We start from the raw sequence: 50,371 nt of genomic DNA, 5'->3' as shown, positions 1-50,371 counted from the left end.
GTGTCATTTTGTAGAAAATTTAAACTGAACCTAATTTCCTTCCAAGAATGAATCAGCCCTGCCGCGTGGAAGGGGGGCTAAAACTTTTTTTAAAGTCCCCCTTATTAAGGGGGATTTAGGGGGATCAATCTTGACTAACTCGCAAATAAATCCACATCTGCGCGCAGTATATTAGGTATAATTGGGCGATTTAACCAATGTCCATCAGATTGTTGGATAGTAGTTAAAAAGCTCGAACGCACGTATTTATAACGAGATTCAACTGTATTATCAAGCTCAACTTTGATGTATAAGCCTTCCATTACATGACTTTGGTCAGTTTGTTTTAACGAAAGTTCAACATTAAGTCCTTTTTCCTGACAAATTTTTTGAAAGCTTTCTAGATGTTGGGGTGTTTGGTAGTGTGATTTTCCTAATAGTTGAATTAATTGTTTATATGATTCAAGTTTGCCTGTGAATAATATCGGTACAGATACTAATGGCAACGAGGCTAATAATTTTTGACGAGTTGCTGTACTTAGAAAGACTTGGTTTTCTAAGTCGAGTACGTCATATTCGAGAAAGTAATGGGGTAAGGCATCGTAAAATACCGTGTGCTTGGCATATAACCATTCACCATAAAGAATATAACGACTTCCCAATACTGAATAAAAAGCTGCTGCATGGGTGTTTGCCCATTGTTTGAATAAGTTGAAGTGCTTTTCACGGGCGCCACCAGTTAGGTAATGACCCCGACTTTGCAGTTTAATTTCATCAGTTGGACTAAAACTAATCGCTGCATTGGCACCGTCAACTTTTTCTTCGACAACCACATATTTATTTTTGATAGCATCAAAAGGAATGCTGTCTAGGTCTTCATCCCCAGGTTGCAACCGCGAACCCTGTATATGATGGGTACGCGGATATTTATAGATTTGTTCCATATGCTTTACTACCTTGGCATCTACAATCAAGTTATTTCATAGCGAACCGAAACGATTTGACAACCTACCAATTGCGCGCGGTTAGCTTGCCATAATTCGCCGTTGTTGAAGATTTTGATTGAGACGAGGGACTACATACGTTTGTACCTTTTTTTAATCCAAGGCTTGTATTTATATAATACAGGTACTTCACGAGTTGTGGCAACGATTCCGGAAATAGTTAGTTGTAGCATGGGCATTCATCGCCGTAGGAGCATACATTTGTATGGTGGGCATTGCCCACCTTACTTTTATTTTTTACCACAGAGACACAGAGTACACAGAGAGGGTATTTATAATATGTCAGAGGATATTACAACGCGAATAAATATAAAGCAGGAATTATTACAGCGCATCGAAGCGTTGGAATTTAAGCAAAGGTTATTTCCAGAGGGTAGTGGGCAAATTGATGCACTTGTACAATCTTTAGAGGATGTCAACCCGACAGATAAGCCACTGTCACCAAACCATCATAATTTATTATCAGGTAGTTGGGATTTAATATACGCATCGCGAGGAACAGTTGTTACACGGTCGTTTGCTTCAATTCCTGATTTTATTGAACGCGAAATCAAAATTAATCGTATTTGGCAAACATTGAGTATAAACGACAGTCAAGAAATTTTTACAATCAATAGTGCAGAAATTGCATTGCCTTTACTGGGAACATGGCAAATAGAAGCAGAAGCTTACTGGAAATCTGAAAGTGATGCTAAAACTGCAAAAGTTAGCTTCAGTGCATTTTCGACGCGCGCGATAAATCCTTTTAATATATCTTGGACTCCTGAACTTAAAATTCCGGTTTTGGAGTTTCTCAGGAATGAGGCAATATGGATAACCTCTTATTTAGATGATGACCTACGAGTAGGACGTGGAGCAACTGGAAATCTTTTTGTTTTTTCACGTAATATGTAACACTGATAAAGGAATTTCGGCTATCTAAAATTTACATGCTTGGGTAGTCGTCATCAAGTCCTTCGTATAAAGGCGCGTAACCGTTAATTAAGGAGATAAAGTCCGCTCAATGCGACGGTCTGGAATAAGCCACATAATTGCAACTAGAATATACAATATACAGGCTAGCCATGAGTTTACAAAGGAAAGTAGAATAGCTATAGCGTAAACAATCATCGATATTTTCCCTTTGAAGTCTTTACCTACTGCAATTGCGATAGCTGAATCTTTACCATGATGCGATATGAGGGTTTGAGTTAGAATAAAGTAAGCGCTTGCAGAGAATAATAATACTATACCATAAAGCGCTACTGGTAAAGCGGCGAAGTTATTCTCACCCATCCAAGCAGTGACGAAGGGAATTAGAGATAACCAAAATAATAGATGCAGGTTTGCCCAAAGGATACGACCGTTGACATGTCGAACTACCTGTAGTAGATGATGGTGGTTGTTCCAATAAATACCAACATAAATAAAACTAAGTACGTAGCTTAAAAATACTGGAATTAAGGGACGTAGTGCAGTTAAATCAGTCCCATGTGGCACCTTCAGTTCCAGCACCATGATAGTAATGATAATGGCTATCACTCCATCGCTGAATGCTTCTAACCTTCCTTTTAGCATCTGTATATGCTTTGTAAATTGTTTACATAGTAAGTATTTTAGCTTAACTGTGTATAAGTATAAAATTAATAGAACCTTAAAAAATTTCTGGAAATATATTATTTGTTGGCAAAACTACAGAAATATAGGGGGCAAATGTTAATCATATACGTGTGCGCTTGAAGTGAATTACATCTCTACACCAATCTTTCAAGTGCAGTCGATTTTAACGGTATGCCAAATGAAAGATTTATTAGTACTACTATTGCAGGTTTTACTTGGATGGCTTGTTTTTCAAATCGTTAGTATCAGTATCTTTTTCATATCCCTACGTTCGACGCATAGTACTTGTAGTGACGAAAAATTGCCAAAAACTGCTGTTGTACTCTCATTACGGGGAGCAGACCCTTTTTTATCAAATGCTCTACGTGCGCTTTTACATCAAAATTATCCTGCATACGATTTAAAGATAGTTGTTGACAACATTACAGACCCAGCATGGAATGTGGCTACAAGTGTAATAACAGAGTTTGGCGCCAGCAACTGTTCTCTTAGCGTTTTAAAAAACCCCCTCTCTACATGCAGTCTAAAATGTAGTTCAATTGTTCAAGCTGTTTCTGAGCTAGATGCTTCATATCAAGTTGTAGTATTGGTTGATGCAGATGCAATGGTTTATACAAACTGGTTACGTGATTTAGTTAGTCCTTTAAATAACCCAAAAGTAGGCGCCACAACAGGAAACCGCTGGTATTTACCCGATGGTATGTACTTGGGTTCGCTAGTTAGATATATATGGAACGTCTCCGCAGTTATTCAGATGGTTTTATATCAGATAGCTTGGGGTGGTTCACTCGCGATCAAAACCGAAGTTATTCATAAAACAGGGTTGATAGATATTTGGAAACGCGCGTATGCAGACGACACACCAATGCGAAGCATATTGAAAAAACATGGTTGGCAAATTAAATTTGTCCCTTCGGTAATGTTATTAAACCGTGAAGAATGTAAACTACCTAATTTAGTACGCTGGTTACGGCGCCAGTTATTTTCATCACGACTATATCACCCGTTTTGGTTTGCTGTAGTAGTTGATAGTATATTCACAATACTCATACCAAATATAGTCTTACTAATTGGCATAGTAGTATTGGTAACAAGAGACTTAAGCACATTCATATTAGCCATAAGTTACTTTGTTAGCTACATAATAGTCTTAGTCATTTTTATCTTGCTAATAGATAAACGCATCCGAAGTATAATTAGTAAACGCTGTGAAATATTACCGAAATCTTCACCCTTAACCGCAGTTAAACTTTTAATAGCACTTCCCTTAACTCAATGGATAAACGCAATAGCAATGGTAGCATCATATTGGGCGCTGACCATTGACTGGCGTGGTGTAACATATAGAATAAAAGGACGTTGGAACATAAAATTAATTGAATATCGCCCCTATCAAAGCAACAAATCAAACAACAGCAAAATCTCTTTGTAGTATCTCTTGTGGAGCGGGCATCTCTGCCCGCCTTACTCTGTGTCCTCTGTGTCTCTGTGGTAAAATTTAAGGAACCAGTTTGTTACAAATAACTAGATAATTACTATATATAACTTACAATTAAAATAAGAAAAGATAGTGTCTTAACACACCAACGATAAATTATGCAATCGCCTGTACACTTTCTCACCATTGAAGAATATCTCAAAGTCGAAGAGTCTAGTGATATTCGTCACGAATACGTAGACGGGCAAATTTTTGCAATGTCAGGCGCCAGTGAAGAACACAACCAGATAGCAGGTAATATTTATACTATACTCCGCCCTCATCTACGTGGCACACCTTGCCGTGCTTTTATTTCAGATATGAAAGTCAAAGTAAATGTACAGAATGTAGATATATTCTATTATCCCGACCTTTTGGTTACTTGCGACCCTAACGATAGAGAAAGATATTTTAAAACAAATCCAACTTTAATAGTGGAAGTACTATCTAAGTCTACTGAGGTAACAGACAAACGCGAAAAGCGAGTTAATTATCAAACAAAAAAATCATTACAAGAATATATATTAATTTCCCAATACGAAATCAAAGTAGAAGTTTATCGTAAAGACGCTCAAGGAAATTGGGCACTCACGGTATTAGGTAAAAATGATAGCTTAGAATTGAAATCAGTAGGATTAACCCTGACAATGGCAGATATTTATGAAGATGTTTTACCTGTTATATAACAAGCATTGAGATGTAAACTAGAAACTAGGAAAGCCGCAAGAAAAACTTTGAAAAATAACGTAGCTAGCAGCAATAAGTCATTTCTCAAAACTCTATAGTTCTTAAATATACAAAAATTTATCATCCTGTAACGACAGCTAACGCGGTAAAATATAAAAACCTGGCGCTTACTGGATTATCATGGGTAATACATTTGGACATCTGTTTCGCATTACTACGTTTGGCGAGTCTCACGGTGGTGGAGTGGGAGTTGTAATTGATGGGTGTCCACCTAGGTTAGAAATTACCCCAGAGGAAATACAGTTTGAACTCGACAGGCGCCGTCCTGGGCAAAGTAAAATTGTCACACCGCGTAAAGAAGACGATACATGTGAGATTCTTTCTGGAGTGTTTGAAGGTAAAACACTGGGAACCCCTATATCTATATTAGTACGCAACAAAAATACTCGTGCCCAAGACTATGACGAGATGTCGGTAAAGTATCGCCCATCTCATGCTGATGCAACGTATGATGCAAAATATGGCTTTCGTAACTGGGAAGGTGGTGGACGCTCTAGCGCGCGCGAGACTATTGGTAGAGTAGCAGCAGGCGCCATTGCTAAAAAAATTCTCCGTCAAGTTGCTGGTGTCGAAGTTATAGGTTACGTCAAACGCATTAAAGATTTAGAAGGTATCGTTGACCCAGGCGCCGTTACACTAGAACAAGTAGAAAGTAACATAGTCCGCTGTCCCGATGCCGAAGCAGCACAGCGCATGATAAATTTAATCGAAAAAATTCGTAACGATGGTAACTCGATAGGTGGTGTCGTCGAATGTGTCGCGCGTAACGTACCCAAAGGATTAGGCGAACCTGTATTTGATAAACTCGAAGCGGATATTGCCAAAGGTGTAATGTCCCTCCCTGCTAGCAAAGGGTTTGAAATTGGTTCCGGGTTTGGCGGTACATTATTAACAGGGTTTGAACATAACGATGAATTTTATATCGATGAAAACGGTAATACTCGCACCGTCACCAACCGTTCCGGCGGCATCCAAGGGGGTATTTCCAACGGTGAAAATATCATCATAAATGTAGCATTTAAACCCACAGCCACCATCCGTAAAGAACAAAAAACCGTTACAAATGAAGGCGAAGAAACAACATTAGCAGGTAAAGGAAGACACGACCCCTGTGTATTACCGCGTGCGGTTCCAATGGTAGAAGCAATGGTAGCACTAGTATTGTGCGACCACCTACTAAGACATCATGGTCAATGTAAAGTACTGTAGCTCCAACTCATCCTCTTGTGGAGCGGGCATCCCTGCCCGCCCATAAAGCTGACAACACACAGCAGTAGAATATTCCAAAAGAATAATATTTTGGTATGAAGTCAATCGAAGAAATTCATCAACAACTTGAGTATGGAGAGTTTGAATTCAGTCGTCATGCTTTTAAGCGCGCAGTAGAGCGTAACATTAGTGAACAAGACATCAGAGAGGCTGGAAAAAATGCTGATATAATAGAAGTATATCCTGATGACAAGTACTCACCAAGCTGTTTATTGCTAGGCGTTACAAATGCTGAACGACCTTTACATCTACAAGTCTCTTTAAGTAATTCAGATAAAACTAAAATAATTACACTATATGAGCCAGATGCTCAAGAATGGATAAATTATTCTATAAGGAGGTAATAATGTTTGAATGTCATGTATGTAAGAGTAATGAGGCAAGTGAAGAACTTGTCAACGAAATCTTTAAAATAAATGGTAAGCCTGTTCTAGTAGAAAGCATTCCTGCAAAAGTATGTGGACGTTGTGGAGAAGTTGTATTTAGTCGAGAAACAACTGAGAAAATTCGACAGATGTTACACGGAGCCGCAAAACCAGTAAAATCAATCTCCGTAGATGTTTTTGCTTTCAACTAATTAATGTAAGTGGTTTTGCTCATTAGTTGTTTTTACGTGTAGCATTTAAATTTACAACAACCATCCCCAAAGAATAAAAACCGTTACAAACGAAGGTGAAGAAACAACATTAGCAGCACTAGTATTATGCGACCATCTATTAAGACATCATGGTCAATGCAAAGTATTGTAAGTAAAACGGTGGAAATCTACCAATCTAGGATTTAAACTGAGTGTAACAACCTCAGTCAGTTTAGAGGTGCTGCAACATGGTACGACAAGTTACAGATATTGATGCCGCCGACTTGGTTATTTACCCAGAAACCGACGGTGAGCCAATGGCACAAAATACGCTACAGTTCAATGTTGCTCACTTAACGTATTAATGGTGCGTGAAAGCACTATATTTGGCGTTACATTGCTTGATAGTAATAGCTTTCACGCACCCTACCCAATGCGCGTTAGCACCTCAAAATTAATAAGTAAGCTCCAAAATAAATTCTACACTGAAAACGTTGAAGCTATAGGTCATTGGGATGCTTGGGTTAACTCTCAACTAGATTTAAATGCAAGTTCAGAAATAGATACTCAGTTTAGTATTATTAGCCTGCGTAGGCAGGCTTTGTTCGTATAGTCCCACCCTTCTAGGGTGTGGGTGCAAGATATAGGCAAGAAAACTAAAAGCAGTTGTTTTTGTTGGGTTCCGCAAAGCCTCTACCCAACCTACAAGTGTACGGGCAAGGATGCCCATTCCACAAGAGTGCCCATTCCACAAGATTGTTCCATCACATCCGTTACATCCGTTATATCCGTTGCCATTACTTTCTCATTAGCACAGAAACAGGCGCCTCATCCCATCCTCGAACAAAGGTATTATTGTCAAATTTAATTTGTTCAACTTGCTGTAACTTACTACGCTTTGTATACATATAAATCAAACCACAAGGTTTAAAAGTATTCTCTGATAATTCTGTTGCAGATGAAGCATTAAAAACGTTGACATGCCGTATTTTATATTGATTTTCCGGATATTCCTGCATTATTATCCACAATGGATATTCCCAAGTATCTTGACCCATCATTAAACCAACGTTGTAACATTGCTTTGAATTTAAATATTGAACTGCATGCACATAAGGTTGTTGAAGTTTGGGTCTATTTTTGAAGTACTGTTCAACGCGCGGAGTTTGAAAAATGTTGTTGCTGTCGATAATTGGTCTATAGCGGTTAAAAAATACCCAAGGCAATGCTGACAAAATTAATACAATCGCAATAGAGCTAATTACCCGTTTTTTGGAAAGATTAGATAATACTAAACCCAAAAATGGAGTTAATAATACAAAAAACGGTAAATGTAATCTTGCGTTCCAAGGTTGCCATTTTACTAAATAGCAAAATACACAAAATGTCGCGCAAACACTTAATAAATAAGAACCTGCTTGTTTTTGAAACTTCAGCTTTAATTGATTACGAAAAATAAATATGACAATACAGGTTAAGGTTAATAACAAGTGTAATAAATTCCCGGCGCCGTTTTCTTCTCCTGATAACCCAACAGTTGACCATCCACCCGGTACAAAGAATTCACCGTAGAAAGTAGTGCGTTTATCGTGAACACCTACACCAAGATAGTTATGTATAATTTGAATAATTCGGTTTGAAATGCCATTCCATAAACCAATAGGTGTACCGATATGTAAAGCCAGATTTCTTAATATATTAGAAATCATTACATTCACACCGAGAATCTCATTCGCATAATCACTAGGCTCACCGAGTATAGAACCAAAAACAAAGTAGTTACGTAAATAATGATTTATATTGATGACTAAAGCAAAACTTGCTACAAACAAAGCAGGTTTCCATACTGAAAAGTGTAGATATTTAACTTGCGATAACGTTACCCAAATTAAGAACGGCAAAATATAAAAGTAAGCTGTTCCTTTGGTTAAAATACATAACCCCAAACTACAGCCAAACAAAAGATATGTATTCCAATTGGTATTTTTGCCTTTATCTATAATAATTAAACCATAACAAGCGAGGCAAACTAACCAAAATGCTTCAACATAATCATTTTGTGTACTCGATGCTTGTAATATTCCCATTGGAATTGTTGCTGCTGCAACCGTGGCAAATATCTGTCCTATGAAGTTTGCTCCTAGTCGCTTTGCTATTAATGATACTCCTATCAAACACCCAATCATGCTTAACCACTGTACTGAGTTAGCAAAGTAGTCTCCACCACTTAATATCTGAAAGTGCATGATTACATATTCAGACCAGGGATTTTGATATAGCTGTGGTGTATAACTGACTGGATAATGCGCTACACTATAATTCTGCATCCAATGTACAACGCGCGGCATGTGGTAGTCCATTGAGTCCCAATTATTTGGTGGCGCCACTAAGCCAATTAAACCTGTTGATACTATAATTAACCCAATACCAGATAATAATATAATTGATAATTTGGATTGTTTAAGGTTTGTAACTCGCGTTTGGCTTGTTTGTTGAAAATAAAAGGCTATTATCACAACATCTATCACAAACCAAGCGCTTAAAAGTGATTCAAATCTAATTAAATTAAACCAACTCAATGACTCTGTAATGGCGGTGACGATTAAACCCCAAATCACAGCAGATGATATTATGGATATAGCCCAATTGTTTCGATTACTTAAGCTGTAGAAAATACAGTATAAAAAGGTTAAAGCAATGATAGGTAATATTAAAAGCATTGGTTTAACTGATTAACTACTCTAGTATGTATGTATATTACCTAACTTTTTAGCCTATAAAATGAAAACCCAAAAATAAATCAAACCTGTAGGTTAGGCGTTTCGCCTGACCTGACTACACAGCCAAAATATTTCACTGCACAGGCGGGACGCCTATGCTACGTTCCAATACCACAGTAATATAGGATACAGTGCTTATATATATACGGGTTATCTCGAATGGATTTTATTACAGGATTAGGTTTAGTAGCTGCAACGCTAACGACTTTCTCGTTTTTGCCCCAACTTCTAAAAATATGGCAAACGAAGTCAGCTAAAGACGTTTCGTATGTAATGTTGATTTTTTTCAATACAGGAGTCTTACTGTGGTTAATATATGGATTTTATCTAGAAGCTCTGCCAATTATCTTGGCTAACGGTATAACTTTGTTTTTCAACCTCATTATCTTGATGCTTAAGATAAAATATAGATAATATATATATAATTATTATGACTGTTTTTGCCTCAGAACATCTATTATTTGACCCTGTTACCCCTGATAATGATGCTATTCCTGTGATTTTTGCGTTTCCTAACGAGTACACAGTGGGAATTACTAGTTTAGGATATCAGATAGTATGGGCAACTTTAGCGACGCGCACGGATTTACAGGTAAGTCGTTTATTTACCGATATTTCTGAACAGCTACCACGACAACCGGAAATTTTAGGCTTTTCTATATCGTGGGAACTTGATTATGTTAATATTCTCAGCTTACTCGAATCTTTAAATATTCCTATTCGTGCTTCAGAGCGCAGTACTAATCATCCTATTGTATTTGGAGGTGGGCCTGTTTTAACGGCAAACCCCGAACCCTTTGCTGATTTTTTTGATGTTGTTCTCTTAGGAGATGGGGAGAATTTATTAGGTGATTTTATTGATGCTTATAAACAAGTTAGAGGTGAGTCTAGAGAAACTCAATTAAAAGCTTTGGCACAAGTACCAGGAATTTATGTTCCTAGTTTATATCAAGTTGAGTATCACAGCCCAGACGGCGCCATTAAATCTATACAACCAATTTTATCTGATGTTTCTGCGACTGTTCAAAAACAGACTTATCGTGGTAATACTTTATCCGCATCAACGGTAGTTACTGAAAAAGCTGCTTGGGAAAGTATCTTTATGGTAGAAGTTGTACGGAGTTGTCCAGAAATGTGTCGTTTCTGTTTGGCAAGTTATTTAACTTTGCCTTTTAGAACTGCGAGTTTGGAAGGTGTACTTATTCCAGCTATCGAACGCGGGTTGAAAGTTACTAATAGATTAGGACTATTAGGCGCCTCTGTTACACAGCATCCTGAATTTAACACGTTACTCGACTATATCAACCAACCTAAGTATGATAATGTGCGATTGAGTATAGCATCAGTTAGGACAAATACGGTAACGAAGGAGTTAGCGGCAACTCTGGCGAAGCGCGATACCAAATCTCTAACTATTGCCGTTGAAAGCGGTTCAGAACGAGTTCGCAAAATTATTAATAAAAAGCTCGAACAAGATGATATAATCCAAGCTGCTATTAATGCCAAAACAGGTGGGTTATCTGGATTAAAGCTTTATGGAATGGTGGGAATACCCGGTGAAGAAGCCGAAGATTTAGATGCTACCATCAAAATGATGCTTGATTTGAAAAAAGCGGCGCCAGGTTTACGATTAACTTTTGGATGCAGTACTTTTGTTCCAAAATCACATACACCTTTCCAATGGTTTGGTGTGAACAAGCAAGCAGAAAAACGATTACAGCTTTTACAAAAAAATCTTAAGCCAAAGGGTATCGATTTTCGTCCAGAGAGTTATAACTGGTCGATTATTCAAACTTTATTATCGCGTGGAGACAGGCGCCTGTCTAAGTTATTGGAACTAACGCGCGATTTTGGGGATTCTTTGGGAAGTTACAAGCGTGCTTTTAAAGAGTTGAAGGGTCAAGTTCCAGATTTAGATTACTACGTTTACGATAATTGGTCACACGACCAGGTGTTACCTTGGAGTCATTTGCTTGGACCGCTACCTCAATCTACATTATTAAAGCACTTGGCTGAAGCTATGAGTTTTCTGGAGGCGCCGTCAAAACAACTTCAACCAAGTGTATAATCAACTCTCTGTGCTGTAAACTCTATAAAATTATCAAATGCAAACAACTGGTGAATATTATTGTGCCTATTGCGGTGAAGAAAATCTTACTTTTATTGATATTAGCGCTGGGTTTGAGCAATCTTATATAGAAGACTGCCAAGTGTGCTGTCGTCCCAATATTTTGTATGTGAGAATTGACGAAGATACATTTGACGTTGAAATTGATACTGATTACGAAGAATAATTATCCCCGTAGGATAGGCGTCTCGCCTGTCCTACATGATTCCTACATGATATATTTGTCAATTATCTACCTTTACCAAATTTTTCCACAAAATAATTTTTTTCTCAATTAACCTATTACTGATTATCTTTCGTGCTTCTGATAAGCATTGCGTGATATTTAATTGACTTAACCATTGTTCGGGTATTTCACTTACAAAACTACGTATATCTTTTGCGGAATTATACTAGTGGTCTATGTCAATAGTTTTGGTGTGTAGGGTGCTGAGAAGCTATTACAATCTTCAACAAAACGAAAAATCATGTGCTTCTCAGCACCATCCAGAGTGTCGGTGCGTGACGCCACAAGTCTCTTCATATTGAGTGGAATTTTTTCGTAGCGTCACACACCCTACCATATCATCACGTCAGGCGCCAACGCCCCGAAATTAATGACACGAACCACTAGTTGTTGCTGGAAGCGGCGCCCATGCTGAATGCTGCGGTGCGAGAGAATTCAATACTTTCTTCAAATTCGAGAGATTTTACCTGTTTTACGAATTCGTTGGTGTTTTCTGGGAGTTTATAGTCTTTAGGAAATGGTGTAACTCTACCATCTTCCATAGCTTGCGCGAGTCGTAACCACACGTCAAGTTTCGCGCTTGGGTCTAAACCTCCGTACAATTGACTAATTTCAGTATTCGCATGACCTGCAATATCGCGCTGTGCTTGCAGCTGTTCTTCATAGGACATTGCAACAATTCGGTTAAATACTGCTTCTGCTGTTGCTTGAGAAGATGGGCTGTTTGCTGGTGTGAGTTTTTCCTTCAAATCAAGATAGCCAAACCAAAATAACGCTAGTTGGGTATCCACATCAAACTTCTGGAAAGTTTCCAAAGCTTTTTTGACTTTATCGCCGGTTGCAAATGATGTCATAATATTCTCCGATTGCCTTCTATCGTCAAAACCCTTCGCGAAGGGTTTTTTCTTTAACACGCTTAACATCATAGAAACCAGCATTTTTAGATTAACCCTGCCGTAGTTAGATTCCCACTTAACCACCCTTGGCAGATGTTATTGATATTTTTATCGCTATTTGATAATTCTTTCTTTATATGAGTTGATTTCGTAAATAAATTAATTAAATTTATTTAGTAAATTGATTGAAATATTTTTATTTGTCTTTTGCAAGAGCTATAACAGTAAGAATATTTTAATACTTAACTTGACTATTATATAGTTAAATTTACTGATGCTGCGGAACCTAAATAAATGCCTAAATACTTATAAAGTAAGTAAAATTTATAGAATTATTCAGCGTTGTCGCCTAGGCTTGTTTGTTGCCATATTGACAGTAATATTGGGTAATAACAGCTTTATTTATACCATAAACGGGTTAAAACTAAGCTTTTAAAATCAAATCAAAATCTATCGGATGCTATCCTGCGGGAAAACTCCGTTTACGTTCCCCAGCATGACATAAGTTCAGATTTTACCCGTTTGCAGTATACCATTCAAGTACTGTGGTTATTGCCGCAGAACCTTCTACATCAATACAATTGCAAGACAAGCAAGCTGTATCTACCTCAGTTGTACAACTAATGCAGACAGCAAAACTAAAGTACCAGTTGGGACAGTTTGCAAATGCAATTCAACTCTGGCGCCAAGCCGAAAAGTTAGTAGCAGAAGGTGATAGTCTTAAGCAAGCGGCTGTGTTGAGCAATTTAGCCTTATGTAGAAACCAAGGTGCCATCAACATGTGATTCTTTAGCACGCAACTCTTGTAAATCATGGTCTACCATCAATTCGACCAACTGCTTGAAAGAGTGCTGAGGTTTCCAACTTAGTTCAGCTTTTATCTTATAAATACAACCTACTAACTGCACAGGTTCATCAGGACGATAAAACGCAGGGTCTACGACAACATAATCCTGCCAATTTAAATTCACGTAATTAAAAGCACACTCAACTAATTCCCTGACTGAGTGAGTTTCGCCGCTAGCAATAATAAAATCATCTGGTTGTTCTTGCTGTAACATCGTCCACATAGCATGAACTGCGTCCTTGGCATAACACCAGTCACGTTTAGCGTCCAAATTACCAAGTCGTAGTTCTTTAGCTAAACCAAGTTTTATCATTGCTGCGGTACGAGTAATTTTTCTAAACACAAACTCTGTACCACGTCGGGGAGATTCGTGAGTATAAGTAATACCGCAGCAGGTATAAAGATTATACTGCTGTCTATAATTAACAGTCATCCAGTGCGCGTAAGCTTTAGCAACACCGTAAGGGTTACGAGGACGAAAAGCAGTGCGTTCACTTTGGGGTGACTCATCAGGTTGTCCAAATACTTCGCTACTTGATGCTTGGTAAAATTTTGCATCTGGTCTACAGCGACGTATTGATTCGAGTAAGCGGGAGACACCAATTGCAGTATACTCAGCAGTTAAAGCAGGTTGTGTCCAAGAAAGAGGAACGTAACTTTGGGAAGCAAGATTATAGATTTCATCAGGCTGAGTTTCAGTAATGACATCCATTAAGGAGCATTGGTCGAGTAAGTCGCCAGATACAATCTTGATTTTATCAAATAAGTGGTTAATGCGTTCTAAGTTACTAGTGCTTGAACGACGAACCAAGCCAAATACTTGGTAGCCTTTTTCTAGGAGAAGTTCAGCGAGGTAGGAACCGTCTTGTCCAGTGAGTCCAGTGATAAGTGCTTTTTTAGGCATAAGCTATAAGATTACACAGAAGATAAAATAAGTTAAGTTTTGCTTTTGACAACAGTGCAAAAATTATTCATCCAAAGTTGAAAGTACTTGTGACGAAAATTTTTAAAGCCACTTACATCTATCAATACTTCTTTAAGTTTGTTACGATTATAGTATCTTTTGTGGTCGCGTATTTCAGCTTCGCTTACTATTTTTAAATTGTACGCAATAAATTCAAGTATTGGTTGAGACCAAACTGAAGGAACCGTTATAATCAAAATTCCTTCAGGAGCCAAAACTCGATATATTTCTTTAAGAATTTCTTTCTCTTTTTCAATATGCTCTAATACAGCTAGCATTGTTACAACATCAAAACTTTCAGTTTCAAATGGTAAGTAGTTTTCTAATCTTTGCTGTCTTGTTTCAATATTTAAAAACTTGAACTCTGTAACTTTGAAATCTACACCATATCCCTTCTCTATATAAGGAGAAACTGCCTTCAAAAAGGTAGCAGAAGTCCCACAACCTATATCTAAGAGAATAGACTTTTTTGGAATATGGGGTAAAACCCTTTGAAGACGCATCTGTCTAAGTACTGGTTCTAGAAAGGCTTCGCTCATTGCTCCTCCGATTGAATTTTTTAATTAAAATGTATAAAGATAGTAACTACAGTATAAATATAAGTCAGATGTTTTTATCTTTGATAAATTACCAAGACGACTCCCAATGTAATAAAGCCTAAACCTAGAAGACGTGTTACTGGAACATTTTCTCCAAATACAAAGCATCCAAGAATAACTGAGAACGCATAAACTAGAGATAGGGATGGACCTGCAACGCTTAGTTTTACTCTACTTAAAAGCATAATATAAACTATCGTGCCAAGAGCATAGCACGTTAAACCTGCTAACAGTTCAGGTGTGGTAGCAATATTCAGAATGAAGTTAATGTTATTTACTGGATTTACTTTTCCTAACTTGACGGCGCCTGATTTAAGAAAAAACTGGCCAGAGGCACTAGATACAACGGACACAAGCAGTAAAAAAAAATCCTGTATGTTCATACGAAACTCCTCACACCATTAATTGAATGAACCAATTTTTATTATTGCACTAAATTACGGCTTAAATATTAGAGGTAATAGTAATATCTAGCTTAGGAGACTCTGCTTGTTTATCGCTGAACCAAGCAACCGACTCCTGCACCATAGATAAAACTAAAGTGTACTTACCTGGTTGATTTGGTGTCTTAATTATTGCATTGATTGCGGCGGATTCTCCTGAAGGCAGGTCAAAAGGAAGGGCAGTACGTTCGCCATCGCTTACTACAACTTTGCCATTCATATCTAACCAACGGTAAGAAAAGTTTGTAGTATTACGTCCTATATTTGACCAGATAAAATTGCTTTTGTTCTTAATCACAAAAGGTATCTTATACGTTGAACCAACCTTTAAAGATGTTATTGTGTTAGGAATTTTTATTTCTTGTGAGAAAATCTGATCTTTGAGTAATTGAGATTGTTTCGGCTGTTGATTTACTACATTAATATTTAACTCGTACAGTGGCTTACCAGTAGAATTAGTAAATTCACCAAGTCCTTCACTAATTAAATCAAATGTAAGCTTGTATATCCCAGGATATTTAGGAAAAATGATAGCAGCAATTGCCTCACTTGATTCGTGCTGTTTGGGTGTACCAGAAACGTATAATCTAACTTCGTTAACTAGTTTATTATTTTCGTCATAAAACCGACCTCTTACCCTTACTTCGCCTTTTTCCAATGTGGACTTATAACCAAACCACTTTGATAAACCAGTATTTTCAAGCTTAATTGTAATAATTTCTTCAGAACCTGGTTTGACTGAAATAGATGAACCTAGAGGTTGATTTCTACCTATAACTTGCTTTATTTTTCCACTAAGACCAGTAAGATAGGCTGGCTGGTCTATAGGGGGTCTAATAATTTTATGAAAGACAGCTTTAGCGTTCCTCTCTATCTGACTATCTCTTAAGCTCCAAAGTCTATACTGGTATTCATTTTTATCAATATTTAAAGGAATTGCATTCCATAAGTAACCAGGATTAGCTCCAAAAGCACCAACAAATTGAGTAAAAGTAGAAAATATTAATACTATTGTAAAAATAATTATATTTAGTTTAGTTAGTTGAGATAATTTGTTAATCTTTTTTAACTTAAATGACATTAAATAACCAATTAAGTAACATGTAATGGGTAGTATATCAGTTGTGAACCTTGCTCCATAAGAATGCCCAGCCCACCAACATACATAGAAGAAATAGCTAAAAAGTAAAATTAGAGCAGAGACCGCCATGCACCCTATTAGCTTTTCATCCTTACCAAACCTTGCCTGAAAGACTTTATAAGCTCCTGGCAAAGAATACAAAACAATTGGAGATAAAATTAGTAATCCTCTACTAGGACTAATAAGTGTTCCTAGTGATGCATTAATAAAGCGATTCAAAGTAAATTCATATGGCGGTGCATTAAATAATCTAGAGTATCCACCAGTAAAATTGCCAAAGTAGTATAAGTTCCATGCAATACTTGGTAGTGCTGAAACTAAACCTAAAAGGAAGAAAACAGATTGATAGCGATAGATAAAAATTGAATATATAATAGCAGCAATTGTATACAGCGTACTTGTTGGGCGGATACCAGGCAATAAACCACATGCTACTCCCGCTACTATTAACCATATTCTCTGACTTTTTGTCGAAGCTCGGTTAGCCTTTAGAAAAGAAAATATTGTAAATATAAGTGTTAAATTTAAGGCAGTATGTTGCCATAATCCTTGAGAACTAGTCATCCAAGTATTAGTCGCAAAGGCAAATATAAATGTGGAGAGTAAACAGGCGACTCTTGTAAATTTTAGTCTTAAAGATAAATATAATATTACGATACTGATAACAGTAGTAATAGTAGCTGCAAGCTTTTCAAAAAAAACTCTATACATCTCGAAATTTGGAGATGTCAAATCTAGTGTTACTCCTCCATAATTGTATATAAGTTTAATATAAGCATAAAAAACAACATATAAAGGAAAAGTAACAATAGCTGTTCCTATAGGATAGGCTGAAACTAAATGACCATTTATTCCTTCTGTAAAAAAATAGCAACTGCCACTACTTTCGTTACAAAAAAAACTTTTTCTAAAAAGATCAAAATTCCAAGTATGGTTTTCTAAGAAGTTGAATGCTAATAATGTATTTGGTACTGTATCACCACTAGCTATTGTTACTCCATTACCGAGATATACTATAACGGAGATTAGAATTATAGCAACAATCTCAATTGCCGTAGTTTTATTTTTTTTATTCATTTATATATGTGGTATTAATAGTTGAATGTTAAAAGCAAAGACTTACACTTACAAAGTATAAACTTTTATTTGATAAAAAAATTATATTTAAAAATGCACCAAATAGCTTGAAAACCATCTTTCCAACCTATCTTTTTTCCTTCCTTATAAGTTCGACCGTAATAAGATATACCAACTTCATATATACGACAGTCTAGCTTGGCAAGTTTAGCAGTAATTTCAGGTTCAAAGCCAAAGCGATTTTCTTCAATTTTTATAGATTGAATGATTTCTCTACGAAACGCTTTATAACAAGTTTCCATATCTGTGAGATTGATGTTAGTAAACATATTAGATAACATTGTTAAAAATCCATTTCCAACTCTATGCCAGTAGTAAACAACTCTATGAGGTCTACCACCTTGAAAACGGCTGCCAAAAACAACATCTGCTTTATTATCAAGAATGGGTTGAATCATTATTGAGTATTCTTTAGGGTCGTACTCTAAATCTGCATCCTGCACGATTACAATATCACCTGTCGCAGCCGCAAATCCTGTACGTAAAGCGGCGCCTTTTCCTTTATTTTTAGAATGATAAATTACTTGATCTACTTGAGCTTCTATTTTTGACTTTAAAAGCTCTCGTGTTCCATCTTTAGAATAATCATCAACTATAATAATTTCGCAGTTTTCAACTGGAGACGACTTCACAAATTTGACAACTTCACCAATTGTCCCTAGTTCGTTATAACAAGGAATAATGACGGATAACTTCATACAACGAATAGCTCCTTTCTACACCATGTATATTGTTGAAATCAACGCTTGTTCAATTTATTAATATAACTTCAAACTTTTTATTTATATGTAAATAAAAAATAATTTAATTTACTAATTCTAAATACATTTCTTCGATTTTTGCCCATACATAATTGTTGTTAACAAACTTCTTTCCCTGTAAACCTAATTGCTTTCTCACTCCTTCATTTAATATTTCTATAGCTACTTGAAACTCAGCTTCGTTTGTGTACCAAACTCCACCCTGCGCTCTGCGACATTGCCCCACCAAAACATCGCATTTCCCGTTGACTAAAACAGATTTACCTACTGACCATGCTTCTAACAATACCATAGAGAGACTCTCATAAGGTGACGGCATTATCAGCAAATCACAAGCAGTTAAAGCATCCCATTTAGTCTGTTCATCTACAAAACCCAAAGAAATAATATCTGCATGTTTAGGTATTGGCATTGTTGGTTTACCTAGTAAAACCAATTTTGTAGAAGCACTTTCCTGTTTGGGTAAGTTTAGAAAGTAATTAAAAAGCTCTTGGCATCCTTTGGAAGGGTCAATTCTACCAATGTATAGAAAAAACGGTTGATGTATATTGTATTTTTGTCGAAATTTTTCTGGATTATAAACTGATGGTGCTTCTACTGCTACCCCAGCAATTGAACCCTCTATTTTAGCTTCAGGAAAACGTGCTTTGATAAATTCAAATTCTTCTACTGTATTAAAGATGAATCCACGAGGTTTTTCAAAGAACTTATCCCACATACTCATATAAATTGTCCATTCATTATGAGCCAAAGGAGCAAGATAAGCTTTTTGTGCTACTAATGGAAGAATGAAGTAAGTTGTAGCGTATAAATACGTAAAGAAAATGAATGCATCGTATTCATGTTGATGATTTTTTACATAATCAATCATTTCCAAAGAAAATGGCCCCTGTGCTTGCATCCACCTTTCTTGCTCGTTTATAGATGCTGAGTGCAAACGAGAACAGATATTGTCAGATAAACGATTAAATGCTTTAATATCCCGCTGCTTTGTAACTGGAAAACGTCGCACTTTAACTCCCAAAACATCTGCAATTCCTGAAGAATAGTTATTTTTCCAAGAAATATAGTCTAATGCACAGGTTGTTAATATTTCAATATCCCAATATTTAGACATTCTTTGTGCAATTTGTAAACAGAGACTTTCAGCTCCACCATTTACCTCTAATCCACATCTTTGAACGACGAATGCAACTTTAGTCATTATTCTATCTCATTAGGAGGATAACTTCTGTATAAAAAGGAAGGTTTCTTATCACCTCCTGTATCTTTGTTAATTGCTTTTACAAAAATATATTGTCCTAAATCAAATTGTCTATTTTTTAACAGAGGTACTAATGTATCAACTGAGCAATAATTATTACTGAAATTAGCATGTACATCCGCAGTGAACATAGTCTCAATTGTAAATCCCAAATAATTCAGTAATAAATGTAACTCATGCTTATTATATTCTCGATTGTGTCTTCCATAGGGACCGTATGAAGAGTATGGGTCATATATATTGGCACCAGCGATCATACGAGCAACATTTTCTAATCGACTTACATTTGGTGTAGTCAAAATTAAAACTCCATTTGGTTTTAGTACCCTCTTAATTTTTTTTATAACGGCAACTGGGTCTAAAAGCAGATGTTCGATAATTTCACAAAATAAAACAACGTCAAATTCATCATCATCAAAAGGAAATTTATCAGCTTCTATATTAAAGTGATTAGAATTTAACTGGGCTGACACAATTTCGCTAGAATGTACATCTTTATAAGCTACTTTCTGAGTAATCGTATCACCTATATGTGAACCAAAATAATTGGCTAAAACAAGTTTTAAACTTGTAAATTGTTGCAGTAATATAGTAGTGAAATAAGGATTTGCGCCTAATTCAAGACATTTACCTGATAAACCTTGTACTAGTCCATAAGTATAAACAAATCGACGAAAATCTTCTCTACAATAATTCTCCATTTCTTGAGGAGGCGCATCCTCAACTCGTACAGAATTGAGAATATAAAACAAACTTTTCTCAGATATTCCAGCTGGTAACGGCAACTCTGGACGTAAGGGAAATAAATTTTCTACTGGTTTTGACATTAAATTGTTCACTCGACCAACTTTTTTGAACAATTTTTGCAATTTCATGATGTAACTATTCATGGTAATTATCGCTCTATTTGTGAAATTAAACGGTTTAAGACATTGTGTATATTTTGCGGGGTAAATCTATTTCGTACACTACACTGTGCTTTGATTATTTTTGCACGTAGCTTCTGGTCTCGAGCAATGAGTTTAGCTAATGCTGCTACCTGAATTAAATCATCTTTAGTGGTGAACATTAGACCTGCTTCACCCAATGTTTCTGGAACAGCAGTACTTTTATAAGCTAAAATCGGAATATCGAACCACATAGCCTCTACTATTGGCACGCAGAAACCTTCATGCTCGCTCATTGACCAGAACAAATGTGCTGTTCGATAATAAGCTAATAACTGAGCATCGTTTACCTGTCCTGGTAAGATGACAAAATCTGCCAGGTTTAATCGATTAATTGTATGAATCAAATGCTGGTAATATGGGTCGTTAACATCACCATATCCAACAAGAATGATTCGTGCTTCAGAGTCCATTGTTAAATAATGCGCGAAAGCTTCCAGCAAATCATCTTGTCGCTTATTGGGAGCTAGACGACCCACGAACAACAAATTAGCTTTACCGTCTTGTAGCTTTCGCATTAATTCAGCATCTGCTGATATATCCCACTTACTTGGATTTACCATAATTGGCAAAACCCCTGGTTGAGGAAAACCGCTCGCAGCAAGTTCAGTAGCATTGTACTGTGAATCTCCAACTGATATAGGGAAGTACAGCGATAGTTGTTTTAGGTCTGCCCTACCTTTTTCTAAAATTTTTGCAAATTCCGGTCGGTAAGGTGCAAAAAATTCTGCTGGTGTAATGTTATGGTAAATTAAACATTTAGAACTTGGATGAGCAATAGCATAATCTGTTAACTCAGAACCAATTGAATGGTGATAAATTAAACCTGCTTGGCTATTAATACTTTTAGAATTGAATATTATTGCTTCATTGGCAACTAGCTCATCTCGGTATCGAACATAAATATCCGATTTGTATCCACAATCTCTTAAGTAGTCTCTAATTGCTATTGCATGGTTAGATATTGCATCACCATAAGCCAAATTTGGTAAAAGTTGATGAATTTCCTGAAACCTTCTAGCTTTCTGCTTTTTTATACTAACTACTGGTTGATGATAAAGCCCTAATACTTGTTCGTAACGTTGAATAACTTTATCCCACACAGCATTTTCTTGAGCATAAGTATAGCCTTTCGTTCCAAGGTCAGTCATTATTTCTTCGCTAAGGTTGTCTACTTTTGCAAAAAGTTCCACCCATTCACTTTCTGTTTTTGCTGTCCAACCTCCCTGCGCGGACTTGACGGCCATTGCAGTTGCTAAACAATCTCCATGCACCGCAACAGGTTTTTTGTAAAACCAAGCTTCCATCATTACGCGCGAGTAACTTTCGTTCTGGCTTGGTTGAAATAAAGCTAAACAATTATCTAGTAATGCCTCTTTTTCGTTATCTTTGACTAAACCTAAATCAATTAAGTCTGAAGTAAAGCTATCAAAAGATGTATTTCCAGACCCTGCTAGAACTAATTTAAGACCAGAGCTTGAATATTGCTGTTTAAAGCTTGCAAAAGCTCTAACTAATAAATCTGTATTTTTTGTAGTGTCTCGACGTCCCAGATAAAGGATAAACTGCTCTTGTGTTGGCTGAAAGTTTCCAATTTGAATACTTTCCTGATGATTCTCCTGTATCTCTACACCTTCACCAACTACAATGCTTTTACAAATAATGCCTGGTCCATACAGTTGTTTCGCTAGTTCGGCTTCACCTTCACTATTAAACAACAACGTTTTTGCTAGATGGAAAATATTTGCAACTTGAGGTAAGTAAGCATAAACTTCGTTATGCAAGCAAGGTTGTAAAAATGCTTTATTTGCAACAACTGGTAAACTATTTAAAATAAGTCCATATAGATATGGTACAAAAACAAATGCATGATATTGTTGTTGTTTTACTTTTAAAAAGTTTATTAAATCGTCAGAATTAATATTCTCGGAAGTAAATTGCTCTGAAGCCTCTGTGCTAACCGGGCTAACTCCTGGTTTTAGTGTAGAGCGCTGTAGAGTTAACATAAAACTATTAACTTGATCAAAAGTGTATCTATCGCGATTATTCACTTTAAATCTACGAACTGTAACACCTTGCTCCTCTGTTACCCCTGGTTTTAAATGATTAACACTCCAATCTTCATGAAAGGAACGGCAACAAGTTGTTAACACCTCAACTTGATATCCTTGGTTAGCAAGACGTGTAGCAACCTGCCAGACTTGTTGTTCTGCTCCTCCTTTTAAATCTTTGCCAAACCAAGGAGTGACAATTGCAATTATAGTCATATCTTATACCCTACCACTGCGTAATCTTGTGCCCCGTAAAAATAATCATTAAAACGTTCAGCTTCCGCAGAACCACTTAGTTTTAAAGTATCCGGATAAGGATGAAGTTTTAAAATATTAACTCTACACAATCCAACGAATTCAGCAAGAAATTTGATAGTAATACTGGGTAAAGGATTGCGATGAGTCGGGTCAATATAAAAATTATGGCTACCTACTAATACATTTTCTGGATTGGGAGTTTCAAAAATAACTAACCCCTGTGGTTTTAAAACCCTTAATGTTTCAGTAAATAACTTTAATATATCTTCAAAAGCTAAATGCTCTATGATATGAAAACCTGTCACGGCGCCTAAGCTTCCATCTGGCAAAGATTGCATACACTTAATTACATCTTCTTCTATAACCTCTAAATCTCTACTCCGACATTGCTCTAACATTACCCGATTAGTATCTATACCTTTCGCAGAGTATCCAGACTCCCTCAATAATTCTAACCATTCGCCACGTCCGCACCCTACATCTAAAATAGGTGTATCTAATTTACCTATTTTTGCTTCTTCTATTAAGGGTAAATAAAATCTTAATCTTTCATTAATCTCTTCTTTACTACCTCTAAACTGATCCTCGAAAGCAACATATAACGCATCAAGTGAATGTTTATGTTCATCTACAAAATCTTGTATTTGATTTTCATTTAAAGATTGAGGTAAATTTTTACGTGCTTCTTCTAAAAATAAAGTTATCAAACGTTTTTGTTGCGATAAATCATTTTTAAGGTAACTGTCGTTTTGAATGTAGCGTTCATCCATATACTGACAACGCTTCTCCAATGCTTTAACTTTATAATCCATACTTTGAATACTACTATCTGTAGTATCTAAGCGTGCGACTATTTGTTGAACGCTATTATCTGTAGTATCCAAACGCGCGACTACTTGTTGAACGCTATTATCTGTAGTATCCAAACGCATAGCTACTTGTTGAAGGTTGCTATCTGTAGTATCTAAGCACGCAGCTACTTGTTCAACGCTACAATCTGTAGTGTCTAAGCAATTACTTATTTGTTGGACACGATTATCTATGTGATGTTTTAATGCTTGCACATTGTTTTCTGTAGATATTAAGTGTTGCTGTAGTTGCATCTTCAGAATACTTATTTCTTCACTCAACTGCTTGTTTATTGCCACCGACTCTTTAAGTGACTGTATTAAATTAAAATTAACTTCCCTTTGATCTTTAAATAATAGATTAAATATTTTTAAGATAAATTTCCCTAATAAATTGCCAATATCTAATGGCAATTTATTAAATTTTTCAGGAATTTTTGAACGAATATAAGCTCGTAATTCTGCATTTTTGATCAACGCTTCAATATACGCTATGTTGATATTATTTTTACTTGTATTACTTCCAAAAGAATTAAAGTTATTACTAGATATAACATCCAGAGGTGAAAAATTCTTTCTTCGTTTACTTACTTCCTCCGTAATTCTTTTCCTTAAATCATCTACATCAATTTCTGGATTAGTTGATTCAATCATATAATAATACCTACTTGCTATATAATAATTTAAATTTTTCATACTGGATTGTTGATTTTAAATCAACAACACCATCACAATGGATAGAATTATAAACTTCAAACACGATTAACTCGTCAATCCAATCATAACTAATACCTTCCTCGGAATGTACTCCTACTGTTACTGTATACACACCTTTATTTAAATGACAAGGGACTTGAAAGCATACTTTTATTTGCTCACTTGTATTCATTTCTGGTAATTTGACATCAAGAAGCTTAGTGTTTGTTCCGTAAATTACTAAACCCATCAAATTCCTAATAGAAATGCCTACTACTAAATCAGAAACGTAGCAGTTAGATTCTAATACAATTTCTATACCAAAGGGTAAGTCATTTAGTAATTTAATTTGCTCTTTTTGTTCAAAGTCTAATATTTTTACACTTTTAATATTAACGAGTTTATTACCATGTCTATGTAATTTCTCTGATTCTGTTTCTACAAAATCTTCGTAATTTTCTATTAGTTGTATTTCTTCAGTTTTGTCTTCGCTAGTTTGATCTGAACTTAATAAAGCAATATAATGATTTACGACATCTTTCGGATTACCTACTTCTAGCATTCTGCCATGTTCCATCAAAACTGCACTCTGGCATAGCATCTTGACGCTAGATGAATCGTGCGAGACAAATAAAATAGTTACTCCCTTTTCTTTAATTTCTCGAATACGCTTCATACAGCGCGCTTGAAACTTTGCATCGCCTACAGCTAATGCTTCATCTACTATTAATATATCTGGATTAACGCTTACAGCTACTGCAAACGCCAATCTTACATACATACCACTAGAGTAAGTTTTTACTGGCTCCTCAATAAAATCTCCAATATCAGCAAACGCTGCAATTTCATCAAACTTAGCTTCTATCTCTTCCTGACTCAACCCTAAAATTCGTCCATTAAAAAATACATTCTGGCGCCCAGTAAATTCAGGGTTAAATCCACTACCAAGTTCTAATAAAGCTGATACTCTCCCCCGAACATGTACATTGCCAGTGGTTGGTGTAAGGGTTCTCGCAATAATTTGCAGCAGGGTGCTTTTACCGGAACCATTTTGACCAATGATTCCTACAGTTTCACCAATACATATTTCTAAGTTAATATCTCGCAGTGCCCAAAACTCAGTCGCATAATTCTTCCCTGGTAGTAAAACTTCCTTAAGCTTGTCTACCGGGCGCCCATAGCGCTTGTAACATTTCGAGACATTTTTGAGTGAAATTGCTAACTCCTCGCCCATGACACCACACGTTAATAAACAACCTAAATCATTGCATTAACTAAACTTTTCCGGATAATAGCATTATCAAGCGCACTCGATAACCCCTCTCCATTTTGAACCAAGCCTAATGCCTGTAAATCAGCTTCAACCATCATCTTTACTAGTTGCTCAAAGCTAACCGATGGTTGCCATGACAACTTTTGCTTTGCTTTAGTTGCATCACCAATTAATAAATCTACCTCAGTTGGGCGCAAATAGCGCGCGTCAAACTCAACATAATTTTCCCAGTTGAGATTGACATACCCAAAAGCAATCTCCAAAAACTCTTGTACTGAATGCGTTTCTCCAGTCGCTACCACATAATCATCAGGTACATCTTGCTGTAGCATCAGCCACATTGCTTTGACGTAATCTTTGGCATAACCCCAATCACGTTTGGCATCTAAATTACCCATGTAAAGCTTTTCTTGCTGTCCTGCTAAAATACGCGCGACGGCTCGTGTAATCTTACGAGTAACAAATGTTTCACCGCGTCTCGGAGATTCATGGTTAAACAAAATACCATTGCAAGCAAACAATCCATAGGATTCGCGATAATTAACTGTTTGCCAGTGAGCGAATACTTTAGCACAAGCGTAAGGACTGCGAGGGTAAAAAGGGGTTTCTTCGGATTGTGGAACTGAGCGTACTTTACCAAACATCTCAGAAGAACCTGCTTGGTAGAAACGTACCTCAATGCCTGTTCTTTGCTGATAATCGCGTATTGCTTCCAATAATCTTAAAGTTCCCATACCTACCGCATCAGCAGTATACTCAGGAGAATCAAAACTTACACGCACATGGGACTGGGCGCCCAGGTTATAAACCTCTTGTGGCTTTACCTGTTCAAGAATACGCCGCATCATTGTGCCATCCGTCAAGTCCCCATAATGAAGAAACAAACGCGCGTCTTGATCGTGTGGGTCAGTATAAAGATGGTCGATACGGTCGGTATTAAAAGTTGATGTTCTGCGGATAATACCGTGAACTTCATAGCCCTTGGACAGCAATAGCTCACTCAAGTAAGAACCATCTTGACCTGTAATACCCGTAATTAGCACCCGCTTACACTCTGTCATACTCGTTCATCACTCCTACACAATAAACACCAAGCTAGTTGATGTTTGGTTTTATTTATTACACAAGTAAACTTGTGTAATCAGTTCAATATCGGGTTAATGTTTAGATAGATATTAACTAACGATAGGTTATAACACATCAGCGAAGGCTGGGCGTAGTCTTCTATACACCCACAACCCCATTACAAAGATTACAGTAGATATGGTGGAAGCAACAGCCAACTCTCCCCAGTGCTTAACCTCCCCAACTAAAATTACATCACGATAAAATTCGGCAATTGCAGTTATTGGGTTTAACCAAAAAACCCAAACGCGCCACTCAGAAGGAATTGCTGATGCCGGATACATTATTGGAGTTAAGTAAACCCAAATGTTTAACACTACTCCTAACGTTTGAGGAATATCTCGCAAAAACACCGTTAGCCCAGCAGTTAAGTATCCCAAGCCCGCTGTTAGTAATAACTGCGTTATCCAAACCAACGGTAGCAATGCTAGGGTTACGTGTAAAGTGTGAGATAATGCAGCTACAAAAAAAATCAACGCCATTAATCCAAAAGAACTTTCAATAAACGTTGACAAAATCGGCACTAGCGGTAATAAGCTCAAAGGGAAAACTACTTTTTTTACCAAATTCGGTTGCCCTACTACGGCGCCAGCAGCTTGCATTAGCCCGCCTGTGAAAGCAATCCAAGGTATTAATCCAGCAAACAACCATAAACCAAAGGTAAAATTGTTGTCTGGTAATCCAACTAGCTTTAACTTAACCTTCAATACAACTGAGAAGACGTAGGTGTAAATTAATAACTGTGATAACTGATGGACAAGCGGCCATAGATTTCCCAAAATAGAACCTTTGTACTTTGCCTCTAAATCCCGTCTAACCAAAGTTCGTAATAAATCGTACTTTGCCCACCAGACCTCGTTTACTGGTAGTAAACGCCTTAATTTTCTGGTTTTATGAAATACACCTCGTATTTGTTGAATCAATTGACATCTCCTCACTCATTATCTAGCTGCTATTTTTGGTAATCAATTTGATACATAAGCTCTATGATATTTTACTAGCATTTGGGTAATATTCTATTTATACTTCAATCTTGACTCTTGGTTCTATAAGATTCCTGTAGGCTTTTAAAGTTTGTCTTGCCGTCCTTTCCCAAGTAAATAATTTTGCTCTTTCCTTTCCTTTGGCAATTAATTCTTGACGCAAATGTGAATCATTAATAATTTTTAGAATTGATTCGGCTAATTCAAGTGGTTCCGAAGGATTAACGAGTATAGCTGCATCTCCTGCAACTTCTGGAATTGAAGAACAGTTAGAACTGACAACAGGCGCCCCTAAAGTCATTGCCTCTAGTACAGGTAGTCCAAACCCTTCATAATGAGATGGATACACAAAAACATCAGCTTTAGAATAGAATAGCGCGACTAACTCATCAGATAAATAGTCAAGATGATAAATATTATTACTCCAAGGAGAATTGTGAATAGCTGTGAATATTGGTTCGTAGTGCCAGCCTTTTTTGCCTATTAACACTAAATTATGAGGGATATTATATTTTGACTTTAAATAATTAAACGCTTCAATCAAAGCACTAATATTTTTTCTTGGCTCAATTGTACTAACAAATAATAGATATGGTCGTGAGAAATCATAATCAAACCTCTCTAAAAGCATTTCAGTCTTTCGACTTGACAGACTATTAGAATGATAACGACTCGCAAGCGGCGTTACATATATCTTTTCTGGGTCTACGTGCAAATAGTCAACAATATCTTGCTTAGAACTCTCAGAAATAGTCATTACTAAATCTGTCCACTTCAAGCAACGCTGCACTTTTTCTGTATATTTAGAGACCACAGAATCTACATATTGTGGATACTTCATGAAAGTTAGGTCATACAAGTTCATGACCTTTAAGCTTTTACGACATGGGTACACAGAATAGTTTGTGCCATGAACGATGTGAGGAGAACCAAAATATTTCTCGAAACAAGAAAAAAGAGATTTATTTTCTGTAGCTAATAATAAATCTGATATCCTGACTGGCATTGGAAAAAAATTTAAGTCTGAGTGTGATTTGAGACAATCTGGAAAACTTTTGCTACCACGTAACCAGCTTTTTAATCCAGGTTGAAAAACTAGCCCTAAGCTAAAATTTTCAGTGTTTTGCAAAGTACTCAGAGAATTTATTAAATTAGCTACAAAAAACCCTACACCACTAGGCTTAGGATCAACTGGAGTTGCATCAATTACAACTTTTAACATGGGAAAAATTACCACTCATTAACTATTGACTCGTATAATTAATCTGTATTATTCAATTTAAAAATTACCAGAAGCAACGCCAAAGCAATAATGGCTTGTTGACCATTGACTAAATGCAAGTCAGCTAAAATTAATCTCTGACTTACATTCATAAAGTTTTATGCGCCTAGATTAATACTAGTACATCTATTAAATTTACACTTTTATAAGTATAAATTTGACTTATGTTAACAAATCTAAAAGTTACAGTTAAGTATATAAAGTTACCATTAGTCATCAAATGAGCATTGAAACTTATTGTACTCAAACAAGATAGCAATTGCCGCTACTAGTAAATACCGTAAAATCACTGTAATTAATTATTCTCCATAAAGATTAAAAAAATCTCAATGATTATACTTAGGTCAGGAATATTTGACCCGACGAGACTTGCCAACTTCGGCACCGATATACCCTGCATTCTCCCCTATAACCGATATAAGTTTGAATGCGTACAAAGTAGCATATAGATACAAAGCTTAATGGTCGTACCCCCCTATTCACGTACTACTATAAAGTTATTCGTAATATTCTATACATAATCCGTAAATATAGATAATTTATTTTCTACGTGACGGCTATGCTAAGATTATGCGTTCCTGTTCATACGGGCGCCTGCGAAAAAACTCATCTAAAACCGCCAACTCTAATCGCGATAAAACATCAGTATCTGTTACGTCAATTATACTGGAAACAGGTACAACAGTTTGTTAACACAAAATCAATTAAGTATTTACACTTATTTATGAAAATAGCTTATAACTTTTTTTGCTAAAAATCTCAAATCAAAACCTTTACTTTTTGATAAAGTTATGTTAGCTTGTTGATTTTCTTGATTTGCTCTATCGCCAAGCTGAGTTTCCAGTTCTTCAAAATTATTTTGAATAGAATTATGAATATCCTTAAGATTTTGACCGTTGTATTTATGAGGCACTATTTCACCAGTACCAATATTCATTATTTGCCTAAAAAATATTTTATTTATAAATGCATCTGACAACATAGGAGTATAATATATGCACTCAGAGAAAAAATAATGAGTGACTTGGCTGTGACGGCTTCTGGTACAATCTAAAATTGGACTACCTCCATGTAACAAATTTGCTGACCAAATAACTGCTTGACCTTTTCGTAGGTTAACATCGACTTTTTTAAGTTTTAAATTTTCAATTGTAGATTGGATAAATCTCTCATAGATAGGGTAGTACTCATAGCTTGTTTGGCTACTACCACTAAGTCCAATATGATGTAAATCAAAAATAGGTAACTTGTGACTTCCCGGATAATAGTGAAGAGGACCATTGTTTGCGTCAATATCTTCAAGTGCTACCCAAACACCACACATAAATCTTGCTGGGAAGGTATGAAAGTGTATTGTATCACTATGCGTTGCTTGCTGGGTTCCTTTACAAAAATTTAAGGTTTGAAAAGGAATTGGTTCTCGTTGATAAAGCACTCTAAGTAACTCTATAATTTTTGAGTGAAGTGCAATTTTTTTGACATACACATTATCACACCATGCATCTTGTATCCTTACGTCTTTATACTTTGGAGATAAATCATCTATTATTCTTTTAGATATTACTTCAAAATCATCTAAATCTAAATCTATAATTAAATAACCATCATCCGCAAAACTCTGAACCAACTTTTTTGTAGATTCATCTAAATTAGAAAGATTGATTAACTGGTCAAAAAATGGAGAATCTACCCAAGGTAAATTTAGCTTTGGAATATCTTTTGTCGAACTCATATTTGCCTATCCTTAACTGTTGCTTAATTTCTTTTTAATTTGAGATAATAATTCTGGATTGAAAGTTTGTTCCCATGAAGACGACCAATTAACTTTTGAACCTGCTAGACGCGAATTCCAATCACGAGTTAATATTGCAGCTTTTACTATAGTTTCTGCAACTGAGTCCATTGTTGGTTCTGCTGCCAATATATTTGTGGATATATCCCTCATTCGGTTCGCAGTTTTATTTAAACAGGTATTAGTTACGACTATCATACCAGCCGCCGCCATTTCTAAAGGTAGTAAACTAGGGTGAGGAGTGTACATTAGTGCTAACCCTAAATCATGTTCTGGAAGCAATTGACGGTATTCGTCTAAGCTGACTTTGCCTAACATTTGTAAAGAACGTCCGTTCGCTAATGGTACACTTGGCTTTAATAGTTCAGTCCCTATACCATAAAATTCCCACTCTTCTGCATCAAAGGCGCCTAGATGTATCGCTTCGTTAAGTGCCATCAACCCAATTTCAAACATATTACGCGCGGCATGAGCTTCGGGACGACTGTAGAAAAGTAATTTTTTAACTGTTCTTTTAGGCGCCTCTATTGGTAAATCAAAAGTTTGAATTGCATTTTCAAAAGATGATATAAGTGGTGAGTGTTTGACTCCTGGTGCAAATACTCCAATACGAGAAAGTTGAAAATACTCCATCAACAAACTTGTGGAAAATAATGCGGAATGGGGAAAATCGTATGATTGACGAGCAATAGCAAAGTAAGAACCCATTGCAAATGTAAACGGCTCAAATTCTTGAACAAAGTATAAAAATTCTGGATGTCCTAGTTGAGTACAAGCTTTGTGAGCGATATGAGCAGTCCACCAAGTTGTAGCAATAAATGAGTCAAGTTTATTAACTTTTAACACGAATTCACGGTTATAATGAAGCGAAATTTCAATCGTGCTTAGTAATTCCTCTAAACCCGGGTAGTCAATCATACCTTGAGTAACTTTTTTCGGATCAAAATCACAATTATCAACAATCACAAAACGAACCTTCAAACCAGTTTTAGCTAGCAGCATTGCAAAGTTGAATTTACCAATGTATCCGCCGAATAAATGCTTAAAATTAATTTCTGGAATCAAAAGGTTAACTGTAACTGGTTGAGACTCATCAACTTCCAACGTCAAGGGTGCGATTTTTGTTTCGAGCGCGGTTTCAAAGATATTTTTTTGATTAAGAGTAAGATGATTGGGTTGTGATACTGATTGTGATACTATACCTGAACTACGCTTGGCAGGGAATAAGCGGTTTAATAAAAGTGCAAATCTCTTAGTAACAGTTACCAAAACACGAGATTGAAGTAATCGCCATTCTGCGTGGTTAGTTGTATGTGTATTGATTAATAATATATGCTTGTTGAGCAAAAGGAATATAGAAGACCATCTGTCATTGAACATATCTAAAGCTGATAAATCTACTATAGCTTTGTCTTTAACTCGAAAACGTAGATTAGCAGCCATTAACTCTAATCTCCGAAACTCATTTTGATAAACATCCCATCCTGTTTGAACATAATTCTTCAATTTTTGTTTAATAGAATTGGGAGCGCTAAAAATCAGACCACTTGTTCGCTTTGCAAATTTTAATAAACGTTTTGATGGAGAAGCAGCTTGGAAATCAGTGTGACCAATGATATTTGAACCATGCTGTATATAATCGTACAACGGTTCATCGATATAAGCTATCCTTCCTAAAGAACGCGCGACAATTGATAACCATTGGTCATGAAATATATCCCCTATTCTATGGGGAAAAGGTAATAAGATTTGTAATAGTTCTCGACGAAATAAACAAGCGGCGCCTGTAACGGTATTTGCTAGCAATAGCATCGAAATGTCTTCATAATAGTTTTGCCGTTTAACCCAGTAAGTGTTAGAAATAACCTCTCCATTAGCTTTGACAATTCTCATATCGGAATAAACAAGACTAACGTCGGGTTCCATACGAGCTAAACAACGACTTAACTTATCACTGTACCAATAATCATCTTGGTCTGAAAATGCAATATACTGGGCAACATTACCAACCCTCTCCAGCGCTCTTTCAAAATTTTTGTAGAATCCGAGATTCGACTTATTACGAAAAACGTAGATGCGTGAGTCTTTTTCGCAGACCTGACAAATTTCTCGAAACGATTTTTCTGTAGACCTATCATCATTAACTACAAGTACCCAGTTTTGATGAGTTTGATTTATAATCGATTGTATTTGCTTCTCAAAACTATCAACTTTGGGGTTATAAGTAGCCATGCAAATAGCAATTAGTGGTTCATCATGATAATTTTCATCTAACTTTTGTGGAATTGTTTCGACTTCATTTATAGCTTGACAATACACATAACCCATGTCTAAAGAATATACACAATCCACATAATAAAAAATTAAGTTCAACTTCAATTTTTTACCAATATCGTCTTGTGTAAATGGAATCATCCCAGAAAAACCAGATGACAAACTTTGATAGCCAGGACATGTTGATTTATAATTAGCAAATATATCTAACCGCAAATCACTGGTATGCGTTAATGAATAGGTTTTTTCATCGATACATAATGAAACCCCTTTAATCTGCTTTTCTTCATCAAAGCACCAACCGGAAAATGGTATATACACACCTTGTCCAACAGTTACTTTACTTGGTATTGGGATATTAATTGAATAATTTATTGACATGTTAATTACCTATAAATTAAATTAAGTTAAATTAAATTATTTTTTTTATTAAATACAAGCCGATTTAAATCAAGTTTTTCTACTAATGAAAACTTCTAAAAATTCGGCATCTAAACCCATTTTTGGGTTTTTAACTAAATGTACTGTTGTGAATAAACCGCTATGTTGATAAATGTAATCAGTAAAATCTATACCCCAATCGAAAGTTACTAAAGAACCTTTAGTATCTATAGGATTACCATGATAAACAGGCTCTTCTAAATATTGAATTTCATTATCCATAAACTTTGCTCTTTGAACTGTTTTTCCTATATGAGGATACCAAGGTATTGTAAATACATGCCCTCCTCCTGGTTTCAAGACGCGACTTATTTCTTTAAAAGCTTTATCTGGGTTCATCACATGTTCAAATACATCTTGAGTTACTATTAAATCAAAACAATTATCTTCAAATGTCATTTCTTCCAAGTTTTCGCAGCGAATATTATATTTTGATTCTCCAGGTTTAATATCCGAGAAAAAGTGACTTTCAGTATATTCTGGACAATTTCTTTTAATATAGTCCGAGCATGGTCCTGCTGGAGAAGATTCGTGTATTTTGAAACTTTTCCATGTTGGGTAGTATAAGTTTAAGGCATTAGCCAGCGCGCGTTGTCTAGGAATTGAGTAACATTCTAGACAAAAATAATAATCGCGAAGCCAATCTTGCTGTTTTATAAAAAAAACGTTTTTTTCACAAATAGGGCAAAATCCGTCATGAATTTTATTATTAATATAAAACTTCATAAACTGTGGAAATGTTAGTTGCGACTTCCGGTAATTATGATATAATGTATATATTTTTAACATTTAAAATATACCTCTTTACAAACAAAATTGAGTTAGAAGTTAAACTAGAAACCAAAATGTTTTTTAAGTTTTAACCAATTTGTTCTTAACTGCCAAAACTTACTTGTTTGGATTTTTCGTAATTCTTCTTGGGTCTCAGAAAGCTGTGAGCGTAAAGCAGTTAGCTCGGTCTGAGTATTTTGAAGTTGAGTTTGCGATACCTCCAGATTAGTTTGAGTATTTTGAAGTTGAGTTTGCGATGCTGCTTGATCTTTTTGAATGTCTAATAGTGCTAATTTAAATGCTTCTAGCTTCGTGTAAGATGTTGTTAACCAATACAAAAAACTTGATGCTTTATTTTTATCAAGTTTAAGTTGATTTTCATCTAAAACTGGATAGATAGTATCTATAATATCAATAAAATTATTTGATGAATCTAATGTAATTTCATCTAAAAAAGCTTGCAGTTGATCATAATAATGTGGTCTTAATGGTTCTAGAGTTAAACCAGGAGAATGCAAGCCCAGTTTTTCTAAACTTGATTCTAAGACGCTCATTGTATGAAAACGTTCATAATGACCTCTAGCATAACCGGATTGTTCCCGTAGAACTTGAGGTGTCAAGGTTTGTAAATAATTGTATAGTTCGTAAGGCTTTTGCCAAAAATATGCTTCTGAGTAAATAATATCAACTCCAGCAAGTAAACGAGAATGGTAGTTATTATGACCAATCATAGGTGTTCCAGAACCCATAACTTCAACCGATGCTCTTGCTCCAAAAATGGGAAAAGAACTTATATATATATCTATCCTTTGCTCATGCATTGCCTTCCATAGACTTTTAACCCAAGGAATATAAACAAAGTTGTCTTGTGGAATTCCCTGTTTTTTCAGACTATCATAAATTCTGTTTAAAACATAATCACTGAAGTTGCCTATATGTACATGCACACCTTGAGTAGAGTTCAGAATTTTTGGTATTTCATCGAAGTAAGAGTACAAATAAGGGTTTTCAAACTTTTTATGGTTCCCTGAAGAACAAGTTCTAAGTTTTCCCTCTGCGAAAAAAGACGATTCTGTTGGACGTGTACCTAAGTCCTCAATCGCTAAAGGAATATATAAATTATTAGCAACTCCTAAATTATTACGACAGTTATAAAAACCAAATGAATGTAAATCTATATGCTGGGCGTGGGATAAATATAAGCCTAAACAAAGCTGATGATCGCAATGATGATAAAAAAATAGTTTAGGTGTTATGCTAGACTGTACCGCTGCTATGGCAACAGCATCTTGCCAATGGTTAAAAAGAAATACCTGGTTTCCCTGTTGTTCAATTAACTCAGACTGTAGCCATATAAGTTTATCGAGCAAGCTAGTTGTCGGCGCCCATTTGATAGTTACCGCAAGAGACGCGAAACGATTTTCGATAACATCACGTTGAGCAGTATTAGTAATGTCAGTAATTAAAATTAAGTGCTTCTTGTTAGGCGCCGCTTTGATAAAATCTTCAAGTACTGCCGTGTGACCTCCTGTATTATATAGTTCTGTTGCTATATATATTGAAGTATCTAAGGGTTGATTGTTTAAAACAAAATTTTTATGATGCTTTAAAGTATCAGCACCAATTATCTGGCAGAGTTTATCCAAAGTTGCCGAGCCATAAACTTTAATAGTCGCTCGGCTATCATCAATTATATATTCTACTAGGTTTATAATCGAATTCAACGCTAAATTGAAATCACCAGCTTTGATATTGTTATTAATTTCTAACTCAAACTTATCTAAATTATTATACATATTATATACTATTTATAGCTACTCCGAAATACCCATAAGGATTTGACTAGTGAAATTAATACAAATGTCATAGCCGAAAAATGGATTTTCAAAAATATACCAAGCATCTAAACCACATACCATAAATGTCTGATTATTCAGAAATTCTAAATGTAAATCAGAACTTTTATGTAAAAATGTATTCGGGTTAAAACTCACCATTTCTATTTCTTCTTGCTGATTCAGCCTCATAATATTACTACTAGGATTTATGTGGACTGAGTATAATCTACCTGGGTCAATACGTATAAATTTTGGAGAATTAGATAAATTTAGTTTTATCTCAAATTCCTCCTCCGGTTTAACACTTATAGATGATAATAAGCTATTACATTCTTGAAATTCTAATGTATCAGAATAAAATATTTGTAATGTAAATGTGATCAAATGACGATTTTTGTTTTCATTTGTTCTAAAAAATGAGGATGAGTGAAAATCCATTTTATAAATTTTATCCTAATGTGACTCTAAAAATCTAACTATTCTTGCTGGGTTTCCTACCACTAGAGCATTGTCAGGAACATCGTGAGTTACCACAGAACCTGCACCAACCATTGCATTTTTGCCAATAGTAATACCAGGTAATATGGTCGCGTTAGCTCCAATGCTAGCTCCGCATTTTACAACGGTTTTTGGAAATTCGCTTAAATATTGTCTGCTACGTGGAAACAAGTCATTCGTGAATGTCGCATTAGGACCGACAAATACATCATCTTCTAAACGCACTCCATCCCAAAGATATACTCCACATTTAATAGTGACACGATTTCCGACTATGACATCGTTCTCAATAAAGGTGTGGTCACAAACATTAACGTCTTCTCCAATTACTGCTCCTGGCAAAATATGAGCAAATGCCCAGATACGTGTCCCTTGACCAATACTATTAGTTTCTACATGAGCTAATTCATGAATAAAGTAGTTTATATCTTGTTGATACGTTTCCATAGTCGCTATTTTAATTATACGTTTGTATATAAATACTTAAGACTTGAAATGTAAGTAATTCATCTTTGCTGGAATATACACTTTAGATGTAAAACGCTCTAAAGGGTCTACAGGCAAATTTACATTAAAAACTAAAGCGTTATTTATCCAATCTAAATAAATGTGTTGTTCATTTTCTATAATAGGTAACTCTATAGCAAAGGTTAAAGTATATATCCCAGCATTAAGTACATTAGTAGTTTCTATTTCCACAATGTAAACTTCTCCTGGCTCCACAGATGGCAATTCAATTTTTTCAATTGTTGAGACGGAACCAATAATATCAATTCCTTTAATATCTCTAATTAAATATCCAAAACAAAAAGTGGGTAATTGTTTTTCAAAAATAATCGAAGCTTGAATTGCAAATTTCTCATTAAACTCTAGTTCATTCGTCGGCATGTGTTGACTGTTTAACAATTTAACATCCAACAATCTTGCTCCACCGTCTCCATAACGAGAAACTCCTTCAGCTAGCTTAACCTCTTTATCTGTGGAAACAAAAATTTCACATATTGTATTTAAATTATTCTCTAAAATTAGATTTCGTTTTTCTCGAACAATTTGACTTTTCTGTATATTTACCTCCCGCTTCAATTCCTGATTCATTTCTCCATGAAGAATACTCATATAATTAGCGACTACTTCCGATGCTTTGCCAATTTCTTTAAGTTTACCATGTTCAAAAAAAGCACAGCGTTGGCAAAGACTTCTTACTGATGCAGTGTCATGACTAACAAATAATACTGTAGTCCCAGCATCCATCATTTGCCTCATCCGTGCCATACACTTTGCTTGAAAAAACATGTCTCCTACTGCTAGTGCTTCGTCTACAATTAAAATATCTGGGTTAACGTGAATCGCAGCAGCAAAAGCAATCCTCACGTACATCCCGCTTGAGTAAGTTTTAACTGGTTGATCTATAAACTCTCCAATATCCGCAAATGCGGCGACATCATCAAACCGCTCATCAACTTCCTGACGAGACAATCCCATTATCGCCCCATTTATATAAATATTTTCTCGCCCTGTAAATTCAGGGTTAAACCCGGCGCCCAATTCCAGCAGCGCTGCAACTTTCCCATTAACTCGTACCAGCCCACTAGTTGGTGTAAGAGTACCACAAATTAATTGTAAAAGCGTAGATTTTCCGGCGCCGTTGCGTCCAATAATGCCCATAGTCTCTCCCTTGACTATATCAAAGGAAATATCATAAACAGCCCAAAACTCTTGTGCGTAGCTCTTTCCAGGCAATAATAGTTCTTTCAACCTATCGGCTGGACGAGCATAGCGCTTAAAGCTCTTGGAGACATTTTTGAGCGAAATAGCAATATCTTCACCCATTGCACCTCACACCGTTATTTGAATTCGTTTTACTTACAAATTTTAACGCTACGCGCGCTCACAATCGCTCACATCTGTTGATAAGCGTATTAACTACTTTACAAGTCAGTTACTACTCAAACACCCTCCATTAAGGTTTCAATTACCATTTTCATTTCATTACTCTTCATATGTGCCCCCATTGGTAAACTTAGTACTTCGTTACTTAACTTTTCTGTAATTGGGAAATCTCCTATTTTCCATCCATTTTCCCTATATGCATCTGATAAATGCGGTGGGATAGGATAATGAATGAGTGTCCCAATACCAGCTTGAGTCAAATGCTGCTGTAATTTATTTCGTTTGCAATGACGCACCACAAATATATGCCATGCTGGTTGTGTAAAATCCGGCACAAATGGCAAGACTAAGTTGTCAATTTTAGCTAAAAACTTCAAGTATTCTTGTGCTATAATGGTGCGCCGAGCATTCCATTCATCTAATTTTGCAAGTTTTACCCGTAAAAATGCGGCTTGTAGTTCATCAAGACGACTGTTATAGCCTTGAATTTCATTTTCATATTTGATGCGAGAGCCGTAATTACGGAGCAAACGAACTTTTGAAGCTAAGTTTCCATCGTTTGTTGTTACTGCTCCTCCATCACCAATAGCCCCTAAATTTTTAGTTGGATAAAAGCTGAAACCCGCAGCATCCCCCAAACTACCTACACGTTGCCCTTTATAAAAGGCGCCGTGAGCTTGAGCTGCATCCTCGATTACCTTAAGATTGTAAATTCTGGCAATGTCATTAATGGCATCCATACATGCTGGTTGCCCATAAAGATGTACTACTAAAATTGCTTTCGTGCGTTCAGTAATTGCAGCTTCAATTAGAGATGGATTAATATTATAAGTCTGAGTATCTGGTTCTACTGGTACTAATGTTGCTCCTACATACGAAACGGCTAACCATGTCGCGATATATGTGTTCGCTGGCACTATCACCTCATCACCTTTACCAATTTCCATCGCGCGCAAAATTAGGTGTAGAGCGTCTAAGCCATTTCCGACACCAACGCAGTATTTGACTTGGCAATAAGCAGCAAATTCTGATTCAAAAGCTTCAAGTTCTTTTCCAAGAATATACCAAGCACTCTCCATTACCTTACGGTAAACTGCATCTAGTTCTTCTTTAAGTTCATAGTATAAATCTTCCATCTTCAAAAATGGTACGAGCATCAACTTTGTCTCCGTTCAGATGCTAAATAATCTTGGTAATCTCTGTAGTAATCTAGTTCGCTGTAAAAAGCAGATGCTAAAACCATACAAACAGAACCTGAAGAAAAGTTATCTATTTCTCTCCACACCATCGGGCAAATATAAAGTCCATAATAAGAGCGATTTAGATGAAAACGTTTTTTTTCATATCCATCATCTAAAATTACATCAAAGCTGCCAGACATAGCTATTAAAAACTGCTCACAACTTTTCAACGCATGACCCGCACGACTGGCGCCACCAGGGACATCATATAGATAAAAAACTCTCTGAATGACAAAAGGAATGTGTTTGGAATTTTCTATAAACGTTAAATTTCCTCTAGGGTCGTTGATTTTAGGTAGTTCTAGCGTATAGCAGTTTTCAAGCATTGTTTTAACCATTAAGTATTAAAGTGAAAGTTGATTATATATATAGAAATTATTAAAAGTGATAACGTTAAAGAGATAAACGTCATACCTAATCTAAGTCGAGCGATTTGAAGCTTACTAACATTAAACACTTTAGTCAAAAAAATGCTTGAAATATTAATCCAAAGCGTTCTTGTGGAGCGCTATTAGTTAATGGAAAGAGCAAGGTAGATAGAATTACTGTAATTATTAACCCTTTTAAAAAATACCTTATTTGCTGCTGTAACCAATTAGTATATAACAGTTAGAGCTTCTTGAGCAGCCATACCTTAAGTAGCATAAAATTGTTTTTACTGATGAGCAAAATAATTTTTCAGTTTGATACAATAATCAAGTCAACGACATTTTACAACTAGTTGAGTGTTTATTTAAATTAATATATTAAGCCTAAACTTAATCGATATACTGGGTAAAACACAACAATTTGAAATAGTAATATCACATATTCAACGAATTGTAAAGCATATAAAATGATTGCTTAGTAAGATTAAACAGAGTAAAATCACAATACAATTTAAACATTACTAAGTACAGTAGTAATAAAGTATTTACTAAAACATTATAAAGTTTTTAAGAAAATATTGTGATTTATATGCAAAATATCTTCACAATTTGATAAGCTGGAGGCGCCAGTTATGAGGAGTAACGCAGTTGTATGTACTGGTTGTTTTCTGGACCGTTGAGCGTTGAGAGGATAACAGTTAATATTGCAAACCTGCCGCCGTCGTTGGACGGAACGACGCTGGTGCAATTGTCGGATTTACATTACGATGGTTTGCGCCTGTCGGATAAAATGCTCTCGCAAGCGATTAAAATAGTAAATCAAGCCGAACCCGATTTAGTTATACTCACTGGCGATTATGTTACGGATGACCCATCACCGATTCATCAGCTAGTGCTGCACCTCAAGCATTTACAAACGCGCGCTGGGATTTGCGCTTGTTTAGGAAACCACGATTTGTACTATCAATATTCGCAATCCATAATCACCGATGCTTTTAATAGTATTGGTGTTCAAGTTTTATGGAACGAAATTGGTTATCCTTTGGGTTCAGAGTTACCCTTCGTCGGTCTCGCGGATTATTGGTCAGGAAAATTTGACCCAAAAATACTTGACCTACTTGACCCTGATACACCGCGTATTGTTCTCTCTCACAATCCAGATACGTTTGAATTAGTACAAAACTGGCGCGTAGATTTACAGCTTAGTGGACATACCCACGGCTCACAAATAGTGATTCCTGGGATTGGACCCCTAGTTGTTTACTACTATAAGTTAATTCGCAAGATACCACGCAAAATCCGTAAGTATATTCCTTTTCTACGTGGTGGTTGTGCTAAAGTTGTGCGTCACTGGGAATGGGCACAAGGTTTCCATAAACTTGGAAGCAATCAGCTTTACGTAAATCGCGGTCTGGGTACTTATCCACCTGGGCGCCTTTTTTGTCCTCCCGAAGTAACCATTATTACTCTTAATAGTGCTGAGTAAAAAGTGCTGAGTGCTGAGTCAAGTTAGGAGTTAGGAGTTAGGAATTAGGAGTATCACTCAGCACTCAGCACTCAGCACTTTCAACTCTTCCGCACTCAGCACTCAGCACTCAGCACTTTCAACTCTTCCGCACTCAGCACTTTCCACTTTTTCAAGGTACTATCATAGAAATTCTCGATTATAAGGACGGCGGATTCGTGATAGTACGCTACGATTGGCAAGAAGCCGAAATACGCGAAATCTACAATACACCTTTACTTGAGCTAGTTTATCAAGCAGCTAGCGTCCATCGCCAGTATCATAACCCCAAGCAAATTCAAGTATGTAAGCTGATATCTATTAAAACAGGTGCCTGCCCTGAAGATTGTGGCTACTGCGCTCAGTCATCTCGCTACAAAACTGAAGTCAAACCTCAAGCACTTCTCGAAAAAGAAACGGTTCTTAATATTGCTCAAAACGCTAAAGCCAGCGGTGTTAGTCGCGTTTGTATGGGCGCCGCTTGGCGTGAAGTTCGTGACAATGCACAATTTGAGGAAGTTATTGACATGGTTAAAGATGTCACCTCAATGGGGTTAGAGGTTTGCTGCACGTTGGGAATGCTTACCGAAAATCAAGCAAAACGTTTAGATGAAGCAGGACTTTACGCTTATAACCATAACCTTGATACCTCGCGCGATTATTACAGCACCATTATTACTACGCGAACCTATGACGACCGTCTCAATACAATAAATAACGTTCGTCAAACAAATGTAACCGTCTGTTCAGGTGGCATTTTAGGCTTGGGCGAAAGTCCAGAAGACCGAGTTTCGATGCTGCACACTCTCTCAACACTAAACCCTCACCCCGAATCTGTACCAATTAATATTCTTTCACAAGTTAAAGGCACACCCCTCGAAAACCAACCCGATGTTCCATTTTGGGATGTAGTACGGATGATTGCTACCGCTCGTATAATTATGCCCACATCTGACGTGCGCTTGAGTGCTGGGAGAGCAAGACTTTCAAAAGTTGAACAGGCATTTTGCTTTATGGCAGGCGCCAATTCTATCTTTTCCAGCGACGATGGACATATGCTTACCGTTACCACTCCTTGTCCTGGTTATGACTCCGACAGCGAACTCTTAAATTTACTAGGACTCGAAACGCGGGCGCCATTCGTTAAGAAAAATCAAGCGCTCCCCCAAATCACCATATAAATGTAGAGACGCGATATATCGCGTCTTAATATATCGCGATATATCGCATTTCGACTCTGATTAAATAATCTTAGCCGCACGTAAACCGAACAAAAGACCTACAGACAGAGCAAAAAATGCGCCAATGTAGACAATAAAGAATATTACGCCCATGTTAACTTTCTCCACAATTGTTTATATATTCTATTGAACCACTCGACAGAGGCAGGGGGAAGGGGGGGAAGATAAAAGGTAAAAGGTAAAATAATCTTCTTTCGCCTTTTTCCGCAAAATCACGTAAACTTTACGTTAAATTATTAAAATTTTCAACAATAATTCGTAATGACTTTATAGTTATAGATTGTATTTAATCGATATTGACGCGAAAATCGGAATCTGGAAAGATTGGCATTATTCCGGAAAATCGTTAAGTACACACGTATATCAAAAGAAAAACCAACACTTGCACCTGCAAGACTTTATTTTAAATACACCTACACAAAAGAGTTATAGATGATGCGACAAACTGCTTTTGGCATAGCTCTGAGTACGATTGTCATAGCTAGCGGGTTAACAAACCCTATATCTAGTCAAATAGCGGCAAAAAAAGTTAATCAAGCTAAACCAGTATCAACTTTATCAAGTCAGGCAATACTCACTAGTAAGTATAGTACTAGAGAACTAGAGAAATCTGTTTTTGATCAAATTAATCGCTATCGAGCTTCCAAAGGTTTAACTAGACTTACTCTTAACGCCAAAATTTCCAGACAGGCAAGGATACATAGTTTGAATATGGCTGATGGTAAAGTCCCTTTTAGCCATAACGGATTTGAAAAGCGTGTAAAGTCAACTTCTGTAAGCTTTGAAAGTGCTGCTGAGAATGTTGCCTTTAACCAAGGTTACGATGACCCAGCGGCCGAAGCTATTAGTGGTTGGATAAAAAGTCCCGGTCACTTAAAAAATCTTAGAGGCAATTACAATCTTACTGGTGTTGGAGTTGCCACCAATAAACAAGGACAAGTGTATCTCACTCAAATCTTTATCCGTAATTGAGTAATGAGTGCTGAGTGCTGAGTGCTGAGTGCTGAGTGCTGAGTTTGTAGAGGTGCCCTGGTTTCTTGCGTCTCTACAATCGTATTTATACTTACTAAATGTTTTTAGTGTGTCAATTTACAAACTGTCCTCAAAACGATTTTTACGTAAGCAAATAAAAAATAATCGGTGTAGATTAAAACAGTGTTTCCTATTAATTGACTAAATACTTATGAACCGAAAAGTTGTTACTTTCGGTGCTATTTTCTTGGCGAACGGTCTAGTTTTAATGCCAGATAGCACTTATGCAAACGCGCGTTCAGTAAGTCAGGCGCCACTTTATATCAGGGTAGCGCAATCTACCGATGTCAATACGAATACAATTGAACAATCAATTTTTGACAAAATTAATCAGTACCGTGCATCAAAAGGGATGTCTCCATTAGTACGCAACTCGAAAATAGACAGTCAAGCTAGAACCCATAGTCAAAATATGGCAAGCGGAACAATTCCGTTTGGTCATCAAGACTTTAGCAACCGCGTCAAATCCCTTGGTATTCCTTATAACGGCGCCGCTGAAAACATAGCTTACAATCAGGGTTATGAAGACCCAGCAACTCAAGCTTTTGAAGGTTGGCTCAAAAGTCAGAGTCATAGAAAAAACATCGAAGGCAATTATAGCCAAACAGGAATTGGTGTAGCTGCCAATATTAAAGGGGAAATCTACTTCACGGAGATTTTCATTAATAGCAAGTAGTGCTGAGTGTTGAGTGTTGAGTGCTGAGTGCTGAGTGCTGAGTGCTGAGTGTTGAGTGTTGAGTGCTGAGTGAAATAATATAATGTTGAGGAGCAGATAATATAGTGCTGAGTAGAAACACAATTGATTGTCTCTTTACTCAGCACTCAGCACTCAGCACTTATTACTATGACACTACCCGATTTCCAGGTTTGCGATAGAGATATTGATGAAACGACTCTATTGACTTACTTAAAAAGTGATGCAATTGCCGTTGATACCGAAACAATGGGACTACTACCACAACGCGACCGTTTATGTTTAGTTCAGTTGTGTAATAGCGAAGGAAAAGTCACCGCAGTTAGGATTTTACGTGGGCAAACCGAAGCCACTAACTTAAAAAAACTTCTTGAAGCTACAAATATTGTCAAAATTTTTCACTTTGCCCGCTTTGATATCGCCGCACTCCGCTACAATCTCGCAATCAACGTCCAGCCTGTTTTTTGTACTAAAATAGCTAGTAAACTCGCACGTACTTACACAAATCGTCACGGACTCAAAGATTTAATCCTCGAACTCGAGAAAGTAGAGCTTGACAAAAGCGCACAGAGTTCTGATTGGGGAAACGCAATCAACCTTAGCGAAGAACAATTAAGCTATGCTGCCAATGATGTTAGGTACTTAATCAACGCGCGGCAAAAATTAATAGATATGCTTAAACGCGAAGAACGTTACGAAATCGCGCAACAGTGTTTCCAGTGTTTGCCTACAATCGTAACGTTAGATTTGATGCAGTTCAAAGATTTATTTGAACACTAACGTAGAGACCGAATATACTCGGTCTCTACATATTTACACTTCTTTACTTTGGGTTTCTTTATGATTCTTTAGACGATCTACAACGTTGTAATCATCGGCACCAGCAGGAGTCTTTGATTCAACAATACCTTCGGTTGGTCCACCAATAGCTTTCCATGCAGCTAATCCACCTTTGAGTTCTGAAACATTTTCATACCCAGCGCTTCTTAGGTGTTGTGCAGCTTGAGCAGTTTGTTCGTCACCTTCACCATAAAGGTAAATGTCACGAGTCTTTTGGAGTGAAGCTGACATTTTACCTAGGTCTTCTAATGGCATGGACATGGCGCCCATGATGTGACCTTCATTAAATGTTCTGCGTTCGCGCACGTCTATGATTGTAAAAGCTGGTTCGCCCCATTCAAGACGCGACTTCAGAGCATGAACATCAGAACGTGAATTGGTTGGCGGTTCTTGAGGAATGATATTATCGAAAAGTTTGTTAGCCATGTGAGTCCTCTCCTGACGCTATTTAAATGTTAGCTATTTTTTTCAAAACTTCCTTACTAATAGCAATTTACCTAAAATTAATCAACAATGACTCTTTCTACAGAATGAAGCGTGAATATATATCTTTAGTTGTAAGACATACACTTAGCTAAAATTAAGATTCTCGACTCTTTACAATAAGTCAAGAATCCCTCTTATGACCACGAAAAATTAAGTTCCCTTAAGCGAGTACAAAGTCAACGTCACTTGTTCCAGCAGCTTGTGATTGACCAGATGTTAATAATTGTCCGTTGACATCAACGGCGAAAGGTGTACCTGCTAAATTAAGGTTGTAATCAGTTTTATTACCAGTGTATCCAACACTCGCAATCATTTTACGCCCAGCGTCTGTATACTGGAATGCCAGCATTTGATTTTTATTTTGCTTGTTATCTTGTGCCCAAATAACCATGTACTGCTGTCCTTGGTAATCAAAAATTTTGGGTGGACGGTTTGGAACGTATCGACCTGGATCTCCAAAACTTGCATCTAAAAATGACTGTACGGAATCTGGTTCTACAGTAGCGTAGGCAACTTCTTCGGGTGATGTTGCTTCAGCGTCACCTTGACTTTCATCAACAACTTCTTCTTGTCCACGGTTCTTAAAGTAATCTACTGCTGCCTTTGTTCCTATTGCTCCAACGGTAGCGATACCAGCACCAACTAGTACATTACGAAGTAGATTATTCATTATTAGCTCCTGATAGGGTATGAGTATCGTGGATAATACTATCATTAACCGCGTAAATTCATAAATTTATTCAAATTTTTTATACTTTTTAAAATTTACTCTTTTTGCTTGAGTGTTATAGAATCTCTATGCAAACTATTGGGTAATTGCAAACAGTAATAGTGCAAGTTGACAATGATATTTTAATAACAATTCTTATTCAACTATAAAAGCATATATAAAGCTACAACTAAAATTACAACTTTGGTCGCATTTACTTTTGAAATTTTAGCTTTTGGCGTTGAAGTGACAAAGAGTAAGCTAATTCAATCGCTGCTTTCATACTTGTAGCATCAGCAATACCTTTATGAGCAATATCGAATGCAGTACCGTGGTCAGGAGAGGTGCGAACAAAGGGTAAACCAATTGAAGTGTTAACCGCGCGGTCAAACGCCATCAACTTAACGGGTATCAAACCTTGGTCGTGGTACAGTGCAAGGTAAGCGTCAGCAGGATTAGATTTTTGAGAATTCCCATACCATGCTAAACCAGGTTTTACCCACATCGTATCTGGTGGAATCGGACCATCCAGTTGCAAGTTATCATGCTTTTGTTCTTCTAACCAAGGAATTAGCCAGTCACGTTCCTCACTACCCAGCTGTCCTTGTTCACCGCTATGAGGATTTAATCCAGAAACAGTAATTCGGGGACTTTCAATACCAAAATCATTTTTCAGGCACTCTATTAATAAATCAAGTTTTTGCGTCATTAACTCTGGAGTTAATACTTTAGATACTTGACACAAAGGAATATGTGTAGTGACCAGTAGAGTTCTAAGTATCCAACCAGTATGAGGAGAACGCGCGACAAATAACATACCTACACGCTTGGCGCCAGACTTTTCTGCCAAAAGTTCAGTTTGTCCTGGGTAATTGTATCCTGCTGCTTTCCATGCTGACTTTGCTATCGGCGCCGTGACAATAGCATCAAACTCTCCAGCAGTAGCGCGCGTAATAGCTTGTTCTAAAAAAGCAAAACTTGCTCTTCCGCTTGCAGCCGAACCTTCTCCAGGCGTAATGTTAGCTAGAGTAACAGCGTCTATCTCAATATCTAATATTTTTAACTCCGATGGTTCGACTAGCTTACCTATACCTTCAACAGATTTAAGTTTTGTGTACGTGTCAATAAGTAAACTTCGAGTACCTACAACAGTAATATCAAATTCTCGAAATTGTGAATCTGACAGCGCTTTCAAAACTACCTCTGGTCCTATCCCCGCAGGGTCTCCTAGAGTAATAGCTAAACGAGGACGTGTAGGATAGGCATCTTGCCTGTTTGTGTAGTTGCATTTCGCCTGTTTGTGTAGTTGCATTTTGCCCGTCCGTGTAGTTGCATCTTGCCTGCCCGTGTGGTTAAAGGACAGTAGAAGGACATCTGGGACAGATATCCTACGGTTTTACATTACAATTTTAAGAGTTTATGAGAGAAGACCAACAAATAAATGGCAAACGTTCGTCTTGAAAACATCAAACGCCGCTTTAACAATGTAACGGCCATAGAGGATATCACCTTTGAGATACCCGACGGTGAGTTTTGGGTATTGGTTGGTCCAAGTGGATGCGGAAAGTCTACAATACTCCGAACGATAGCAGGTTTAGAAAATGCCACTTCGGGAAATCTCTACATTGGGGAAACGTTAGTTAATAATGTCCCAGCACGACAACGGGATGTGGCAATGGTGTTTCAGAATTATGCTCTATATCCCCATATGTCGGTAGGTGAGAATATTGCCTTTGGGATGAAAATGCGGAAGATAGACTCTAGAATTATTCAGCAGCGCGTTGCAGAAGTTGCCGCTTCTTTATCGTTAGAACATTTGCTCGACCGTAAACCCAAGCAGCTTTCTGGTGGACAGCAGCAGCGAGTCGCGTTAGGAAGGGCAATAGCAAGACAAGCACAAGTATTTTTACTCGACGAACCACTATCAAACTTAGATGCACAACTGCGCGACGACACACGCGCGGAGTTGAAACAATTACATCAAAATTTACGTAACACAACTGTATATGTTACCCACGACCAAGTAGAGGCAATGACTCTCGCAGATAAAATCGTGGTATTAAGCCAAGGACATATCCAACAAATTGGAGAACCACAAACAATTTACAATCAGCCAGCAAACCGAATGGTAGCAACCTTCATTGGCAATCCACCGATGAATATTTTACCAGCGAAGTTTACGGGTAACGGGTTTGATATTTATGGTCAAGTATTACCCCTACCTGCCTCCATGAAAAAATCCAATTTTTCAGCAGCACAACAACTTGACTTAGGCATTCGTCCCGAACATATAAGTATCACTTCTGAACCATCAGCTTTAACTGTTGATGTCAAAGTTGTCGAACCATTAGGACGAGAAACACTAATACGCGCGACTATACCCGGTTCAACACAGAACTTAAGTATTCAAGCTTCTGGAAATATACGTCCTTATCCTGGTGACAAATTAAATTTAAACCTTGACTTAGACTATTTATTCGTATTCGATACCAACACAGGCAACAAATTATACCCCCTCTTGTAGCATAGGCATCTTGCCTGTGCTTGCATCCTGCCTGTGCTTTGATGTTAAGTATGATTACGATTTTGAATATCTGTACTAATGTTCTTGTTATTTTTGTTTAAATAAGAATATTACTCCAAATAATTGCGCTATCCTCAGCAATATGAACTCAATATTGACTCGATATTGACGATAAAAGCCAGAGGTGCAAAAAATGGTTAGGAAGTCATTGAAGCTTTCGTTGAGATGCTGAGTGAACAAAATCAACCACTACCTGAACCTCGAATGCTTCCTACAAAACCTTTGCAAGTTGCCTAATCAAATACACACCATATGTAGCTGCAACTCCAATTAATGTGGCACCTCAAACTATCTTACGATTTGATAGCAGGTGCTAGGTCGTGGCAGCGATAAAATTCAATACCGTTTTATAAGCTGTCGGTCATAACGGATGAACCTATTAGATTTGAAGAGTGGTATATAATGTCAACTACTAATAAGCTAAAGTCATTTTGGTTGAATGATATTCCATCTCTATCTTGGACAACAGAGACTAATACTATCCAATTTTTTGAGTGCAAAGGATGGTCTCAAACTCGTTATTATTGCTGTATACCAAACTGCAAGTCTTTGAAAGTATATGTCATTAGAGGAAAACCTGAACAGCATCAAACATCACCAATCATCACATTTGATTTTGTTGATGAGCGAGAATAAGCATAATTGGGAACCTCAAATTGCTTATTCAAGCCTGACGGAGATGCTTCTTGAAGTCGGATATCAATTAGAAAACCCCTACGCATAACATAACACTCTGATAATTATGATGTTTGTTGTTTCAATATGCGTAGAGACGCGATTTAATCGCGTCTCTACAAGAATTGGTGAAGGTGTTGGGTTCCGCAAAGCCTCCACCCAACCTACGATTGTTCTATACGGGTTGTAGTT

Annotated in this window: 49 protein-coding genes and 1 pseudogene; 19 read left to right on the top strand and 31 right to left on the bottom strand. The window is 36.7% G+C overall.

Annotation, left to right across the window (positions count from 1 at the left end):
• Nucleotides 1-134 precede the first annotated feature (134 nt).
• A complete protein-coding gene (locus AC2JBO_RS11325; RefSeq protein ID WP_496953751.1) occupies nucleotides 135-923 on the bottom strand; it encodes an RNA ligase family protein in 789 nt (262 codons plus the stop codon).
• Between the two features lie 339 nt (nucleotides 924-1,262).
• Between AC2JBO_RS11325 and AC2JBO_RS11320 the strand changes: the two genes are divergently transcribed.
• Complete coding sequence (locus tag AC2JBO_RS11320; RefSeq protein WP_496953750.1) at nucleotides 1,263-1,877, top strand: PAP/fibrillin family protein; 615 nt, start codon at nucleotides 1,263-1,265, stop codon at nucleotides 1,875-1,877.
• Between the two features lie 87 nt (nucleotides 1,878-1,964).
• Here the strand turns inward: AC2JBO_RS11320 and AC2JBO_RS11315 are convergent, their stop codons facing one another.
• Nucleotides 1,965-2,540, bottom strand: coding sequence for a TMEM175 family protein (locus AC2JBO_RS11315; RefSeq protein ID WP_496953749.1), 576 nt, complete (start codon nucleotides 2,538-2,540; stop codon nucleotides 1,965-1,967).
• 220 nt (nucleotides 2,541-2,760) lie between these two features.
• Here AC2JBO_RS11315 and AC2JBO_RS11310 point away from each other — a divergent pair, with 220 nt between their 5' ends.
• From AC2JBO_RS11310 to AC2JBO_RS11280, 7 genes and pseudogenes are all read left to right on the top strand, one after another.
• Nucleotides 2,761-4,014: a glycosyltransferase family 2 protein gene (locus AC2JBO_RS11310; protein ID WP_496953748.1), complete on the top strand. Its 1,254-nt coding sequence runs from the start codon at nucleotides 2,761-2,763 to the stop codon at nucleotides 4,012-4,014.
• 164 nt (nucleotides 4,015-4,178) lie between these two features.
• Nucleotides 4,179-4,745 (top strand): Uma2 family endonuclease, encoded by a 567-nt coding sequence (locus AC2JBO_RS11305; RefSeq protein ID WP_496953747.1) that lies wholly within the window; start codon nucleotides 4,179-4,181, stop codon nucleotides 4,743-4,745.
• 181 nt (nucleotides 4,746-4,926) lie between these two features.
• A complete protein-coding gene (gene aroC, locus AC2JBO_RS11300) occupies nucleotides 4,927-6,015 on the top strand; it encodes a chorismate synthase (protein WP_496953746.1) in 1,089 nt (362 codons plus the stop codon).
• A gap of 95 nt (nucleotides 6,016-6,110) precedes the next feature.
• On the top strand, nucleotides 6,111-6,419 hold the full coding sequence (locus tag AC2JBO_RS11295) for a DUF4258 domain-containing protein (protein WP_496953745.1): 309 nt from the start codon (nucleotides 6,111-6,113) through the stop codon (nucleotides 6,417-6,419).
• A gap of 2 nt (nucleotides 6,420-6,421) precedes the next feature.
• The gene (locus tag AC2JBO_RS11290) at nucleotides 6,422-6,652 is read left to right on the top strand and encodes a YgiT-type zinc finger protein (protein WP_496953744.1); all 231 of its coding nucleotides are present in this window, start codon (nucleotides 6,422-6,424) and stop codon (nucleotides 6,650-6,652) included.
• Nucleotides 6,653-6,678: 26 nt separating this feature from the next.
• Nucleotides 6,679-6,824: pseudogene (locus tag AC2JBO_RS11285) on the top strand (chorismate synthase); the annotation flags it as partial.
• Between the two features lie 192 nt (nucleotides 6,825-7,016).
• Entirely contained in the window at nucleotides 7,017-7,265 is a 249-nt protein-coding gene (locus tag AC2JBO_RS11280; protein ID WP_496953743.1) for a hypothetical protein, read from the top strand.
• Between the two features lie 184 nt (nucleotides 7,266-7,449).
• Here AC2JBO_RS11280 and AC2JBO_RS11275 read toward each other — a convergent pair whose 3' ends face one another.
• Nucleotides 7,450-9,372, bottom strand: coding sequence for an ArnT family glycosyltransferase (locus AC2JBO_RS11275; RefSeq protein WP_496953742.1), 1,923 nt, complete (start codon nucleotides 9,370-9,372; stop codon nucleotides 7,450-7,452).
• 219 nt (nucleotides 9,373-9,591) lie between these two features.
• On the opposite strand from AC2JBO_RS11275, the gene AC2JBO_RS11270 reads away from it, so the two are divergent.
• Genes AC2JBO_RS11270 through AC2JBO_RS11260 form a run of 3 tightly spaced genes read left to right on the top strand, consistent with a single transcriptional unit; the run spans nucleotide 9,592 to nucleotide 11,726 of the window.
• A complete protein-coding gene (locus tag AC2JBO_RS11270; protein WP_496953741.1) occupies nucleotides 9,592-9,846 on the top strand; it encodes a SemiSWEET transporter in 255 nt (84 codons plus the stop codon).
• A gap of 10 nt (nucleotides 9,847-9,856) precedes the next feature.
• Nucleotides 9,857-11,500, top strand: a complete 1,644-nt coding sequence (locus tag AC2JBO_RS11265) for a B12-binding domain-containing radical SAM protein (protein WP_496953754.1) — start codon at nucleotides 9,857-9,859, stop codon at nucleotides 11,498-11,500.
• 37 nt (nucleotides 11,501-11,537) lie between these two features.
• A complete protein-coding gene (locus AC2JBO_RS11260; RefSeq protein WP_496953740.1) occupies nucleotides 11,538-11,726 on the top strand; it encodes a CPXCG motif-containing cysteine-rich protein in 189 nt (62 codons plus the stop codon).
• Nucleotides 11,727-12,169: 443 nt separating this feature from the next.
• Here AC2JBO_RS11260 and AC2JBO_RS11255 read toward each other — a convergent pair whose 3' ends face one another.
• On the bottom strand, nucleotides 12,170-12,640 hold the full coding sequence (locus AC2JBO_RS11255) for an orange carotenoid protein N-terminal domain-containing protein (protein WP_496953739.1): 471 nt from the start codon (nucleotides 12,638-12,640) through the stop codon (nucleotides 12,170-12,172).
• Between the two features lie 587 nt (nucleotides 12,641-13,227).
• Here AC2JBO_RS11255 and AC2JBO_RS11250 point away from each other — a divergent pair.
• Nucleotides 13,228-13,467 (top strand): hypothetical protein, encoded by a 240-nt coding sequence (locus tag AC2JBO_RS11250; protein WP_496953738.1) that lies wholly within the window; start codon nucleotides 13,228-13,230, stop codon nucleotides 13,465-13,467.
• On the opposite strand, the gene AC2JBO_RS11245 is transcribed toward AC2JBO_RS11250, so the two are convergent.
• The 22 genes from AC2JBO_RS11245 to AC2JBO_RS11140 all read right to left on the bottom strand — a co-directional run bounded on the left by AC2JBO_RS11245 (nucleotide 13,435) and on the right by AC2JBO_RS11140 (nucleotide 40,372).
• A complete protein-coding gene (locus AC2JBO_RS11245) occupies nucleotides 13,435-14,433 on the bottom strand; it encodes a GDP-mannose 4,6-dehydratase (protein WP_496953737.1) in 999 nt (332 codons plus the stop codon). The two genes, AC2JBO_RS11250 and AC2JBO_RS11245, sit on opposite strands and share 33 nt — an antisense overlap.
• 32 nt (nucleotides 14,434-14,465) lie before the next feature.
• Nucleotides 14,466-15,032 (bottom strand): class I SAM-dependent methyltransferase, encoded by a 567-nt coding sequence (locus AC2JBO_RS11240; RefSeq protein ID WP_496953736.1) that lies wholly within the window; start codon nucleotides 15,030-15,032, stop codon nucleotides 14,466-14,468.
• A 74-nt stretch (nucleotides 15,033-15,106) separates the two neighbouring features.
• On the bottom strand, nucleotides 15,107-15,475 hold the full coding sequence (locus AC2JBO_RS11235; RefSeq protein WP_496953735.1) for an EamA family transporter: 369 nt from the start codon (nucleotides 15,473-15,475) through the stop codon (nucleotides 15,107-15,109).
• Nucleotides 15,476-15,536: 61 nt separating this feature from the next.
• On the bottom strand, nucleotides 15,537-17,753 hold the full coding sequence (locus AC2JBO_RS11230) for a glycosyltransferase family protein (protein ID WP_496953734.1): 2,217 nt from the start codon (nucleotides 17,751-17,753) through the stop codon (nucleotides 15,537-15,539).
• Between the two features lie 65 nt (nucleotides 17,754-17,818).
• Nucleotides 17,819-18,511, bottom strand: a complete 693-nt coding sequence (locus AC2JBO_RS11225) for a glycosyltransferase family 2 protein (protein WP_496953733.1) — start codon at nucleotides 18,509-18,511, stop codon at nucleotides 17,819-17,821.
• A gap of 106 nt (nucleotides 18,512-18,617) precedes the next feature.
• On the bottom strand, nucleotides 18,618-19,778 hold the full coding sequence (locus AC2JBO_RS11220; RefSeq protein ID WP_496953732.1) for a glycosyltransferase family 4 protein: 1,161 nt from the start codon (nucleotides 19,776-19,778) through the stop codon (nucleotides 18,618-18,620).
• Nucleotides 19,778-20,713 carry a class I SAM-dependent methyltransferase gene (locus tag AC2JBO_RS11215; RefSeq protein ID WP_496953731.1) on the bottom strand — a complete coding sequence of 312 codons (936 nt, stop codon included), beginning with the start codon at nucleotides 20,711-20,713 and terminating at the stop codon, nucleotides 19,778-19,780. Before AC2JBO_RS11215 ends, AC2JBO_RS11220 begins: the two co-directional genes overlap by 1 nt.
• A 20-nt stretch (nucleotides 20,714-20,733) precedes the next feature.
• Nucleotides 20,734-23,052, bottom strand: coding sequence for a glycosyltransferase family 4 protein (locus tag AC2JBO_RS11210; protein WP_496953730.1), 2,319 nt, complete (start codon nucleotides 23,050-23,052; stop codon nucleotides 20,734-20,736).
• Nucleotides 23,049-24,596, bottom strand: a complete 1,548-nt coding sequence (locus AC2JBO_RS11205) for a class I SAM-dependent methyltransferase (RefSeq protein WP_496953729.1) — start codon at nucleotides 24,594-24,596, stop codon at nucleotides 23,049-23,051. Before AC2JBO_RS11205 ends, AC2JBO_RS11210 begins: the two co-directional genes overlap by 4 nt.
• A 10-nt stretch (nucleotides 24,597-24,606) precedes the next feature.
• Nucleotides 24,607-25,872 carry an ABC transporter ATP-binding protein gene (locus AC2JBO_RS11200; RefSeq protein ID WP_496953728.1) on the bottom strand — a complete coding sequence of 422 codons (1,266 nt, stop codon included), beginning with the start codon at nucleotides 25,870-25,872 and terminating at the stop codon, nucleotides 24,607-24,609.
• 23 nt (nucleotides 25,873-25,895) lie between these two features.
• Nucleotides 25,896-26,972 (bottom strand): GDP-mannose 4,6-dehydratase, encoded by a 1,077-nt coding sequence (gmd, locus tag AC2JBO_RS11195; protein ID WP_496953727.1) that lies wholly within the window; start codon nucleotides 26,970-26,972, stop codon nucleotides 25,896-25,898.
• A 129-nt stretch (nucleotides 26,973-27,101) separates the two neighbouring features.
• Nucleotides 27,102-27,947, bottom strand: coding sequence for an ABC transporter permease (locus AC2JBO_RS11190; protein ID WP_496953753.1), 846 nt, complete (start codon nucleotides 27,945-27,947; stop codon nucleotides 27,102-27,104).
• A gap of 109 nt (nucleotides 27,948-28,056) precedes the next feature.
• On the bottom strand, nucleotides 28,057-29,241 hold the full coding sequence (locus AC2JBO_RS11185) for a glycosyltransferase family 4 protein (protein ID WP_496953726.1): 1,185 nt from the start codon (nucleotides 29,239-29,241) through the stop codon (nucleotides 28,057-28,059).
• Between the two features lie 778 nt (nucleotides 29,242-30,019).
• The gene (locus tag AC2JBO_RS11180) at nucleotides 30,020-31,033 is read right to left on the bottom strand and encodes a phytanoyl-CoA dioxygenase family protein (RefSeq protein WP_496953725.1); all 1,014 of its coding nucleotides are present in this window, start codon (nucleotides 31,031-31,033) and stop codon (nucleotides 30,020-30,022) included.
• 12 nt (nucleotides 31,034-31,045) lie between these two features.
• Nucleotides 31,046-33,748: a glycosyltransferase family 2 protein gene (locus tag AC2JBO_RS11175; RefSeq protein ID WP_496953724.1), complete on the bottom strand. Its 2,703-nt coding sequence runs from the start codon at nucleotides 33,746-33,748 to the stop codon at nucleotides 31,046-31,048.
• A gap of 69 nt (nucleotides 33,749-33,817) precedes the next feature.
• A complete protein-coding gene (locus tag AC2JBO_RS11170; RefSeq protein ID WP_496953723.1) occupies nucleotides 33,818-34,534 on the bottom strand; it encodes a class I SAM-dependent methyltransferase in 717 nt (238 codons plus the stop codon).
• Between the two features lie 107 nt (nucleotides 34,535-34,641).
• A complete protein-coding gene (locus AC2JBO_RS11165; RefSeq protein WP_496953722.1) occupies nucleotides 34,642-36,375 on the bottom strand; it encodes a coiled-coil domain-containing protein in 1,734 nt (577 codons plus the stop codon).
• Nucleotides 36,376-36,393: 18 nt separating this feature from the next.
• The gene (locus AC2JBO_RS11160; protein ID WP_496953721.1) at nucleotides 36,394-36,801 is read right to left on the bottom strand and encodes a hypothetical protein; all 408 of its coding nucleotides are present in this window, start codon (nucleotides 36,799-36,801) and stop codon (nucleotides 36,394-36,396) included.
• A 69-nt stretch (nucleotides 36,802-36,870) separates the two neighbouring features.
• Nucleotides 36,871-37,362: an acyltransferase gene (locus AC2JBO_RS11155; protein ID WP_496953720.1), complete on the bottom strand. Its 492-nt coding sequence runs from the start codon at nucleotides 37,360-37,362 to the stop codon at nucleotides 36,871-36,873.
• Nucleotides 37,363-37,398: 36 nt separating this feature from the next.
• A complete protein-coding gene (locus AC2JBO_RS11150) occupies nucleotides 37,399-38,745 on the bottom strand; it encodes an ABC transporter ATP-binding protein (protein WP_496953719.1) in 1,347 nt (448 codons plus the stop codon).
• Nucleotides 38,746-38,861: 116 nt separating this feature from the next.
• On the bottom strand, nucleotides 38,862-39,962 hold the full coding sequence (locus AC2JBO_RS11145; protein WP_496953718.1) for a DegT/DnrJ/EryC1/StrS family aminotransferase: 1,101 nt from the start codon (nucleotides 39,960-39,962) through the stop codon (nucleotides 38,862-38,864).
• Nucleotides 39,962-40,372: a sugar 3,4-ketoisomerase gene (locus tag AC2JBO_RS11140; RefSeq protein ID WP_496953717.1), complete on the bottom strand. Its 411-nt coding sequence runs from the start codon at nucleotides 40,370-40,372 to the stop codon at nucleotides 39,962-39,964. Before AC2JBO_RS11140 ends, AC2JBO_RS11145 begins: the two co-directional genes overlap by 1 nt.
• Before the next feature lie 694 nt (nucleotides 40,373-41,066).
• Here AC2JBO_RS11140 and AC2JBO_RS11135 point away from each other — a divergent pair.
• On the top strand, nucleotides 41,067-41,900 hold the full coding sequence (locus tag AC2JBO_RS11135) for a metallophosphoesterase (RefSeq protein WP_496953716.1): 834 nt from the start codon (nucleotides 41,067-41,069) through the stop codon (nucleotides 41,898-41,900).
• A 197-nt stretch (nucleotides 41,901-42,097) separates the two neighbouring features.
• Nucleotides 42,098-43,099, top strand: coding sequence for a biotin synthase BioB (bioB, locus tag AC2JBO_RS11130; protein WP_496953715.1), 1,002 nt, complete (start codon nucleotides 42,098-42,100; stop codon nucleotides 43,097-43,099).
• A gap of 60 nt (nucleotides 43,100-43,159) precedes the next feature.
• Here the strand turns inward: bioB and petL are convergent, their stop codons facing one another.
• A complete protein-coding gene (gene petL, locus AC2JBO_RS11125; protein WP_496953714.1) occupies nucleotides 43,160-43,252 on the bottom strand; it encodes a cytochrome b6-f complex subunit PetL in 93 nt (30 codons plus the stop codon).
• 339 nt (nucleotides 43,253-43,591) lie between these two features.
• Here petL and AC2JBO_RS11120 point away from each other — a divergent pair, with 339 nt between their 5' ends.
• Both AC2JBO_RS11120 and AC2JBO_RS11115 read left to right on the top strand, forming a co-directional pair.
• Nucleotides 43,592-44,131: a CAP domain-containing protein gene (locus AC2JBO_RS11120; protein WP_496953713.1), complete on the top strand. Its 540-nt coding sequence runs from the start codon at nucleotides 43,592-43,594 to the stop codon at nucleotides 44,129-44,131.
• 211 nt (nucleotides 44,132-44,342) lie between these two features.
• Nucleotides 44,343-44,867 (top strand): CAP domain-containing protein, encoded by a 525-nt coding sequence (locus AC2JBO_RS11115; RefSeq protein WP_496953712.1) that lies wholly within the window; start codon nucleotides 44,343-44,345, stop codon nucleotides 44,865-44,867.
• Here AC2JBO_RS11115 and AC2JBO_RS11110 read toward each other — a convergent pair.
• On the bottom strand, nucleotides 44,854-44,988 hold the full coding sequence (locus AC2JBO_RS11110) for a hypothetical protein (protein ID WP_496953711.1): 135 nt from the start codon (nucleotides 44,986-44,988) through the stop codon (nucleotides 44,854-44,856). The two genes, AC2JBO_RS11115 and AC2JBO_RS11110, sit on opposite strands and share 14 nt — an antisense overlap.
• A gap of 47 nt (nucleotides 44,989-45,035) precedes the next feature.
• Between AC2JBO_RS11110 and AC2JBO_RS11105 the strand changes: the two genes are divergently transcribed.
• Nucleotides 45,036-45,665 carry a ribonuclease H-like domain-containing protein gene (locus tag AC2JBO_RS11105; RefSeq protein ID WP_496953752.1) on the top strand — a complete coding sequence of 210 codons (630 nt, stop codon included), beginning with the start codon at nucleotides 45,036-45,038 and terminating at the stop codon, nucleotides 45,663-45,665.
• Nucleotides 45,666-45,698: 33 nt separating this feature from the next.
• Here AC2JBO_RS11105 and AC2JBO_RS11100 read toward each other — a convergent pair whose 3' ends face one another.
• From AC2JBO_RS11100 to pdxA, 3 genes are all read right to left on the bottom strand, one after another.
• Entirely contained in the window at nucleotides 45,699-46,151 is a 453-nt protein-coding gene (locus AC2JBO_RS11100) for a rhodanese-like domain-containing protein (protein WP_496953710.1), read from the bottom strand.
• Between the two features lie 220 nt (nucleotides 46,152-46,371).
• Nucleotides 46,372-46,881, bottom strand: a complete 510-nt coding sequence (locus tag AC2JBO_RS11095; protein ID WP_496953709.1) for a hypothetical protein — start codon at nucleotides 46,879-46,881, stop codon at nucleotides 46,372-46,374.
• 253 nt (nucleotides 46,882-47,134) lie between these two features.
• On the bottom strand, nucleotides 47,135-48,232 hold the full coding sequence (pdxA, locus tag AC2JBO_RS11090) for a 4-hydroxythreonine-4-phosphate dehydrogenase PdxA (protein WP_496953708.1): 1,098 nt from the start codon (nucleotides 48,230-48,232) through the stop codon (nucleotides 47,135-47,137).
• A 129-nt stretch (nucleotides 48,233-48,361) separates the two neighbouring features.
• On the opposite strand from pdxA, the gene AC2JBO_RS11085 reads away from it, so the two are divergent.
• Both AC2JBO_RS11085 and AC2JBO_RS11080 read left to right on the top strand, forming a co-directional pair.
• Nucleotides 48,362-49,444 carry an ABC transporter ATP-binding protein gene (locus tag AC2JBO_RS11085; RefSeq protein ID WP_496953707.1) on the top strand — a complete coding sequence of 361 codons (1,083 nt, stop codon included), beginning with the start codon at nucleotides 48,362-48,364 and terminating at the stop codon, nucleotides 49,442-49,444.
• 462 nt (nucleotides 49,445-49,906) lie between these two features.
• Nucleotides 49,907-50,140 carry a hypothetical protein gene (locus tag AC2JBO_RS11080; RefSeq protein ID WP_496953706.1) on the top strand — a complete coding sequence of 78 codons (234 nt, stop codon included), beginning with the start codon at nucleotides 49,907-49,909 and terminating at the stop codon, nucleotides 50,138-50,140.
• Nucleotides 50,141-50,371: the final 231 nt, after the last annotated feature.

This window comes from Calothrix sp. CBUCES-K 9914, from assembly GCF_059640475.1.
This window is presented reverse-complemented; position numbering and strand designations above follow the sequence as displayed.

Coding starts and splice junctions, on each gene's coding strand:
- AC2JBO_RS11325 (WP_496953751.1), bottom strand. CDS start 923: ATGGAACAAATCTATAAATATCCGCGTACCCATCATATACAGGGTTCG.
- AC2JBO_RS11320 (WP_496953750.1), top strand. CDS start 1,263: ATGTCAGAGGATATTACAACGCGAATAAATATAAAGCAGGAATTATTA.
- AC2JBO_RS11315 (WP_496953749.1), bottom strand. CDS start 2,540: ATGCTAAAAGGAAGGTTAGAAGCATTCAGCGATGGAGTGATAGCCATT.
- AC2JBO_RS11310 (WP_496953748.1), top strand. CDS start 2,761: ATGAAAGATTTATTAGTACTACTATTGCAGGTTTTACTTGGATGGCTT.
- AC2JBO_RS11305 (WP_496953747.1), top strand. CDS start 4,179: ATGCAATCGCCTGTACACTTTCTCACCATTGAAGAATATCTCAAAGTC.
- aroC (WP_496953746.1), top strand. CDS start 4,927: ATGGGTAATACATTTGGACATCTGTTTCGCATTACTACGTTTGGCGAG.
- AC2JBO_RS11295 (WP_496953745.1), top strand. CDS start 6,111: ATGAAGTCAATCGAAGAAATTCATCAACAACTTGAGTATGGAGAGTTT.
- AC2JBO_RS11290 (WP_496953744.1), top strand. CDS start 6,422: ATGTTTGAATGTCATGTATGTAAGAGTAATGAGGCAAGTGAAGAACTT.
- AC2JBO_RS11280 (WP_496953743.1), top strand. CDS start 7,017: ATGGTGCGTGAAAGCACTATATTTGGCGTTACATTGCTTGATAGTAAT.
- AC2JBO_RS11275 (WP_496953742.1), bottom strand. CDS start 9,372: ATGCTTTTAATATTACCTATCATTGCTTTAACCTTTTTATACTGTATT.
- AC2JBO_RS11270 (WP_496953741.1), top strand. CDS start 9,592: ATGGATTTTATTACAGGATTAGGTTTAGTAGCTGCAACGCTAACGACT.
- AC2JBO_RS11260 (WP_496953740.1), top strand. CDS start 11,538: ATGCAAACAACTGGTGAATATTATTGTGCCTATTGCGGTGAAGAAAAT.
- AC2JBO_RS11255 (WP_496953739.1), bottom strand. CDS start 12,640: ATGACATCATTTGCAACCGGCGATAAAGTCAAAAAAGCTTTGGAAACT.
- AC2JBO_RS11245 (WP_496953737.1), bottom strand. CDS start 14,433: ATGCCTAAAAAAGCACTTATCACTGGACTCACTGGACAAGACGGTTCC.
- AC2JBO_RS11240 (WP_496953736.1), bottom strand. CDS start 15,032: ATGAGCGAAGCCTTTCTAGAACCAGTACTTAGACAGATGCGTCTTCAA.
- AC2JBO_RS11235 (WP_496953735.1), bottom strand. CDS start 15,475: ATGAACATACAGGATTTTTTTTTACTGCTTGTGTCCGTTGTATCTAGT.
- AC2JBO_RS11230 (WP_496953734.1), bottom strand. CDS start 17,753: ATGAATAAAAAAAATAAAACTACGGCAATTGAGATTGTTGCTATAATT.
- AC2JBO_RS11225 (WP_496953733.1), bottom strand. CDS start 18,511: ATGAAGTTATCCGTCATTATTCCTTGTTATAACGAACTAGGGACAATT.
- AC2JBO_RS11220 (WP_496953732.1), bottom strand. CDS start 19,778: ATGACTAAAGTTGCATTCGTCGTTCAAAGATGTGGATTAGAGGTAAAT.
- AC2JBO_RS11215 (WP_496953731.1), bottom strand. CDS start 20,713: ATGAAATTGCAAAAATTGTTCAAAAAAGTTGGTCGAGTGAACAATTTA.
- AC2JBO_RS11210 (WP_496953730.1), bottom strand. CDS start 23,052: ATGACTATAATTGCAATTGTCACTCCTTGGTTTGGCAAAGATTTAAAA.
- AC2JBO_RS11205 (WP_496953729.1), bottom strand. CDS start 24,596: ATGATTGAATCAACTAATCCAGAAATTGATGTAGATGATTTAAGGAAA.
- AC2JBO_RS11200 (WP_496953728.1), bottom strand. CDS start 25,872: ATGGGCGAGGAGTTAGCAATTTCACTCAAAAATGTCTCGAAATGTTAC.
- gmd (WP_496953727.1), bottom strand. CDS start 26,972: ATGACAGAGTGTAAGCGGGTGCTAATTACGGGTATTACAGGTCAAGAT.
- AC2JBO_RS11185 (WP_496953726.1), bottom strand. CDS start 29,241: ATGTTAAAAGTTGTAATTGATGCAACTCCAGTTGATCCTAAGCCTAGT.
- AC2JBO_RS11180 (WP_496953725.1), bottom strand. CDS start 31,033: ATGAGTTCGACAAAAGATATTCCAAAGCTAAATTTACCTTGGGTAGAT.
- AC2JBO_RS11175 (WP_496953724.1), bottom strand. CDS start 33,748: ATGTCAATAAATTATTCAATTAATATCCCAATACCAAGTAAAGTAACT.
- AC2JBO_RS11170 (WP_496953723.1), bottom strand. CDS start 34,534: ATGAAGTTTTATATTAATAATAAAATTCATGACGGATTTTGCCCTATT.
- AC2JBO_RS11165 (WP_496953722.1), bottom strand. CDS start 36,375: ATGTATAATAATTTAGATAAGTTTGAGTTAGAAATTAATAACAATATC.
- AC2JBO_RS11155 (WP_496953720.1), bottom strand. CDS start 37,362: ATGGAAACGTATCAACAAGATATAAACTACTTTATTCATGAATTAGCT.
- AC2JBO_RS11150 (WP_496953719.1), bottom strand. CDS start 38,745: ATGGGTGAAGATATTGCTATTTCGCTCAAAAATGTCTCCAAGAGCTTT.
- AC2JBO_RS11145 (WP_496953718.1), bottom strand. CDS start 39,962: ATGCTCGTACCATTTTTGAAGATGGAAGATTTATACTATGAACTTAAA.
- AC2JBO_RS11140 (WP_496953717.1), bottom strand. CDS start 40,372: ATGCTTGAAAACTGCTATACGCTAGAACTACCTAAAATCAACGACCCT.
- AC2JBO_RS11135 (WP_496953716.1), top strand. CDS start 41,067: ATGTACTGGTTGTTTTCTGGACCGTTGAGCGTTGAGAGGATAACAGTT.
- petL (WP_496953714.1), bottom strand. CDS start 43,252: ATGGGCGTAATATTCTTTATTGTCTACATTGGCGCATTTTTTGCTCTG.
- AC2JBO_RS11120 (WP_496953713.1), top strand. CDS start 43,592: ATGATGCGACAAACTGCTTTTGGCATAGCTCTGAGTACGATTGTCATA.
- AC2JBO_RS11115 (WP_496953712.1), top strand. CDS start 44,343: ATGAACCGAAAAGTTGTTACTTTCGGTGCTATTTTCTTGGCGAACGGT.
- AC2JBO_RS11105 (WP_496953752.1), top strand. CDS start 45,036: ATGACACTACCCGATTTCCAGGTTTGCGATAGAGATATTGATGAAACG.
- AC2JBO_RS11100 (WP_496953710.1), bottom strand. CDS start 46,151: ATGGCTAACAAACTTTTCGATAATATCATTCCTCAAGAACCGCCAACC.
- AC2JBO_RS11095 (WP_496953709.1), bottom strand. CDS start 46,881: ATGAATAATCTACTTCGTAATGTACTAGTTGGTGCTGGTATCGCTACC.
- pdxA (WP_496953708.1), bottom strand. CDS start 48,232: ATGCAACTACACAAACAGGCGAAATGCAACTACACAAACAGGCAAGAT.
- AC2JBO_RS11085 (WP_496953707.1), top strand. CDS start 48,362: ATGGCAAACGTTCGTCTTGAAAACATCAAACGCCGCTTTAACAATGTA.
- AC2JBO_RS11080 (WP_496953706.1), top strand. CDS start 49,907: ATGTCAACTACTAATAAGCTAAAGTCATTTTGGTTGAATGATATTCCA.